Annotated in this window: 54 protein-coding genes and 1 pseudogene (2 of these 55 cut by a window edge); 35 read left to right on the plus strand and 20 right to left on the minus strand. The window is 70.8% G+C overall.

Going from position 1 to position 56121, the window contains the following annotated elements; translation table 11 throughout:
• Window positions 1-353: the 3' portion of a MarR family winged helix-turn-helix transcriptional regulator gene (locus OG381_RS26675; protein ID WP_327718602.1), read on the plus strand. It extends 133 nt beyond the left edge of the window; the window shows 353 of its 486 coding nt (coding positions 134-486); the start codon falls outside the window, past its left edge; the stop codon is at window positions 351-353.
• A 28-nt stretch (window positions 354-381) separates the two neighbouring features.
• Here the strand turns inward: OG381_RS26675 and OG381_RS26680 are convergent, their stop codons facing one another.
• Window positions 382-780, minus strand: coding sequence for a winged helix-turn-helix transcriptional regulator (locus tag OG381_RS26680; RefSeq protein ID WP_307027500.1), 399 nt, complete (start codon window positions 778-780; stop codon window positions 382-384).
• Between the two features lie 141 nt (window positions 781-921).
• Here OG381_RS26680 and OG381_RS26685 point away from each other — a divergent pair, with 141 nt between their 5' ends.
• Window positions 922-1818: an NADP-dependent oxidoreductase gene (locus OG381_RS26685; protein ID WP_327718603.1), complete on the plus strand. Its 897-nt coding sequence runs from the start codon at window positions 922-924 to the stop codon at window positions 1816-1818.
• Window positions 1819-1900: 82 nt separating this feature from the next.
• On the opposite strand, the gene OG381_RS26690 is transcribed toward OG381_RS26685, so the two are convergent.
• On the minus strand, window positions 1901-3355 hold the full coding sequence (locus tag OG381_RS26690; RefSeq protein WP_327718604.1) for an MFS transporter: 1455 nt from the start codon (window positions 3353-3355) through the stop codon (window positions 1901-1903).
• A 109-nt stretch (window positions 3356-3464) separates the two neighbouring features.
• Here OG381_RS26690 and OG381_RS26695 point away from each other — a divergent pair, with 109 nt between their 5' ends.
• The 5 genes from OG381_RS26695 to OG381_RS26715 all read left to right on the plus strand — a co-directional run bounded on the left by OG381_RS26695 (window position 3465) and on the right by OG381_RS26715 (window position 9880).
• Window positions 3465-4577, plus strand: a complete 1113-nt coding sequence (locus tag OG381_RS26695; RefSeq protein WP_327718605.1) for an LLM class flavin-dependent oxidoreductase — start codon at window positions 3465-3467, stop codon at window positions 4575-4577.
• Window positions 4574-5227, plus strand: coding sequence for a CE1759 family FMN reductase (locus tag OG381_RS26700; protein ID WP_327718606.1), 654 nt, complete (start codon window positions 4574-4576; stop codon window positions 5225-5227). The genes OG381_RS26695 and OG381_RS26700 overlap by 4 nt, the downstream gene beginning before the upstream one ends.
• A gap of 1087 nt (window positions 5228-6314) precedes the next feature.
• Entirely contained in the window at window positions 6315-7031 is a 717-nt protein-coding gene (locus OG381_RS26705) for a response regulator transcription factor (protein ID WP_327718607.1), read from the plus strand.
• Window positions 7032-8444 (plus strand): HAMP domain-containing sensor histidine kinase, encoded by a 1413-nt coding sequence (locus OG381_RS26710; RefSeq protein WP_327718608.1) that lies wholly within the window; start codon window positions 7032-7034, stop codon window positions 8442-8444. It abuts the gene before it with no gap.
• Window positions 8445-8617: 173 nt separating this feature from the next.
• The gene (locus OG381_RS26715) at window positions 8618-9880 is read left to right on the plus strand and encodes an ArgE/DapE family deacylase (RefSeq protein ID WP_327718609.1); all 1263 of its coding nucleotides are present in this window, start codon (window positions 8618-8620) and stop codon (window positions 9878-9880) included.
• A gap of 63 nt (window positions 9881-9943) precedes the next feature.
• Here the strand turns inward: OG381_RS26715 and OG381_RS26720 are convergent, their stop codons facing one another.
• On the minus strand, window positions 9944-10570 hold the full coding sequence (locus OG381_RS26720; protein WP_327718610.1) for a hypothetical protein: 627 nt from the start codon (window positions 10568-10570) through the stop codon (window positions 9944-9946).
• 439 nt (window positions 10571-11009) lie between these two features.
• Here OG381_RS26720 and OG381_RS26725 point away from each other — a divergent pair, with 439 nt between their 5' ends.
• Together OG381_RS26725 and OG381_RS26730 are read left to right on the plus strand one after the other, a co-directional pair.
• Window positions 11010-11372: an SCO4225 family membrane protein gene (locus OG381_RS26725; protein ID WP_327718611.1), complete on the plus strand. Its 363-nt coding sequence runs from the start codon at window positions 11010-11012 to the stop codon at window positions 11370-11372.
• A gap of 72 nt (window positions 11373-11444) precedes the next feature.
• Window positions 11445-11810: an SCO4225 family membrane protein gene (locus OG381_RS26730; RefSeq protein WP_327718612.1), complete on the plus strand. Its 366-nt coding sequence runs from the start codon at window positions 11445-11447 to the stop codon at window positions 11808-11810.
• Window positions 11811-11858: 48 nt separating this feature from the next.
• Here the strand turns inward: OG381_RS26730 and OG381_RS26735 are convergent, their stop codons facing one another.
• Window positions 11859-12800 (minus strand): DMT family transporter, encoded by a 942-nt coding sequence (locus OG381_RS26735; protein ID WP_327718613.1) that lies wholly within the window; start codon window positions 12798-12800, stop codon window positions 11859-11861.
• Between the two features lie 259 nt (window positions 12801-13059).
• Window positions 13060-13497 (minus strand): hypothetical protein, encoded by a 438-nt coding sequence (locus OG381_RS26740; protein WP_003974483.1) that lies wholly within the window; start codon window positions 13495-13497, stop codon window positions 13060-13062.
• Window positions 13498-13980: 483 nt separating this feature from the next.
• On the opposite strand from OG381_RS26740, the gene hemL reads away from it, so the two are divergent.
• The 7 genes from hemL (at window position 13981) to ccsB (ending at window position 21671) form a co-directional block, all read left to right on the plus strand.
• Window positions 13981-15297 carry a glutamate-1-semialdehyde 2,1-aminomutase gene (gene hemL, locus OG381_RS26745; protein WP_327718614.1) on the plus strand — a complete coding sequence of 439 codons (1317 nt, stop codon included), beginning with the start codon at window positions 13981-13983 and terminating at the stop codon, window positions 15295-15297.
• A gap of 38 nt (window positions 15298-15335) precedes the next feature.
• Window positions 15336-15983, plus strand: a complete 648-nt coding sequence (locus tag OG381_RS26750) for a histidine phosphatase family protein (protein ID WP_327722564.1) — start codon at window positions 15336-15338, stop codon at window positions 15981-15983.
• A 123-nt stretch (window positions 15984-16106) separates the two neighbouring features.
• A complete protein-coding gene (locus tag OG381_RS26755; protein WP_327718615.1) occupies window positions 16107-17408 on the plus strand; it encodes a polysaccharide deacetylase family protein in 1302 nt (433 codons plus the stop codon).
• A gap of 66 nt (window positions 17409-17474) precedes the next feature.
• Complete coding sequence (locus OG381_RS26760; protein ID WP_327718616.1) at window positions 17475-18077, plus strand: TlpA family protein disulfide reductase; 603 nt, start codon at window positions 17475-17477, stop codon at window positions 18075-18077.
• Between the two features lies 1 nt (window position 18078).
• Complete coding sequence (locus OG381_RS26765; protein WP_327718617.1) at window positions 18079-18852, plus strand: cytochrome c biogenesis CcdA family protein; 774 nt, start codon at window positions 18079-18081, stop codon at window positions 18850-18852.
• 3 nt (window positions 18853-18855) lie between these two features.
• Window positions 18856-20574 carry a cytochrome c biogenesis protein ResB gene (gene resB, locus OG381_RS26770; RefSeq protein ID WP_327718619.1) on the plus strand — a complete coding sequence of 573 codons (1719 nt, stop codon included), beginning with the start codon at window positions 18856-18858 and terminating at the stop codon, window positions 20572-20574.
• A complete protein-coding gene (ccsB, locus tag OG381_RS26775) occupies window positions 20571-21671 on the plus strand; it encodes a c-type cytochrome biogenesis protein CcsB (protein ID WP_327718621.1) in 1101 nt (366 codons plus the stop codon). Before resB ends, ccsB begins: the two co-directional genes overlap by 4 nt.
• A 90-nt stretch (window positions 21672-21761) precedes the next feature.
• Here ccsB and OG381_RS26780 read toward each other — a convergent pair whose 3' ends face one another.
• Both OG381_RS26780 and OG381_RS26785 read right to left on the minus strand, forming a co-directional pair.
• Window positions 21762-22730 carry an isopenicillin N synthase family dioxygenase gene (locus OG381_RS26780; RefSeq protein ID WP_327718623.1) on the minus strand — a complete coding sequence of 323 codons (969 nt, stop codon included), beginning with the start codon at window positions 22728-22730 and terminating at the stop codon, window positions 21762-21764.
• On the minus strand, window positions 22723-23172 hold the full coding sequence (locus OG381_RS26785) for a nucleoside deaminase (protein ID WP_327718624.1): 450 nt from the start codon (window positions 23170-23172) through the stop codon (window positions 22723-22725). Before OG381_RS26785 ends, OG381_RS26780 begins: the two co-directional genes overlap by 8 nt.
• A 111-nt stretch (window positions 23173-23283) precedes the next feature.
• On the opposite strand from OG381_RS26785, the gene OG381_RS26790 reads away from it, so the two are divergent.
• Window positions 23284-24600 carry a PucR family transcriptional regulator gene (locus tag OG381_RS26790; protein WP_327718625.1) on the plus strand — a complete coding sequence of 439 codons (1317 nt, stop codon included), beginning with the start codon at window positions 23284-23286 and terminating at the stop codon, window positions 24598-24600.
• On the opposite strand, the gene OG381_RS26795 is transcribed toward OG381_RS26790, so the two are convergent.
• From OG381_RS26795 to OG381_RS26815, 5 genes are all read right to left on the minus strand, one after another.
• Window positions 24597-25508 (minus strand): transglutaminase-like domain-containing protein, encoded by a 912-nt coding sequence (locus OG381_RS26795; RefSeq protein WP_327718626.1) that lies wholly within the window; start codon window positions 25506-25508, stop codon window positions 24597-24599. The genes OG381_RS26790 and OG381_RS26795 overlap by 4 nt on opposite strands.
• 54 nt (window positions 25509-25562) lie before the next feature.
• On the minus strand, window positions 25563-25910 hold the full coding sequence (locus OG381_RS26800; RefSeq protein WP_327718627.1) for a hypothetical protein: 348 nt from the start codon (window positions 25908-25910) through the stop codon (window positions 25563-25565).
• Window positions 25907-26512, minus strand: a complete 606-nt coding sequence (locus tag OG381_RS26805; protein WP_327718628.1) for a DUF6232 family protein — start codon at window positions 26510-26512, stop codon at window positions 25907-25909. The genes OG381_RS26800 and OG381_RS26805 overlap by 4 nt, the downstream gene beginning before the upstream one ends.
• Before the next feature lie 225 nt (window positions 26513-26737).
• On the minus strand, window positions 26738-28192 hold the full coding sequence (argG, locus tag OG381_RS26810) for an argininosuccinate synthase (RefSeq protein ID WP_327718629.1): 1455 nt from the start codon (window positions 28190-28192) through the stop codon (window positions 26738-26740).
• A gap of 272 nt (window positions 28193-28464) precedes the next feature.
• A complete protein-coding gene (locus tag OG381_RS26815) occupies window positions 28465-29439 on the minus strand; it encodes a quinone oxidoreductase family protein (protein ID WP_327718630.1) in 975 nt (324 codons plus the stop codon).
• A 116-nt stretch (window positions 29440-29555) separates the two neighbouring features.
• On the opposite strand from OG381_RS26815, the gene OG381_RS26820 reads away from it, so the two are divergent.
• Window positions 29556-29888: an ArsR/SmtB family transcription factor gene (locus tag OG381_RS26820; protein WP_327718631.1), complete on the plus strand. Its 333-nt coding sequence runs from the start codon at window positions 29556-29558 to the stop codon at window positions 29886-29888.
• Between the two features lie 41 nt (window positions 29889-29929).
• Window positions 29930-30556 (plus strand): hypothetical protein, encoded by a 627-nt coding sequence (locus OG381_RS26825; RefSeq protein ID WP_327718632.1) that lies wholly within the window; start codon window positions 29930-29932, stop codon window positions 30554-30556.
• Here the strand turns inward: OG381_RS26825 and OG381_RS26830 are convergent.
• Window positions 30538-31935: a purine-cytosine permease family protein gene (locus tag OG381_RS26830; RefSeq protein ID WP_327718633.1), complete on the minus strand. Its 1398-nt coding sequence runs from the start codon at window positions 31933-31935 to the stop codon at window positions 30538-30540. The two genes, OG381_RS26825 and OG381_RS26830, sit on opposite strands and share 19 nt — an antisense overlap.
• Window positions 31936-32104: 169 nt before the next feature.
• Between OG381_RS26830 and OG381_RS26835 the strand changes: the two genes are divergently transcribed.
• The gene (locus OG381_RS26835; protein WP_327718634.1) at window positions 32105-33046 is read left to right on the plus strand and encodes a DMT family transporter; all 942 of its coding nucleotides are present in this window, start codon (window positions 32105-32107) and stop codon (window positions 33044-33046) included.
• Here OG381_RS26835 and OG381_RS26840 read toward each other — a convergent pair.
• Window positions 32991-33899, minus strand: a complete 909-nt coding sequence (locus OG381_RS26840) for a LysR family transcriptional regulator (RefSeq protein WP_327718635.1) — start codon at window positions 33897-33899, stop codon at window positions 32991-32993. The genes OG381_RS26835 and OG381_RS26840 overlap by 56 nt on opposite strands.
• A complete protein-coding gene (locus OG381_RS26845; protein ID WP_327718636.1) occupies window positions 33899-34219 on the minus strand; it encodes a PLD nuclease N-terminal domain-containing protein in 321 nt (106 codons plus the stop codon). Before OG381_RS26845 ends, OG381_RS26840 begins: the two co-directional genes overlap by 1 nt.
• A gap of 87 nt (window positions 34220-34306) precedes the next feature.
• Here OG381_RS26845 and OG381_RS26850 point away from each other — a divergent pair, with 87 nt between their 5' ends.
• Both OG381_RS26850 and mqnP read left to right on the plus strand, forming a co-directional pair.
• Window positions 34307-35764, plus strand: coding sequence for a menaquinone biosynthesis decarboxylase (locus tag OG381_RS26850; protein ID WP_327718637.1), 1458 nt, complete (start codon window positions 34307-34309; stop codon window positions 35762-35764).
• Window positions 35761-36663 carry a menaquinone biosynthesis prenyltransferase MqnP gene (mqnP, locus tag OG381_RS26855; protein ID WP_327718638.1) on the plus strand — a complete coding sequence of 301 codons (903 nt, stop codon included), beginning with the start codon at window positions 35761-35763 and terminating at the stop codon, window positions 36661-36663. The genes OG381_RS26850 and mqnP overlap by 4 nt, the downstream gene beginning before the upstream one ends.
• Before the next feature lie 24 nt (window positions 36664-36687).
• Here the strand turns inward: mqnP and OG381_RS26860 are convergent, their stop codons facing one another.
• A complete protein-coding gene (locus OG381_RS26860; protein WP_327718639.1) occupies window positions 36688-37290 on the minus strand; it encodes a rhomboid family intramembrane serine protease in 603 nt (200 codons plus the stop codon).
• An 81-nt stretch (window positions 37291-37371) separates the two neighbouring features.
• On the opposite strand from OG381_RS26860, the gene OG381_RS26865 reads away from it, so the two are divergent.
• From OG381_RS26865 to OG381_RS26890, 6 genes are all read left to right on the plus strand, one after another.
• Window positions 37372-38061 carry a UbiX family flavin prenyltransferase gene (locus OG381_RS26865; RefSeq protein ID WP_327718640.1) on the plus strand — a complete coding sequence of 230 codons (690 nt, stop codon included), beginning with the start codon at window positions 37372-37374 and terminating at the stop codon, window positions 38059-38061.
• A gap of 79 nt (window positions 38062-38140) precedes the next feature.
• Window positions 38141-38596 carry an Lrp/AsnC family transcriptional regulator gene (locus OG381_RS26870; RefSeq protein WP_266889154.1) on the plus strand — a complete coding sequence of 152 codons (456 nt, stop codon included), beginning with the start codon at window positions 38141-38143 and terminating at the stop codon, window positions 38594-38596.
• Between the two features lie 38 nt (window positions 38597-38634).
• On the plus strand, window positions 38635-39798 hold the full coding sequence (mqnE, locus tag OG381_RS26875) for an aminofutalosine synthase MqnE (protein WP_266823614.1): 1164 nt from the start codon (window positions 38635-38637) through the stop codon (window positions 39796-39798).
• Window positions 39799-39934: 136 nt separating this feature from the next.
• Window positions 39935-40582 carry a UdgX family uracil-DNA binding protein gene (locus tag OG381_RS26880; RefSeq protein ID WP_327718641.1) on the plus strand — a complete coding sequence of 216 codons (648 nt, stop codon included), beginning with the start codon at window positions 39935-39937 and terminating at the stop codon, window positions 40580-40582.
• Between the two features lie 27 nt (window positions 40583-40609).
• Window positions 40610-41131 (plus strand): GNAT family N-acetyltransferase, encoded by a 522-nt coding sequence (locus tag OG381_RS26885; protein WP_327718642.1) that lies wholly within the window; start codon window positions 40610-40612, stop codon window positions 41129-41131.
• 86 nt (window positions 41132-41217) lie between these two features.
• Entirely contained in the window at window positions 41218-41517 is a 300-nt protein-coding gene (locus tag OG381_RS26890; protein ID WP_327718643.1) for a DUF4229 domain-containing protein, read from the plus strand.
• A 75-nt stretch (window positions 41518-41592) separates the two neighbouring features.
• Here the strand turns inward: OG381_RS26890 and OG381_RS26895 are convergent, their stop codons facing one another.
• Entirely contained in the window at window positions 41593-42867 is a 1275-nt protein-coding gene (locus tag OG381_RS26895) for an IS701 family transposase (protein ID WP_327718644.1), read from the minus strand.
• Between the two features lie 288 nt (window positions 42868-43155).
• Between OG381_RS26895 and OG381_RS26900 the strand changes: the two genes are divergently transcribed.
• Window positions 43156-43806 (plus strand): TetR/AcrR family transcriptional regulator, encoded by a 651-nt coding sequence (locus OG381_RS26900; RefSeq protein WP_327718645.1) that lies wholly within the window; start codon window positions 43156-43158, stop codon window positions 43804-43806.
• On the opposite strand, the gene OG381_RS26905 is transcribed toward OG381_RS26900, so the two are convergent.
• Both OG381_RS26905 and OG381_RS26910 read right to left on the minus strand, forming a co-directional pair.
• Window positions 43788-44630, minus strand: a complete 843-nt coding sequence (locus OG381_RS26905; RefSeq protein ID WP_327718646.1) for a MaoC family dehydratase — start codon at window positions 44628-44630, stop codon at window positions 43788-43790. The genes OG381_RS26900 and OG381_RS26905 overlap by 19 nt on opposite strands.
• Complete coding sequence (locus OG381_RS26910; RefSeq protein ID WP_327718647.1) at window positions 44630-45898, minus strand: 3-oxoacyl-ACP reductase; 1269 nt, start codon at window positions 45896-45898, stop codon at window positions 44630-44632. The genes OG381_RS26905 and OG381_RS26910 overlap by 1 nt, the downstream gene beginning before the upstream one ends.
• Before the next feature lie 99 nt (window positions 45899-45997).
• On the opposite strand from OG381_RS26910, the gene OG381_RS26915 reads away from it, so the two are divergent.
• From OG381_RS26915 to OG381_RS26930, 4 genes are all read left to right on the plus strand, one after another.
• Entirely contained in the window at window positions 45998-47269 is a 1272-nt protein-coding gene (locus OG381_RS26915; RefSeq protein ID WP_327718648.1) for an acetyl-CoA C-acetyltransferase, read from the plus strand.
• Between the two features lie 287 nt (window positions 47270-47556).
• Window positions 47557-49476: an AMP-dependent synthetase/ligase gene (locus OG381_RS26920; protein ID WP_327718649.1), complete on the plus strand. Its 1920-nt coding sequence runs from the start codon at window positions 47557-47559 to the stop codon at window positions 49474-49476.
• 40 nt (window positions 49477-49516) lie between these two features.
• Window positions 49517-53026, plus strand: a complete 3510-nt coding sequence (locus OG381_RS26925; protein ID WP_327718650.1) for a HEAT repeat domain-containing protein — start codon at window positions 49517-49519, stop codon at window positions 53024-53026.
• A 16-nt stretch (window positions 53027-53042) separates the two neighbouring features.
• Complete coding sequence (locus OG381_RS26930; protein WP_327718651.1) at window positions 53043-53453, plus strand: FG-GAP repeat protein; 411 nt, start codon at window positions 53043-53045, stop codon at window positions 53451-53453.
• Between the two features lie 74 nt (window positions 53454-53527).
• On the opposite strand, the pseudogene OG381_RS26935 reads toward OG381_RS26930, so the two are convergent.
• Window positions 53528-54436, minus strand: a pseudogene (locus tag OG381_RS26935) (LysR family transcriptional regulator).
• A gap of 154 nt (window positions 54437-54590) precedes the next feature.
• Here OG381_RS26935 and OG381_RS26940 point away from each other — a divergent pair.
• Both OG381_RS26940 and kstD read left to right on the plus strand, forming a co-directional pair.
• Window positions 54591-55154: a DUF6817 domain-containing protein gene (locus OG381_RS26940; protein ID WP_327718652.1), complete on the plus strand. Its 564-nt coding sequence runs from the start codon at window positions 54591-54593 to the stop codon at window positions 55152-55154.
• A 74-nt stretch (window positions 55155-55228) separates the two neighbouring features.
• On the plus strand, window positions 55229-56121 hold the 5' portion of the coding sequence (gene kstD / locus OG381_RS26945) for a 3-oxosteroid 1-dehydrogenase (protein ID WP_327718653.1). 862 nt of this gene lie beyond the right edge of the window; the window shows 893 of its 1755 coding nt (coding positions 1-893); its start codon is at window positions 55229-55231; its stop codon lies off the right edge, out of view.

Raw genomic sequence — 56121 nt, forward strand, 5'->3', positions numbered from 1 at the left:
ATCTGCAGTGCCTGAATCTGCTTGCCCTGGAAGGCGGGCCGGTGACCACCGGGCGGGTCGCCGAGCTGACGGGGCTGACCACCGGGTCGGCCACGCGGCTGGTGGACCGGCTGGAGCGGGCCGGGTACGCGGTACGGGAGCGGGACGTGGCGGACCGGCGGCGGGTGCTGGTGGCCACCGTGCCGGAGAAGCTCGCCGAACTGACGCGGGTGTGGGACCGGCTGGGGGGCGGATACAACGTCCTCTTCGACGACCTCGGTGACGGTCAACTCGCCCTGATCATCGAGCACATGCGGCGTACGACGCGGTTCAGCGCCGAGCAGGTCGAGCGGCTGCGCTCCGGGGACGTCTAGTCGGTCGGTCGCCGGCCAGCGAGTCCGTTCAGTCCGTGGTGTCGTAGCGCTCGCGGGCCTGGTGGACCTCTTCGATGTGGGTCTCCGCCCAGTCCTTCACCGCGGTCAGGAGTACGGCCAGGCTGTGGCCGAGCGGGGTGAGTTCGTAGTCGACGCGGACGGGGACGGACGGGGTGACCGTGCGGACGAGGATGCCGTCGCGTTCCAGTGAGCGCAGGGTCTGCGTGAGCATCTTGGGGCTGACGCCGGCGATCTTGCGGGTGAGGTCGCTGTAGCGCATCGGGCCGGTGGAGAGGGCCGAGACGACGAGGCTGACCCACTTGTCGCTGAGGCGGTCCAGGAGCTGGTTGGTCGGGCAGCCGCGGATGAACGCGTCGTACTCGACACGGGCCTGCTCGCGCCGCTGGGCCGCGGTCAGGGTCGGCATGGCTCACCTCCGGGATGCTTACGCACTTCCAGGTAACTACTTACTTATAGATAGTAACTCTTCCTAGGGTTGTTGGCAGGAGAGGGGGTTCCGCACAAGTGGGGAACCCCCGCAAACGCCAATAAAACCAGGAGACTTGGCATGCGTGCTGTTGTGGTGAACGCGTTCGGTGGGCCCGAGGCCGTGGAGGTCGTGGAGGCCGAGGTGCCCGAGCCCGCCGCGCGACAGATTCGGATCAAGGTGGCGGCGGCCACGCTGAACCCGGTGGACGCGGGGGTGCGGCAGGGCGTCTTCGGGGGCGCGGGCAAGCAGCTCGGGCTCGGGTGGGACGTCGCCGGGACGGTGGACGCCGTCGGGGTCGCGACCGCGTGGAACGTGGGGGACGAGGTGGTCGGGCTCGACTACGGCATGGTCGCGCCGCTGGGCACGCACGCCGAGTACGTCGTCCTGGACACGGACGCGGTCGCGCGGGCGCCGAGGACGGTCGACGCCGTACACGCGGCGACGCTTCCGCTGAACGCCCTGACCGCCGTACAGGCCCTGGATCTAGCGGAGTTGACGGAGGGGCAGTCCCTGCTGGTGACCGGTGCGGCGGGTGCGGTCGGGGGGTTCGTCATCCAGCTCGCCTCCCGGCGGGGGATTTCGGTGACCGGGCTCGCGCGGGAGGGGGACGAGGAGCTCGTACGGTCCCTGGGGGCCGCCCACTTCACTTCCGGTGCGGTGGAGGCGGGGGCCTTCGACGGCGTACTGGACGCGGCGGTGCTGGGGGAGGCGGCGCTGGAGTGGGTGCGGGACGGGGGTGTGTATGTCGGGGTCATTCCGCAGGCTCAGCCGGCGTCGGTGCGGGGAGTTCGGACGGTGGCCGTCGAGGTGAGTGCGGATGGGGCGCGGCTCGGTGAGCTGGTCGGGTTGGTCGAGGAGGGGGTGCTGACGTTGCGGGTGGCGGAGACGTTTCCGTTGGAGGAGGCGGTGAAGGCGCATGTGCGGCTCGCCGAGGGTGGGGTGCGGGGGCGGGTGGTGTTGGTGCCGGGCGCCTAGGGGGGTGGTGGGGACTGCTGGGTGGCGGGTGCGGGTTCGTCGTGGCTTGTCGCGCAGTTCCCCGCGCCCCTCAAGAAACGGCTCAGTGGTGTTGGTCCTCCTGCGCCCTGCGGGGCAGTAGGCCCACCAGCGGCAGGCACAGGGTGAGCGCTGCTGTGACCGTGATGAGGCTGACCGTGGTGGCGTGGGTCGTGTCGCCCGTCGTCTGGAAGTAGACCGTGGTCACCGCTGCCGCTCCGATCGCGTTGGCCAGTTGCTGTACGGCGTTGAGCGAGCCGCTCGCGCTGCCCGCCTCCGCCGGGGCGATGTCGCCGATCGTGATGTCGTAGACCGTGCCGAAGCAGGTGCCCATGCCGATGCCGAGGATCAGCAGGGGTGGGACGAGGGCCCAGGTTCCGGTGTGGGTGCCGGAGTTGTGGATCAGCAGGGTCAGGTAGGCGCAGCCTGCGATGAGGGTCAGGAGGCCGGCGGGGATGAGGCGGCGGCCGTGGGTGTGGATCAGGCCGTGGCAGGCGATCGAGGCGATGACGATGCCGACGGTCAGGGGGATCAGGGCGAGCGCGGTGCCGGTGGGGGAGCGGCCGAGGCCCTGTTGGAGGAAGAGGGAGAGGACGTAGAGGAGGCCGGCGGTCGCGGCGAACGCGACGATGCCGAGGGCCAGGCCCGCCGCGAAGCCGCGGTTGTGGAGCAGGGTCGGTTCGATGAGTGGGTGGGGGGCGGTGCGCTGGCGGTGGCTGAAGGCGGCGAAGAGGGCGAGGCCGATGGCCAGGAGGATCAGTGGCCGACTGGTCCAGCCACTCGCCGAGCCGTCGATCAGGCCGCCCAGCAAACCGAGCAGCGCGCCGGTGAGCAGTACGGCCCCGCGGACGTCGACGGAGACGGTCCGGTCGCCCGGGTCGCGCGGCAGCAGGCGGGCGGCGGCGAGCAGGGCGGCGCCGCCGAGCAGCAGGTTGATCAGGAACATGGGGCGCCAGCCGAGGCCCAGGACGTCGGCGTCGACGAGGAACCCGGCGAGGATCGGGCCGCCCACCGCGGACAGTCCCATCGCGGGCCCGAACAGGCTGAACGCCTTGCCGATCTGGTCGCGGGGCCAGGTGGCGCCGAGGATGCCGAAGCCCTGCGGGATGACGAGGGCCCCGAAGGCGCCCTGGGCGAGCCGGGCGACGACCAGCGTCGTGGGGTCGGGAGCGAGCCCGCAGGCCAGTGAGGCCACCACGAACCCGGCGAGCCCGAGCAGGAAGAGCCGGCGGCGGCCGTATCGGTCGCCGAGCCGTCCGCCGGGGACGAGCAGTACGCCGAGGGCGAGTGCGTAGGAGGCGCCGAGCCACTGGACGAGACCGGGGCCGCCGCCGAGGTCCGCGGTGATCGTCGGGGCGGCGATGTTGGTGATCGTGGCGTCGAGGAGGTCGAGGACGTCCGCGGCGAGGATCACGGCCAGGATCGCCCAGCGGGTGCGGGCGGGGAGGGGCGGTTTCCCGCGCCCTTCCTCTGCGTCTGCGCCGTCCGTGTCGTCTGCGTCATGCAATATCTGCGTCACGCAGACAAATATGAGGCCGGGAGTGTTGGTGGGTCAAGTGGAATAACGGGGCGGGGGTGCTCGTTCAGCGGTATAGTTGAACGGTCAACAACCTGGAGGGTGAGCGACCATGCAGTTCGGGATCTTCAGCGTCGGCGATGTCACGCCGGACCCCACCACAGGCCGGACGCCGACCGAACGCGAGCGCATCAAGGCCATGGTCGCCATCGCGCTGAAGGCCGAGGAAGTGGGCCTCGACGTCTTCGCGACCGGCGAGCACCACAACCCGCCCTTCGTGCCCTCGTCGCCGACCACGATGCTCGGCTACGTCGCCGCGCAGACCGAGAGGCTGATCCTCTCGACCTCCACCACCCTCATCACCACGAACGACCCGGTGAAGATCGCCGAGGACTTCGCGATGCTCCAGCACCTGGCCGACGGCCGGGTGGACCTGATGATGGGCCGCGGCAACACCGGCCCGGTGTATCCGTGGTTCGGCAAGGACATCCGCGACGGCATCGGCCTCGCCATCGAGAACTACGCCCTGCTGCGCCGCCTGTGGCGGGAGGACGTCGTGAACTGGGAGGGGAAGTTTCGTACGCCGCTCCAGGGCTTCACCTCCACCCCCCGCCCCCTGGACGGCGTACCGCCCTTCGTCTGGCACGGCTCCATCCGCTCGCCCGAGATCGCCGAGCAGGCCGCGTACTACGGCGACGGCTTCTTCCACAACAACATCTTCTGGCCGGCCGACCACACCAAGCGGATGGTCGAGCTGTACCGGAGCCGGTACGCGCACTACGGCCACGGCACGCCCGAGCAGGCGATCGTGGGACTCGGCGGGCAGATCTTCATGCGGAAGAACTCCCAGGACGCGATACGCGAGTTCCGCCCCTACTTCGACGTCGCGCCGGTCTACGGACACGGGCCGTCCCTGGAGGACTTCACCGACCAGACCCCGCTGACCGTGGGCTCCCCGGAACAGGTCATCGAGAAGACGCTCGGCTTCCGCGAGTACGCCGGCGACTACCAGCGCCAGCTGTTCCTGGTGGACCACGCCGGGCTGCCGCTGAAGACCGTCCTGGAACAGATCGACATGCTGGGCGAGGAGGTCGTTCCAGTGCTGCGCGAGGAGTTCGCGAAGGGCCGCGCGAAGGATGTCCCCGAGGCGCCGACCCACGCGTCGCTGCTCGCCGAAGTGAAGGCCGGAGTGACGGCCGAGGAGAAGAAGGGGACCGTCGTATGAAGCTCGTCGTCGTCTCTGCGGGACTGAGCGTGCCGTCCTCCACGCGACTGCTGGCCGACCGGCTGGCGGCGGCCGTGGAGCGGCTCGCTCCGACCGAGGTGCAGGTCGTCGAGGTCCGCGACCTCGCCGTGGCGATCGCCAACCACCTCACCAGCGGGTTTCCCGGGCGTACTCTCGCCGCCGCGCAGGACGCCGTGGCCGGGGCGGACGCGCTGATCGTCGTCACTCCGGTGTTCTCGGCGTCGTACAGCGGGCTCTTCAAGTCGTTCTTCGACGTCCTCGACAAGGACGCGCTGGCCGGGAAGCCGGTGCTGATCGCGGCGACCGGCGGCAGTGCGCGGCACTCCCTGGTGCTGGACCACGCGTTGCGGCCGCTCTTCTCCTATCTGCGGGCCGTCGTCGTGCCGACCGGGGTGTACGCCGCCTCGGAGGACTGGGGCGCGGAGGGGCTGGACGGGCGGATCGAGCGGGCGGCGGGGGAACTGGTGGCGCTGCTGCCGGAGGATCGTCCGGAGGCCAGGGTGGTTGTGTCGGGGGCGTCGGCGTCGGGGACGTCGGTGACTTCGGCCAAGGCCAGGGACTGCTTCGAGGTGGTCCCGTTCGCCGAGCAGCTGGCGGCGCTGTCGCCGACGGGGGCGGCGGGGGTCTGAGGGGTGGGCGGCTCGGCGGCTGGGTGGCTCGGTGGTTCGACCACTCGGTGGCACGGTGGCTGGGTCCCTTGGCGTCGGTCGCCTGGTCGCCCGGGCACTCGGTCACCTGTTAACCCGGTCGTTTGGTGGCTGGGTCGCTTGGTGGTTCGGCCTCTCGGGCACCCGGCCTCTCGGGCACCCGGCCGCTCGGCCTCTCGGGCACCCGGCCTCTCGGGCACCCGGCCACTCGGGCCCAGTGGCTCGGTGGCTGGGCCCCTTGGTGACTGGGTCGCCTGGTCACCCGGCCACTCGGTCACCTGCTCACCCGACCACTGGCTGGCTGGGTCTCTTGGTGGCTCGGCCACTCGGCCATTGGATCACCTGGTCACCCGGCAACTCGGTCACCTGGCCGCTCGGTGGCTGGGCCACTTGGTGGTTCGGCCACTCGGCCACCCAGCACCCGGCGCCTGGTCACCCGGCCGCTCGGTCACCCGGCACCTGGCCACCAGACCACCCGCTCACCCGGCCACTCGGCCACCCAGCACCCGGCGCCTGGTCACCTGGCCACCAGACCACCCGCTCACCCGGCCACTCGGCCACCCAGCACCCGGCGCCTGGTCACCTGGCCACCAGACCACCCGCTCACCCGGCCACTCGGCCACCCAGCACCCGGCGCCTGGTCACCCGGCCACCAGACCACCCGCTCACCCGGCCACTCGGCCACCCAGCACCCGGCGCCTGGTCACCTGGCCACCAGACCACCCGCTCACCCGGCCACTCGGCCACCCAGCACCCGGCGCCTGGTCACCCGGCCACCAGACCACCCGCTCACCCGGCCACTCGGCCACCCAGCACCCGGCGCCTGGTCACCCGGCCACCCGGCCGCTCGGTCACCCGGCGCCTGGTCACCCGGCCACCCGCTCACCCGCTCACCCGGCCACCCGGCCACCCGCTCACCCGGCCACCCGCTCACCCGCTCACCCGGTGGTGAGAAGAGCGTTGGTGTACGCCCGTCGGTTGCCTCTGTGACGGTGAGAGCCGGGTAATAAGGCTGATCGTCGGCCCGCTCACCCGGCTGAACCGGCGACGGTGTTGGCAGTATGGGGACGTGCCTCAGACCGTGCTGCTCGCCGAAGACGACCGCGCCATCCGTCACGCCCTGGAGCGAGCCCTGACCCTGGAGGGTTACCGGGTCACCGCGGTCGCCGACGGTGTCGAGGCGCTGGCGCAGGCCCACCGCACCCCGCCCGACGTGCTCGTGCTGGATGTGATGATGCCGGGCATCGACGGGCTCCAGGTCTGCCGGGTGCTGCGCGCCGAGGGCGACCGGACGCCGATCCTGATGCTGACCGCGCTCGTGGAGACCCAGGACCGGATCGCCGGCCTGGACGCGGGCGCCGACGACTACGTTCTCAAGCCCTTCGACGTCGAGGAGGTCTTCGCCCGCCTGCGCGCCCTGCTGCGCCGCACCGGCGGGACGGGCGGGGGCGCCCCCGTCGAGGCGCCCAAACAGCCGGTGCCGGAGCGGTACCTGGAGGCGGCCGGGCTGAAGATGGACCCGCAGGCGCGGCGGGCCTGGCGGGACGGGCGGGAGCTGGAGCTGACCCGTACCGAGTTCGAGCTGCTGGAACTGCTGGTGCGCAACAGCGGGATCGTCCTCGACCACTCCACGATCTACGACCGGATCTGGGGGTACGACTTCGGGCCGGGCTCCAAGAACCTCGCCGTCTACGTCGGGTATCTGCGCCGCAAGCTCGACGAGCCGGGCGCCCCGCAGCTGATCCACACGGTGCGGGGCGTGGGTTACGTGCTGCGGGCGGACTGAGTGGGCCGCCTCGCGCGGTTGCTGCGCAGACGCCGGCCCGGCCTTGTCTCGCTCGCGACCACGTTCGCGGTGTCCTTCGCGGCGGTCACGGCCGCCGTCACCGTTCTCGTCGGGATCCTGTCGTACGGGGCCGCCGCCCGCCTGGTCCGGGTGGACCAGCAGTCCGTGTTCGACGAGGTCGTGCAGGATCTGCGGGACGAGGTGCGGGACCACAGGATGACGCCGGAGGACTTCTCCTCCTCGGAGCCCGGCCACGACCTGGTCCGTCCGGCCCGTACCGATGTGCAGGTGCTGGGGGCGGACGGCTCCGTCGTCGACCCCGGCAGTCCCGGGCTGCCCGTCGTCGCCGCCGACCGGCTCGTCGCGGCGGCCAAGAAGGCGGGGCGGCTGGCCGAGCACAAGGACGTCGACGTCGGCAGCGACGTCTACCGGGTCGCGACCGTCTCCCTCGGCGGCGGCCGGGGCGCGGTGCAGGTCGCGCAGGAGTTCAGCGACACCGAGGACCTGCTGCGGGCGCTCCAGCAACGCACCCTGATCCTGATGGCGGCCGTGGTGGTCGGGGCCGGACTGTTCGGCTGGTGGCTGGCCCGGCGCATCACCCGCCGCCTGGTGATCCTCACCTCGGCGGCGGAGGACGTCGCCCGCACCCGCCGCCTCGGTATCCAGGTGCCGGTGACGGGGTACGACGAGGTGGGCCGCCTCGGTCGGGCCTTCGACCGCATGCTGGGCCGGCTGGCGCAGTCGGAGGAGGACCAGCGCCGTCTGGTCCAGGACGCGGGGCACGAGCTGCGGACGCCGCTGACCTCCCTGCGTACCAACATCTCGCTGCTGCGGCGGATCGACGAACTGCCGCCCGAGACCCGCGCCGAACTGGTCGCCGACCTCGGCCAGGAGGCCCGCGAACTGACCGACCTGGTCAACGAGTTGGTCGATCTCGCGGCCGGCCAGTCCGACAACGAGCCGCCGCAGCGGGTGGACCTCGCCGACATCGCGGAGGACGTGGCGGGGCTCGCGCGGCGCCGCACCGGGCGCGAGGTGGTGGTCCGGGTGAGCGGGGACACGACGACCGACGGCCGGCCGGGCATGCTGACGCGCGCGGTGTCCAACCTCGTGGAGAACGCGGCGAAGTTCGACCGCGCGGGCCGCGCCCCGATCGAGATCACGGTGACCGGCCCCGCCCGCCCGGGCACCGTCCGGGTGGAGGTCCTGGACCGGGGCCCCGGCATCACCGAAGCGGACCTGATCCGCATCTTCGACCGCTTCTACCGGGCCGCCGACGCCCGCTCCCTCCCCGGCTCGGGCCTGGGCCTGTCGATCGTCCGCGAGGTGGCCCTGGCCCACGGCGGAGCCCCGTTCGCACTCCGGAGGGACGGCGGCGGCTCGGCGATCGGCTTCACGGTGGGCGGGGACTGAGGGCGAGGGGCAGGGCGGGCGGGGCAGGGCAGCGGGGATTGGCAGATCTGTCCCACACCTGACGGCAAAACCCCAGGTCGCCGTCGCCCGGCGTGGGACACATCTGCCAGTCACTGGCTTATGGAGCGTCTACGGTGAGCAGGTATGGCTCCGATCGGGATGGGGAGGCGTACATGCTGAGTGCCGCGGAAGCCGCCGCGCTGGAATGTATCGACGAAGGCGCCGTCGGGCGGATGCTCGCCGAGCTCGTGGCCATTCCCAGTGTCACCGGGAGTGCCGCCGAGTCGGAGTTGCAGCATCACCTCGCCGGGCGGCTGGAGCGGCTCGGGCTCGATGTCGATCTGTGGTCGATGGATCTGGACGCGTTGCGCGCCCACCCCGGCTTTCCCGGTGCGGAGGCGGCCCGGGACGAGGCGTGGGGGCTGGTCGGGCGGACCGGGGAGGGCGGGGACGGGCCGACGCTGATCCTTCAGGGGCACGTGGACGTCGTACCGCCCGGGGATCCCGGTGCCTGGGAGGGGGATCCCTTTGTGCCCAGGGTCGTCGGGGACGTCGTGCACGGGCGCGGGGCCTGTGACATGAAGGCCGGGCTGGTGGCGGAGCTGGTCGCGCTGGAGGCGGTGCGGGCCAGTGGGGCGCGGCTGCGGGGGCGGGTCGCCGTGCACTTCGTCGTGGGGGAGGAGGACGGGGGGCTCGGTGCGTTCGGGACGTTGCAGCGGGGGCACGGCGGGGACGTCTGTGTCATCGCCGAGCCGACCGCCGGCACCCTGGTCACCGCCAACGCGGGCGCGCTGACGTTCCGGCTCGCGGTCAACGGGAAGTCCGCGCACGGAAGTTCACGCGACGAGGGGGTCAGCGCGATCGACGCCTATCTGCCGCTGCACCGGGCGCTGGGGCGGCTGGAGGCCGAGCGGAACCGGGAGCCGCACCCCCTGATGGCGGAGTATGCGATCCCGTACGCCCTGTCGGTGGGGACCCTGCGTTCCGGGGACTGGGCGAGCAGCGTGCCCGATCTGCTGGTCGCGGAGGGGCGGTTGGGCGTACGGCTGGGAGAGGAGCCGGCGGCGGCGCGGGCCGCGTTCGAGCGGTGCGTGGCCGAAGTGTGCGCCGGGGACGCCTGGTTGGCCGACCATCCGGTCACCGTGACCTGGCCCGGTGGGCAGTTCGCGAGCGGGCGGCTGCCGGAGGGGCATCCGCTGCCCGGCGTGATCCGCGGCGCGCACGCGGATGCCGGGGGCGGACCGCTCAGGGAGCGCGGGGCGTCGTACGGGAGCGATCTGCGCCTGTACGCCGGGGCCGGGATTCCGACGTTGCAGTTCGGGCCGGGGGACATCCAGGTCGCCCACAGCGCGCGGGAGCGGGTGTCCGTGCGGGAGGTGGTGGCGGTGGCGCGGACGCTGGCGCTGACGGTGCTGCGGACGGTGGGGACGAAGTGACGGGAATTGGCGGCACGTTCGGCGTTCTTCTCGACGAGCGGGACGGGCCGGGGAGCGCGGCGCTCACTTCCTGACCGCACGGTCCAGCTCGCGCCGTACCGCCTGTTCGTCCTGGCCGAGGATCGTCTCCTCGAGACTGTCGTCGTCCTTGCGGGAGAAGAGTTCACCGCGGGCGACGTCCTCCTTCGACAGGACCCGCCCGCACCACTCACCCTGACCGGCGACCCCGTCGTCGAAGGGGACGGCGGCGCCCTCGCCCAGAACGGTCCAGCCGTCCGGACTCCAGCGCAGGGCGAGGAGGTAGGTGTGGCCGGTCTCCAGGCGGGGGGCGTCGGGGGCGGTGCGTTTGATGCGGGTGCCGCTCTGCCGGTACTCCTGCCAGCCGGGGGCGACCATGTCGAAGCCCTTGTCCACGGGGCGGCCGGGCCGGTCGGCCGAGGTCCACAGGACCTTGTCGGTGCGGAAGGTCACCATGCGGTCGGTCCGGTACCGGAACGGGCCCGAGGCGAAGTCGCGCCGCCCGGTGTCCCGCTCCCGCTCGGGCGTGGCGACGACGACATGATCGGCGTACGTGACCCAGTCCCGCGCGGTTTGGGACGGGTGGGCGTCGCTGACGTACCCGCAGCCGGGGACGGTGTCCAAGCCGCCCCAGCCGATTAAGACCCCCGCGGTCAGTCCCGCGAAGGCCACGAACGCAATGACAGGACGGCTCGCTGTGCGGCCGCCGTGAGGCCGGTTCCACGGCATGGCGAACTGCTCCCCCTGATCCCCCGTGAGCGGCGACGGTGTCCCCCGTTCGCCTGCTGAGTGCGGCAGCGGATGCGGATCCGGTCAAGATCCACTGGCACCGCGGTGATCACCGTACGCACACCCCGCGCAGGGGAACAGGAGTCCGCTTCGCACTGTCACGAAACTGTCGATCACCGCGCCTGCCAACCGAGTTGCGTACGTGTAAGCACCCCGCCCCAGGTGAATCCGGGATGTGGCCCGGGGTCCGCGGCCGAAGACCCAGACGGAGACCCAGACGGAGACCCAGACGGAGATGAGCACCCGTACTCATGCCTCGGTGCGGGGTGTCGGGACACCGTGGGGACACACAGCGACAACGGACCGAACGAAGGGATCCGCGATGTCGGACGTCTCGCGGCCGGGCCGCCTTGTGCGGTTGCGGCGGCTGCTCGCGCTCGCCACGGACAACTGGGGCGGCCGGGGGTATCTGGCGGTCTTCGCCGCTTCCGTGCCGGTGGCGTTCCTGTTTCCGGACAGTGTGTACGCGATGGCGCCGGTGCTGCTCACGGAGCCTCTGTCGATGCTGGGCGCGGTCGTGCCCTTCGGGCCCGGTAGCGCCGAGGGCGGCGGTGGGGCGGCTGTGGTGGCCGCCTCGGTCGGCATGGGGGCCTGGCTGCTCGCGTGCGCTCTGGTGAACGCGGCCGTGGTCGGTGCGTTCGCCCACCACGTCCGGGATGTCCGTGCCGGTGTCCGGCACGCGTGAATCTCTCCCCTTCGCCCTGAACAACACCTCGAACGTCACCTCGAACGTCACCTCGAAGAGAAAGGCACCGACATGGCCCGTTCCGCACGCCCCCGATTCCCGAGGATCCGGGCCCTGTTGGCGCCCGCCGTGGACAACTGGCTCGCGCGGGGCTACCTCGCGGTGGTCGCGGCGTCGCTGGGGTTCTTCCTGTGGGCCGTGTACCTGTCGCCGGACCCCGGGTTCGCCGGGATCTGGCCGCTCATGACCACGGCTCCGCTCTCCATGATCGTCAACGTGCCCCTGATGGCGCTGGCGCCCGACGGTGACTCCCCGCTCGCCTGGCTGAGCCCGTTGCTCTTCTCCGCGGGGACCGTCCTGTGCGGGCTGTTCAACGCCGCCCTGCTGGGCCTGCTCGCCCGCAGGCTGACCGGGCGGGAGCCGCACCCGGCCGCGTGACCGCCGCCGAGGGCGGTCCTGGCCGGTGCGGTCCCCGTCGTACGGCGGTCAGCCGTGACGGTCGCCCGCCCCCACCGGCACGGTCAGGAGCACCAGCCCCACCGCCAGAACGGCCAGCCCGCACCAGGACGCGGCCGGCAGGCGTTCGCCGAGAACGGTGACGCCCAGGACCGCCGCGACGGCGGGTTCCGCGAGGGTCAGCGTCGTGGCCGTCGCCGCCGGGGTGTGGCGCAGTCCGTGGCCGAAGAGCCGGTAGGCCAGACAGACGGTGAAGAGGGCGAGGTACACGGTCACCGTCGCGCCGCGGGAGGTCGTGAGCCAGTGCGGGTCGACGTACAGGAAGAGCGGCAGCACCAGCAGCCCGGCCGCGCCGAACAGCACGCCCATCACCGCGTCGGAAGGGTGCCCGCGCATGATGAGCCGACCGCCGATCAGCGAATAGACGGCGTACGACAGTCCCGCGCCCGTCGCGAGGGCGACGCCCGTCAGGTCCATCGGCGTGGCCGTTCCGGTGAGTTCGGGGCCCAGCACCAGAAGGGCGCAGCCCAGCACGGCGGCCCCGGTGGCGGCGCCCCAGCGTGACGTCGGCCGGGCCCGTCCGGTGAGCCAGGCCAGCAGCCCGGCGAAGACCGGCGCGCTGCCCAGCGCGATCACGGTGGCCACCGCCACCCCGGTCCGGGCGACCGCCGGATAGAAGGTGATGGGGTACCCGGCCACCGCCAGCGCCCCGAGGACGAGCAGCCGCCGTTCGCCCCGCGTGCACGCGGTCGGCAGCGAGCGGGCGCCGCGCGAGGTCAGGAACAGCAGGAGGCCGCCGAGGGTGAGCCCGGCGCAGCCGATGGCCGCCGCCGGTGCGCCGGCCGGTGCGAGAGAGCCGGCGGTCCCGGTCGTGCCCCACAGGACGGCCGAGGCGAGGATGGGCGCGGGGCCGCCGAGGAGGCCGGCGCGAGAAGGGCGTGCGGGGGGCAGGGAGATCGTGCGGTTCGGCACAGTCGTCGTACTTCCGTCGTCGAATACGTCTGGGACCGGATCCGAAACGGGCGCACGACGAGCACCCCTGACAGCTTCTACGAGCCGGTCGGGGCCGGAATCAAACCGCTCTCGGTGTCTGCGCCCGTCAGGCGCAGAGCGGCGGCAGAACGACGTGCCAGTACGAGTTCACCCGGTGATGGTACGGCCGCACCGACGGGCCTGTCAGGGGCGTGACACGTGGATCTCTCGGGCGGTGCGGCTACGCACACGCCCCGGATCAGGGCCACACCAGGCAGTACGGCTGGTGCCCCGCCTCGTGCAGGCGGTGGCTGAAGTCCTGCCACTCGTGCAGCAGTTGGTACACGTTGAACGCGTCCCGCGGGCCGCCGCGGTCCGGGACCGTGGACCAGATGAACGCCGCCGCGCCGACCGCTTCCTCGCCGATGCCGCGCAGCGGGTCAACGACCGTCATGGGGAGCTTCACGACCGCGTAGTCGGGGTGCAGGACGACCAGTTCGAGCGGGGGGACCTTGTGCAGCGGGACGCCTTCTATGCCGGTGAGGACCATGGCCGCCATGGTCTCCGGCTTGATCTTGGTGAACATGCCGTTCATCCCGAGCTCGTCGCCGCCGAGCTCCTCGGGGCGCATCGAGATCGGGACGCGGGCCGCGGTCGCACCGTCCGGCGCGCCGAAGTACTTGTACGTCACCCCCACCCGACCACCATTCCTGCTCCCCGCCCCCAGCTGCTCGATCCGACGTTCGATACGTCGGTCGTCCCGCTCCGACTCACTCGGGACCGCATGTCCTTGACGTGATTCTGCGGCTTCCTCCGCGTCGCGCCGGTGCCTTCCCCGCCGGGCACGTCGAGGACCCAGGTCATCAGTCCCCTCGCCCAGTCCGCCACCGCGATGCATATCTCCACCCGACTGCTTTTCTAGGAGGCGTGGCCCCCGCCGCGCAACCCGATCATCGTGTCAGTGACCTCCCCCACGGCCGCCCGCCGAAACGTGCGTTGAAACACCTGTCCGCAGGATCATCGCAGCACCCGAACACCAAGGGCCGCACGAGCTGTGTCTATCAGCTCTCAGTTTCGCAGATGCCGTCGGACCACAGACCGCTGTCGCCCAGGGCCGCTGGCCTACCCTGAGGAGGAAAGTCGGCAACCGGAGTCCGAGAAGTCGGAGAAGTCGCAGGTCATGAGCGAAACGCCCTATTCATACGATGCGCCTGCCTCACAGGCACTGTTCGACCGTGCGGCCACCGTCACACCGGGCGGCGTGAACTCCCCGGTGCGCGCCTTCCGCGCAGTGGGCGGTACGCCCCGGTTCATGGTGTCCGGCACCGGCCCGTATCTGACCGACGCCGACGGGCGTGAGTACGTCGACCTCGTCTGCTCCTGGGGGCCCATGATCCTCGGGCACGCACACCCCGAGGTCATCGCCGCCGTCCAGGACGCCGTGTCGCGCGGTACGTCCTTCGGTACGCCCGGCGAGGGCGAGGTCGCGCTCGCCGAGGAGATGGTGGCCCGGATCGAGCCGCTGGAGCAGGTGCGGCTGGTGTCCAGCGGCACCGAGGCCACCATGTCGGCCATCCGGCTCGCCCGCGGGTTCACCCGGCGGACCAAGGTCATCAAGTTCGCCGGGTGTTACCACGGTCACGTCGACTCGCTCCTCGCCGCGGCCGGGTCCGGAGTCGCCACCTTCGCCCTTCCCGACACGCCCGGCGTCACCGGGGCCCAGGCCGCCGACACCATCGTCCTGCCGTACAACGACCTCGAGGCCGTGCACGAGGCCTTCCACCGGCACCCCGGCGAGATCGCCTGTGTGATCACCGAGGCCTCGCCCGGCAACATGGGCGTCGTGCCGCCGCGGCCCGGGTTCAACCAGGGCCTCAAGGACGCGTGCTCCAAGAACGGCGCCCTCTACATCTCCGACGAGGTCATGACCGGCTTCCGGACGAGCCGAGCCGGCTGGTACGGGATCGACGGGGTCAAGCCCGACCTCATGACCTTCGGCAAGGTCATGGGCGGCGGCTTCCCGGCCGCGGCCTTCGGAGGCCGCGCCGACGTCATGGCGCACCTCGCGCCCGCCGGGCCCGTCTACCAGGCCGGCACCCTCTCCGGGAACCCGGTCGCCACCGCCGCGGGCCTCGCCCAGCTGCGGCTGCTCGACGACGCCGCGTACGACAAGGTCGACGCCGTGTCCGCGCGGATCCAGTCGCTGGTCACCGAGGCGCTCACCAAGGAAGGCGTCGCCCACCGGGTGCAGAACGCCTCCAACATGTTCTCCGTCTTCTTCACCGACCGTGAGGTGCGGGACTACGAGGACGCCAAGAAGCAGGACTCCTTCCGCTTCACCGCCTTCTTCCACTCGCTGCTGGCCGACGGCGTCTATCTGCCGCCGTCCTCCTTCGAGTCCTGGTTCGTCTCCACGGCCCACGACGACCAGGCGGTCCAGCGCATCGCCGACGCCCTCCCGGCGGCGGCCCGAGCGGCAGCGGAGGCGACCGCGTGAGCACCCCGACCAACCCCGACATCACCGTCGTCCACCTCATGCGGCACGGTGAGGTCGCCAACCCCGACGGGGTCCTCTACGGCCGTCTCGCCGGCTACCACCTGTCCGAGCTGGGGCGGCAGATGGCCGACCGGGTCGCCGAGCACCTGGCCCCCCGGGACATCACCTACGTCTGCTCCTCCCCGCTGGAGCGCGCGCAGGAGACGGCCACGCCGATCGCCAAGGCGCACGGCCTCGACCTCGCGACCGACGGGCGGCTCATCGAGGCCGACAACGTCTTCCAGGGCAAGACCTTCGGCGTCGGCGACGGCGCCCTGAAGCGGCCCGAGAACTGGAAGCACCTGGTCAACCCCTTCAAGCCGTCGTGGGGTGAGGCCTACGTCGACCAGGTCGTCCGCATGATGGGGGCGCTGGACGCCGCGAAGGACGCGGCGCGCGGCCATGAGGCGGTGCTGGTCAGCCATCAGCTGCCGATCTGGATCGTGCGGTCCTACGTCGAGAAGCGGCGGCTGTGGCACGACCCGCGGCGGCGGCAGTGCACGCTGGCGTCGCTGACGACGTTCACGTACCAGGGCGACAGGATCGTTTCCGTGGGGTACAGCGAGCCCGCGATCGATCTCGTGCCCGCGCATCTGCGTGCCGGGGCCAAGCCGGTGAAGGGCCAGGACAAGGCGTTCGGGGCGTAAGGGACGCTTGGATGCCCGCTCGTTGCATTTGTTACTGAATCTCCGTGTTCGGGGGGAACCTCCTCGTTCGTCGTGTCCTCTGAATGGGTGACCACTTCGCAGGACGTGACGAACGGGGATGCAATGCGCGCTCTCACCCGCAGGGGAGCACTCGGACTCGGTGTGGGTGGTGCGGCCGCTCTCGGACTCGCGGGCTGCGGCACCCTCACCTCGTCAGACGGGCCGGGCCATGCCGGAGGTTCCCCCAGCAGCAAGCCCAGTGCCCGGACGCACCGCGCCCGCCCGCTCGGTGACGGCTCCACGTCGTACACGGGCAAGCAGCCCCACCAGCCGGCCAGGCCGGAACCGCTGGAGCCGGGCCAGAAGCCGCCGCAGTTCGTCGTCTTCTCCTGGGACGGCGCCGGCGAGGTCGGCAACGGACTCTTCCCGCGCTTTTTGGACCTCGCCAAGGAGCACGGCGTCCACATGACCTTCTTCCTCTCCGGGCTCTATCTGCTGCCCGAGTCGAAGAAGCGGCTCTACGACCCGCCCAACAACCCCCTCGGCGCCTCCGACATCGGCTACCTCACCGACGACCACGTCAAGGCCACCCTGACCAACGTCCGACGGGCCTGGCTCGAGGGCCACGAGATAGGCACCCACTTCAACGGCCACTTCTGCGCCGGCTCCGGCACCGTCGGCAACTGGACGCCCCAGCAGTGGCGCAGCGAGATAGACCAGGCCAAGGCCTTCGTGAAGGAGTGGCGGACCAACACCGGCTGGACCGATCTGCCCGCCCTGCCCTTCGACTACGACAAGGAACTCGTCGGCGGTCGTACGCCCTGCCTCCTCGGCCAGGACAACCTGCTGCCCACCGCGCGCGAGCTCGGCTGGCGCTACGACGCCTCCTCGCCCGGCGGCCGCCAGGTCTGGCCGGAGAAGAAGGGCGGGCTGTGGGACCTGCCGCTCCAGGCGATCCCGTTCCCCGGGCGCAGCTTCGAGGTCCTCTCGATGGACTACAACATGCTCGCCAACCAGTCGATCAACTCCACCAACGCGCCCGCCCACAACTACCCGGCCTGGCGCGAGCAGGCCGCCGGGGCCTACATCGCCGGCTTCCGGCGCGCCTACGAGTCCAACCGCGCCCCGTTCTTCGTCGGCAACCACTTCGAGCAGTGGAACGGCGGCATCTACATGGACGCCGTCGAGGAAGCCCTGAAGCACATCGCGGCGGAGAAGGAGAAGGGCGAGGACGTACGGCTGGTCTCCTTCCGGCAGTTCGTCGACTGGATGGACGTCCAGAAGCCGGAGGTACTGGCCAAGCTGCGGACGCTGGACGTCGGACAGGAACCGGCCGGTGGCTGGAACACGTTCATGAAGGCTGGCCCGGACAGCAGCTCGGACAGCTCGGACAGTACTGCCGGGAGCTCCGCGAACGCCGCCTGAAATGCGGATTTCCGCCCGCAAGGGGGGTGCGCAAGATCCCCAGAACGGGCATGCGAAACTTTTCACATGAGTGCCCTGACCCGCACCAACCGTCGAGCCGTCCTGTTCACCGCCACGGCCGCCGCAGCCGCGCTGACCCTCACCGCGTGCAGTTCCGGCGGCAAGGTGGGCGGCAGCGGTGACACCAACTTCATCACCGGGAACGACGGCGTCGACACGGTCGCCCAGGGCAAGCGGGACGCCGCCCCCCTGCTGTCCGGCAAGACCATCGACGGCAAGCAGCTCTCCACCGCCGACTACAAGGGCCAGGTCCTCGTCGTCAATGTGTGGGGCTCCTGGTGCACCCCCTGCCGGGCCGAGGCGAAGAACCTCCAGGCCGTCTCCGAGAAGCTCAAGGGCCAGGGCGTCCGGTTCGTCGGGATCAACACCCGGGACACCAACACCACCTCGGCGATCAACTTCGAGAAGGAGTTCGGGGTCACCTTCCCGAGCCTGTACGACCCGACGGGCCGGCAGATGCTCCGCTTCAAGAAGGGCACGCTCAACCCGCAGCTGATCCCCTCCACGCTCGTCATCGACCGCAGCGGCAAGATCGCGGCGCGGGCGCTGATGGCGCTCAGCGAGGACACCCTGACCGGGATGATCAAGCCCGTCCTCGCGGAGAAGTGACGTGAGCGCGACGTTCACGCTCGCCGAGGCGGTGGGCCGCAACGAGACCGTGTTCAGCGGCGCTCTGCTGCTCGCCCTGCCGCTCGCCGTTCTCGGCGGCCTCATCTCCTTCTTCTCCCCGTGCGTCCTGCCGCTCGTGCCCGGTTATCTGTCGTACGTCACCGGCGTCAGCGGCACCGACCTCGCGGAGGCGCGGCGCGGCCGGATGGCCGCCGGGGCCTCGCTCTTCGTGCTCGGCTTCACCGTCGTGTTCGTCTCCGGCGGGGCGCTGTTCGGGTACTTCGGACAGACCCTCCAGGAGGAGCGGGACGTCCTGTCCAAGGTGCTCGGCGTACTCATGATCGTCATGGGCATCTTCTTCATGGGCATGATGCCCTGGCTCACCCAGCGGGAGTTCCGCTTCCACACCAGGCCCGCCACCGGGCTGGCCGGCGCCCCCTTCCTCGGCGCTCTGTTCGGCATCGGCTGGACGCCCTGCATCGGACCGACGCTGTCCTCGGTGCAGTCCCTCGCCATGCAGGACGGCAGCGCCCTGCGCGGCGCCGTACTGACCGTCGCCTATTGCCTCGGCCTCGGCGTCCCCTTCGTCCTCGCCGCAGTAGCCTTCCGCAAGGCCCTCGGTGCTTTCGCCTGGGTCAAGCGCCACTACGTCTGGGTGATGCGCATCGGCGGCACGATGATGATCCTGACCGGTGTGCTGCTGCTGACGGGCGCGTGGGACCGTCTTGTGCAGGAGATGCAAGTCTGGTCCAACGGCTTCACTGTGGGGATCTGATCGATGAGCAAGACGACGACCAACGCGCCCGCCGACCCGGCCCCCACCGGCGACGAGGACCTGGGCGCGGCGGCCTCCCAGCTGTCCACCGCCCCCGTGGAGGACGCCCCCAACCTGCCCTCTCTGGGCGTCATCGGCTGGGTCCGCTGGTTCTGGCGGCAGCTGACCTCCATGCGGGTCGCACTCTTGCTGCTCCTGCTGCTGTCGCTGGGCGCGATCCCCGGCTCGCTGATCCCGCAGACCGGCACCGACGAGACGAAGGTCGCCGACTTCCGTAACGCCAACCCCACCCTCGGGGACGTCTACGACAAGCTCGGCCTCTTCCACGTCTACAGCTCGGTGTGGTTCTCCTCGATCTACATCCTGCTGTTCGTCTCCCTCATCGGCTGCATCGTGCCCCGCACCTGGCAGTTCGTCGGCCAGCTGCGCGGCCGCCCGCCGGGCGCCCCGAAGCGGCTGACACGGCTGCCCGCCTACACCACCTGGCGCACCGAGGCCGAGCCGGAGCAGGTCCGCGAGGCCGCGCTCACCCTGCTGAAGAAGCGCCGCTTCCGCGCCCACCTCGCCGGTGACAACGTCGCCGCCGAGAAGGGCTACCTGCGTGAGGTCGGCAACCTCGCCTTCCACATCGCGCTCATCGTGATGCTGATCGCCTTCGCCTGGGGCCAGCTGTTCAAGATGGAGGGCAACAAGCTGGTCGTCGAGGGCGACGGGTTCTCCAACACCCTCACGCAGTACGACGACTTCAAGTCCGGCACCCTCTTCACCCAGGACGAGCTGGACCCGTTCAGCTTCACCCTCCACGACTTCCAGGGCAGCTACGAGAAGACCGGCCCCAACCGGGGCACCGCGCGCACCTTCCAGGCCGACCTCAGTTACCGCCTGGGCGCCTACGGCAAGGCCAAGCGGACGGTCGTCAAGGTCAACAAGCCCCTGGAGATCGGCGACTCCAAGGTCTACCTCACCGCCCACGGCTACGCCCCCGTCATCACGGTGCGCGACGGCAAGGGCAATGTCGTCTACCGCGACGCCGTACCGCTGCTGCCGCTCGACAACAACATCACCTCCTCGGGTGTCATCAAGGTCATGGACGGCTACCGCAACACCAAGGGCGTGCGGGAGCAGCTCGGCTTCGAGGCCTTCTTCCTGCCGACGTACACGCCCGGCAGCGAGACGGCCTCCACCTTCCCCGCGCTGAACAACCCGGTGCTGAACATCGCGGGCTACTACGGCGACCTCGGGGTCGACGCGGGCATCCCGCAGAGCGTCTACCAGCTCGACAAGTCCCATCTGAAGGAGTTCAAGGACTCCAAGGGCAAGCAGCAGCGGGAGAACCTCAAGCCGGGCGAGACCATGAAGCTCCCGGGCGGCGCCGGTTCGATCACCTACGACTCCACGGCGGAGTGGGCCAACTTCCAGGTCACCCGCCAGCCCGCCAGCGGCTGGGCACTGACCGGCTCGGTCGTCGCGATCTTCGGCCTCGCCGGGTCCCTGTTCATCTCCCGCCGCCGGGTGTGGGTGCGGGCGGTCAGGGGCGCCGACGGTGCGACGGTCGTCGAGATGGCCGGCCTGGGCCGCAGCGAGTCCGCGAAGGTGCCGGAGGAACTGGGCGACCTCGCGGGGATCCTCTACGACCAGGCGCCCGGGGCGCCGGATCCTGACGAAGACTCCACCACCACCCCCAACCCCCAAGCCGTACCTGCCGAAGGGGCCGAGAAATGACTCTCGCCGCCACAACCGAGTTGGCCGCCGCCACCAACGAACACCTCGCGAATCTCAGCAACACGCTGATCTACTCCGCGATGGCCGTCTACACCCTGGCCTTCTTCGCCTACATCACCGAGTGGATCTTCGGTAGCCGCAGCAAGATCGGCCGAACCGCCGCCGCGCTCACCGAGGGGGCGGACGCCAAGGCGAAGGCGCCGGCCGTGACGGTGAAGAAGGGCGGCTCCACCGCCGTACTGGAACGGCCGAAGGTCGTGGTGCGGGCCGCCGTCGGTCAGCGGGATGTGCCGGACGGGCCCGGGGCGCACGGTGGGGACGAGCAGGGGGACCTCTACGGGCGTATCGCCGTGTCCCTCACCGTGCTCGCCTTTCTCATCGAACTCGCCGGGGTCATCGCCCGCGCGGCCTCGGTGGAGCGGGCGCCGTGGGGCAACATGTACGAGTTCAACATCACCTTCTCCACGGTGGCCGTCGGTGTGTACCTCACGCTGCTCGCGCTGAGGAAGAACGTGCGCTGGCTCGGGCTGTTCCTGATCACGTCGGTCCTCCTCGATCTCGGCATCGCCGTCACTGTCTTGTACACCGCCAGCGACCAGTTGGTTCCCGCCCTTCACTCGTACTGGCTCTACATCCACGTCTCCACGGCGATCCTGTGCGGCGCGGTCTTCTACGTGGGCGCGGTCAGCACGATCCTGTACCTGTTCAAGGACTCGTACGAGAACAAGCTGGCGAACGGCGGCAAGCCCGGCAGCTTCGCCACCTCCTTCCTGGAGCGGCTGCCCGCCTCGGCGTCCCTCGACAAGTTCTCCTACCGCATCAACGCGGCCGTCTTCCCGCTGTGGACGTTCACGATCATCGCGGGCGCGATCTGGGCGGGCGACGCGTGGGGCCGCTACTGGGGCTGGGACCCCAAGGAGACCTGGGCGTTCATCACCTGGGTCGCCTACGCCTGCTACCTGCACGCCCGCGCCACGGCCGGCTGGAAGGGCCGCAAGGCCGCCTACCTCGCCCTCCTGGCGTTCGGCTGCTGGCTGTTCAACTACTACGGCGTCAACATCTTCGTCTCCGGCAAGCACTCCTACGCGGGCGTGTAGGCGAGACGTATCCGCTGTACGGCGAAGGCCGGTTCCCGTGACGTTCAGGTCACAGGGGAACCGGCCTTCGCCGTACGGACACACGGAGCGTCAGTCGACCGTGATCGAGTCCAGCTTCTCCCGCAGGTATGCGTGAGAGTCGACCGGCTCGTACGCCACCCGTCCCACCGGTGCCGGTACCGATTCCACCAGCGTGCCGGGGGTGCACTCGCCGAAGTAGACGAGGGACATGAGCTCCTCGGCGGGTGCGTCCGCCGGTGGGGGCAGTACGCGGTGTCGGCCCGAGCGCCAGCGGTCGCCGGTCCAGCGGGCCATCAGGTCGCCGATGTTGATGGTGAAGGCGTCCGGATCGAAGGGGGCGTCCTCCCAGCCGCCCTCGTCCGTCCAGACCTGGAGCCCGCCCTTGCCCGCCTGCCGGTCGAGGATGGTCACCGTGCCGAAGTCGGTGTGCGGGCCGATGCGGAACTGGCCGGGCTGGGGTTCGCCGATGACCTCGGTCCCGGGGTACCAGTTGATGTTGAAGCCGTACGTGGGGTGGTCCATGTGCCGGGAGAAGAAGTCGTGTTCGAGCCCGAGGGCCACACCGAGCAGGTCGAGGAGCCGGTTCTCCAGCTCACCCATCCGTGCCAGGTACTCCGCGCACAGGGTCTGGAGCTCCGGCACCTCCGCCGGCCAGACGTTGGGCGCGTACCACTCCGCGTTGATCTCCGGGTCCTCGAAGGGCTCGTGCGTCGCGAAGGTCAGCGACTCCTTCAGGTCCGGCGGGGTCTCCGTGCCCTCCGAGTAGCCGTTGGCCTCCGCACCCGGGCCGAGCCACCCCCGCCCGCCGACCTTCGCGGTGTAAGGCTCCTTGACGTCGACGGGCATCCGGAAGAAGTTCCGCGCGGCCTCCCGGATGGCGGCCCGCAGCTCCGGGTCCACACCGTGCCCGGTGACCAGCAGGAACCCGGCGGTCTGGAGGGCCTCGTCGACGGTGCGGGCGATGGCGGCGCGGGTGTCGGAGTCGCCGTCGACCCAGGGCCTCAGGTCGATCGTGGGGATGCGGGGCTGTTCAGTCACCGATGTCCTCGTTCCAGAGTGCCGGGTTGTTCTTGATGAAGTCGCGCATCAGCTCGACGCACTCGGGGTCGTCCAGGAGGACGATCTCCACGCCGTGTTCGGCGAGCCAGTCGTGGCCGCCGTGGAAGGTGGCCGCCTCGCCGATCACCACCCGCGAGATACCGAACTGCCGGACGAGGCCGGAGCAGTACCAGCAGGGCGAGAGGGTCGTCACCATCGTCGTACCGCGATACGACCGCTGCCGCCCCGCCGCCCGGAACGCCGCCGTCTCCGCGTGCATGGAGGGGTCGTCGTCCTGGACGCGCCGGTTGTGGCCGCGGCCCAGCAGGGCGCCGTCGGCTCCGTAGAGCGCGGCGCCGATCGGGATGCCGCCCTCGGCGAGACCGGCGCGCGCCTCCGCGACGGCGGTGGCGAGCTGGGTGTGCGGGTCCGTGGGGTCCATGCCTTCACTCTCCTGGGGGCGAAACACGAGGGCAACGTGCGGAAAGTACTCTCCCCGCATCCCGCAGCCGGACGTTCTGTCGGCGGGACCGTCAGCGCCCTGGAGGTTCCCGTGCCCGCACTCACCCTCCGCGAAGTCCTTGTCCTCGACCCCGTCCGCGCCGCCGAGCCCGAGCTGCTGGCCGGGGAGGGCGCCCTGGACCGCCCGGTCCGCTGGGTGCACTCCAGCGAGGTCTACGAGGGCGCCAACTTCCTCGACGGCGGCGAACTGCTCCTCACCAACGGCTTCGGCCTCACCGACCCCGACGAGGAGGTCCGCCGCCGCTACGTCCGGGAGCTGGCCGCGCGCGGTGCGGCCGGGCTCGCGGTGGAGGTGGGGAGGTCCCTGCCCGCCATGCCGGCCGAGGTGGTCGACGAGGCCCGCCGCCTGGAGCTGCCGCTGCTGGCCATGCACCGCGTCGTGCCCTTCGTACGGATCACGGAGGCCGCCAATCGGGCGATCGTGGCGCGGGGGCTGTCCGGGCGGTCGGTCGTACGGCCCTGGGGCGACGACCACACGGCGGCCCTGCTGGCCGACCTCGCCGACCGGGCGGCACTGAACCAGCCCGAGGTGGAGGCGCGGGCGGCGCTCGCCGGGTTCCACCCGGGGCCCGGGGCGCGACTGATCGGGGTGTCGGTGCACGGGAGCCGGGAGACGGGGGTGGTGGACCGGGCGGTACGGGTGCTGGGCGGCGCGAGTGTCCTGCGGGCGGCGTTTCCGGGAGACGTGCTGGCGCTGCTGGCGTTGCCCGCGACCCGGACCGGTGACCCCGTGCGAGGGGTCCAGGACGCGTTCCGCTCCGCCGCCGAACCCGGGCTGACCGTGGCCGTCGGGCATGCCGTCGCCGTCGGGAGCGGCTGGCTGCGGTGGAGCGATACGTTGCGGGCGGCCCGTACGACCCTGGAGCTGGCGCTGACCGTCCCGGCCGCGGAGCCGGGGGTGCCCGAGGGGCCGCTGGTGACGTCGTCCCGGGCCCTCGCGCTGGAACGGGAGCTGACGCGGGGCGGGGTCGATGCGAACCGGGATCGGCTGGCTCGGTTGGTGCAGCACGCGCTGGGGCCGTTGTTGGAGTGGGAGGCCGCCCACGCGAGTGATCTTGTGCGGACGTTGGAGGTGCATCTGCGGAACGGGTGCTCGCCTACGCGGACGGCGGCTCTGCTGCATATAGGTCGGCAGTCGCTCTATCAGCGGTTGGAGCGGATCGAGTCTCTGTTGGGGCTGGAGATCGGGGATCCGGATCTGTTGGGGGAGTTGTTGGCGGCGGCTTGTGCGTATCGGGTTGTTCGGGGGCGTTCAGGTGGGGTGGGCGAGGTGGGAGGTAGTCGGTTGAGTGCTGCGCCGTCGTGGCTGGTCGCGCAGTTCCCCGCGCCCCTGAGGGGGTTGGCCTAGCGGAGCGTTATGACGCTCGGGCCGTTGAAGGGGGCGTAGGAGGTCACTGTTTGTGGGGTGCGCAGCACCTCGTTCTCTGCGAACAGCTTTCGTGCTGCCTGGAAAGAGATCTCGTCCGAGACGACTGGTGCCACCCCGTCGTAGAACTTCCGTGACGGCTCCGGCAGGGGGGTTCCCGGTTCGCCCTCGTCCTCTCCCCAGACGTCCCACAGCAGGGTCTCGACCTTGTTGAGGGCGGCCAGGTCGAGGCGGATGCTGCCGGTCACGTACCGCTCGCCCCAGAACGGTCCCTCCTGTGGGCCGTGGAGGCCGAACGTCCTCTCGTCGGCGCCCTGTTCGCGGATCGCCCGCCATGCCTCGCCAGCGACGAGGAAGCGGTCGCGGGGGACGTCCATCGGGTCGAAGTCCACCTTCCAGTGGCCGCTGACGAAGGGGTCGGCGAGCTGGGCGTCGGCGAGCAGCCAGCCGCGTTCGGCGTCCCAGTACTCGGTGACGACGTGGTCGCCGTGGAAGCTGGACCCCCAGTAGTCGGCGAAGCCGATCCGGACCCGGGCCGGGATGCCCGCGTGGCGCAGGAACGAGCAGTGCAGCAGGGTGAAGTCCCGGCAGGTGCCGACGAAACGGTCGGCGGGACCGCGTCTGACCGGCAGCGGGGCGGCGTTGCGGGCGACGAGGATGCGCAAGGTGTCGTCGATGTACCGGGACTCGGCGTCGTTGTGGAGGCGGTCGGTCGGGTGGGTGTGGCCGAAGAGGTCGCCCTCGAGGCGGTGGATGAGCAAGTCCCGTGCGATGCGGGCGAGTTCGGCCGGGTCGTGCGGCAGACCGGCGTAGACGCCGGCGAGTGTGCCCGGGTCGGAGTACGTGCTCTGGGCGGCGTAGAAGGCGAGGGCTTCCTTGGTCTCGGGCATGGGTCCGACCGTGCCAAAATGCGGCACGAATTGTCCAGATGGCCGTCGGGAGCCTTACTGGCCGCCGATCAGACTCAGGACCCTGTTCACTGCCTCCAGGACCGGCTGGCCCACCGCGCCGATCGTCGCCGCGATGCCTGCCACCGCCATCAGTGCGCGGTGACGGTCCTGCGGGAGTGCGCTCGCGTCGGCTCTGATGGCCGGGAGGGAGTCGTCGAGGGTCTGGGCGCTTGCCGCCGGGACCTGGTCGCGCAGCGATTCGATCAGGCCGCGGAGTTCCGCTACGGCATCCATCAGCGACGCCGTGTCGGCTGCCGGAACCTGGTGTTTGACGATGCCGGTGTTGCCCATGCCGCCGTGCATGTTCACGCTGTCGCCGAAGTAGTAGTTGTCGCCGCTCATCGGTTCGCCATCCCCACGTTGCCCGTACCGCCGTACATGTTGACGTTGTCGCCGAAGTAGTAGTTCCTGGGGTTGACCGTGAGGCGGTCGACCCTGACGTGGAACTCGGTCTCGGGGTGCTCGATGGCGTGCACGATGTTGCCGACGAGCTGGTCCAGTTGGTGCGGGTCGGAGCTGGTGACCATGGCGATGGACGGGCCCGACGTCTCGACGGCCAGCACGTACAGGGTGGGTGAGGACAGTACGGCCACCAGCTCCACCAGGCTGAATACCAGCGCGGCGATCGCGCCCAGCCAGACGAAGGTGAGGATCCCGCCGGCCATGCTCTCGCTCGCGAGGCTGGTGAGACCGCCGAGGATCGTCATGGTGAACGCCACCGACAGGATGATCGCCACGCGCTTGAGGAAGAGCACGGTGGCGTCCTTGCGGCGGGGCGTGAGCATGAAGGTGTAGACGCGGGTGATGTTCGCCAGTGGATACGCGCCGCCGCCGACCCAGAGGAGGTGCTTGCCGACCCGCAGATCGATGCCGTGTAACGCCTGCGGCGGGACCAGGGGCGGGGGCGGGATGTCGTAGTGCCCTGGTGGTTCGGTTCTCTCCAACGGTCCCCCTGCGCATGGGTGATGACGGTTCATCACTGACTGATGGTTATTAACTACTCCATGTGGTCTGTGGTGCAAGTCAGTATGCGCGGGCAACTGTGAGTCTGTTGTGGAGAGTTGAGATCGGAGGCGGCCCGCCGACGGTTGCCGGCCGGCGGGGTGGGCAAAAGAGGCCCGGCCCGACGCTGTGGGCGTCGGGCCGGGCCTCTGTCGTGCGGGGTGTGCTCAGTCCGTGCCCATCTCCATCGCCGCCCTGTCCAGCAGCGCGTCCTCCTCGGAGACCTCGCCGCGCGAGGCGATGACCTCGGCGCCGCCCTCCGACAGTTCCGGCATCGTGCCGATCAGGCCCGTCGCCGCCGCCTGGGAGGCGCCGATGGTGGGGCTGCCGGTGCCGATGAGGCCGAGGACCGCGTACTGCTCCAGCTTGGCGCGGGAGTCGGCGATGTCGAGGTTGCGCATGGTCAGCTGGCCGATGCGGTCGACGGGGCCGAAGGCCGAGTCCTCGGTGCGCTCCATGGAGAGCTTGTCGGGGTGGTAGCTGAACGCCGGGCCCGTGGTGTCGAGGATCGAGTAGTCCTCACCCCGGCGCAGGCGCAGGGTGACCTCGCCGGTGACGGCCGCGCCGACCCAGCGCTGGAGCGACTCGCGGATCATCAGCGCCTGCGGGTCCAGCCAGCGGCCCTCGTACATGAGCCGGCCGAGGCGACGGCCCTCGTTGTGGTACTGGGCGAGGGTGTCCTCGTTGTGGATCGCGTTGACGAGGCGCTCGTACGCGGCGTGCAGGAGGGCCATGCCGGGCGCCTCGTAGATGCCGCGGCTCTTGGCCTCGATGATCCGGTTCTCGATCTGGTCGGACATGCCCAGGCCGTGGCGGCCGCCGATGGCGTTGGCCTCCAGGACCAGGTCCACGGCGGAGGCGAACTCCTTGCCGTTGATCGTGACCGGGCGGCCCTGCTCGAAGCCGATCGTCACGTCCTCGGTGGCGATCTCGACCGACGGGTCCCAGAACTTGACGCCCATGATCGGCTCGACGGTCTCGAGGCTGGTGTCCAGGTGCTCGAGGGTCTTGGCCTCGTGGGTGGCGCCCCAGATGTTGGCGTCGGTGGAGTACGCCTTCTCCGTGGAGTCCCGGTAGGGCAGCTGGTGGGCGACCAGCCACTCGGACATCTCCTTGCGGCCGCCGAGCTCGGTCACGAACGCCGCGTCCAGCCAGGGCTTGTAGATCCGCAGGTGCGGGTTGGCGAGCAGACCGTAGCGGTAGAACCGCTCGATGTCGTTGCCCTTGTACGTCGAGCCGTCGCCCCAGATCTGAACGTCGTCCTCGAGCATCGCCCGGACCAGCAGCGTGCCGGTGACGGCACGGCCGAGGGGGGTGGTGTTGAAGTACGCGCGCCCGCCGGAGCGGATGTGGAACGCGCCGCAGGTGAGTGCGGCCAGGCCCTCCTCGACCAGCGCGGCGCGGCAGTCGACCAGGCGCGCGATCTCGGCGCCGTAGGTCTGGGCGCGGCCGGGCACCGAGGCGATGTCGGGCTCGTCGTACTGGCCGATGTCGGCGGTGTAGGTGCACGGGACGGCGCCCTTGTCACGCATCCACGCGACCGCGACGGAGGTGTCGAGGCCGCCCGAGAAGGCGATGCCGACGCGCTCGCCGGCGGGCAGGGAGGTGAGGACCTTGGACATAGGAAGATTATGCATCGGAACGCATGGTCATGCAAACCCTGGTGGTGAGTGGCGCCCGTCACCCTCCCGCCGCCGGGTGCCGGAGCCGTTCCGGCAGGATCCGCGCGGCCTCGTCGCCTCCTGGGTGTCACGGAGTTCCCGGCCGTTGGCCATGCCGAGGCGGTCGGCCATGGCGGAGCGCCGTGGCCGGCTCGCTCGGCATGCGGCCCAGCCGGCGACCCGCCCCGCTCACCTGCGCGGGGCGAAGCTCCCGGCGCTCGCTGCGCCAGGATCTAGCCGTTCACGCGCAGCAGCAGCTTGCCCGTGCTCGTCCGTGCCCCCATCAGCCGGTGCGCCTCCGCCGCCTCGGCCAGGTCGAACTCGGCGGTGACGGGGAGGGTGACGGTCTCGTCGGCGACCTTCGCGAAGGCCCGCTCGGTGAGGGCCCGCAGCTCGTCGGGCGCGGTCCGGGCGAGGGTGAGGATGGAGAAGCCGCCGACGCTCACGCCGTACGGGAACAGCTCGGGCTGCCCGACGCTCCACGGCTCGGCGCCGCTCGCGTTGCCGAAGGAGACGAGGCGCCCGAAGGGGGCGAGGGCGGCGAGTGAGGCGCGGAAGGTGTCGCCGCCGACGGGGTCGAGGGCGAGGTCGACGCCGCGGCCGTGGGTGGATTCCTGTACGGCCTTGTCGAAGTCGCCGACGAAGACCTCGTCGTAGGAGCCGTGCTCCTTCGCGAAGGCGGCCTTCCCCGCGCTCGACACGACCCCCAGGACGGTGGCCCCGGCCGCCTTCGCCAGCCGGCCCGCGACCGTCCCGACGCCCCCGGCGGCACCCTGCACGAGGACCGTCTCGCCGGGCTGGAGCCGGCCTACGGAGTGGATGAGCGCGTACGACGTCGGCAGTACGGTCGGCAGGGTCGCGGCGGTGCGCAGGCCGACGCCGGAGGGGACCGCGAAGACGGTGGCCGCGTCCGCGACGGCGACCTCGGCGTAGGCGCCGCCGGCGGTCAGTGCGGCGACCTCCTGGCCGACGGTGAGCCCCGTGACGCCCGCGCCGAGGGCCCGCACGTGCCCGGAGATCTCGAGCCCCGGCCGGAAGGGCAGCGACGGCACCCGGTATCCGGTCTCCCTCGCCTTCAGGTCGGCGAAGTTGATCCCGGCGTAGGCCACGTCGACGCTCACCTGCCCGGGGCCGGGCTCGGGGACGTCCACCTCGACGACCTCGAGGACCTCGGGACCGCCGTGTTCCTGGATCTCGACCGCGCGCATGCCACACCTCGTCCGGAGAGTGTTCAATGAAAAGCGAACACTGGCGAGTGTATGGTTTTCATCGAACACTCTGCAAGCAGCCACTCGGCAAGGGGCGCACGGAAGGACCACGCACCATGGCCACCACCAGTCATCGCGCCGCCCCCGAGCACACCCACCCCGACGACGTGCCCGTCCTGGCCGCCCTCGCGGCGCTCGCCGACCCCGTGCGCGTGCAACTGGTGCGGGAGCTCGCCGCCTCCGCCGACTGGTCGCGCAGCTGCGGCACCTTCGACGTGCCGGTCGGCAAGGCGGCCAAGAGTCATCACTTCGCGGTGCTGCGCGCGGCCGGGCTCGTGGAGCAGCGTGACGAGGGGCCCAGGCGGGTCAACCGGCTGCGGCGGGAGGAGTTCGAGGCCCGGTTCCCGGGGCTGCTGGCGCTGGTTCTGCGCGAAGATGTCGTTTCCTGACCCGTTGTGAACCGTTTGGCCCGCTCCGGCGTCACAGTGGCATGACGAATCGCAGGTGGATCGCGGCGGCCGTCGCCACTGCCGGTGTGGTGGTGGGGACAGCCCTGTACATCGACGAGATGCAGACCGGGCACACCGACGGCGGCCTCCTGGCCGCCCCCCGGGAAAGCGTCTCGATCAGGAAGGCGAGCGCTCCGGCCGAGGACCGGTGCGTCGGCACGGCCCCGGCGCCCCCGGACGCCGACCCCGAGGAGACCCCGCTGGAGCGCACCCTGGTCCGCCTCGACAAGCTGGCCGCGGGCAAGCACTCCGCCGTCTACACCGGCATGGGCGTCGACGAGGACAAGAACGCCGCCGACATCTGGCGCATCCCCTCCGACGCCTTCGACAAGGCCGCCTGCGGCGCCGCCGAGAAGGGCGTGACGCTACGGCTGCACTCCGCCGACGTCGACCGCAGGACCCTCGACGCCCTCGCCGACCGGATCAGCGAGGACATGTACCGCTGGGACGGCACCTTCCAGCTGCGTGAAGTCGGCGTCGACGAGCGGGGGTTCGTGCATGTGGGCGTCGACGACCCGAAGAAGGCCGAACCCCTCGTGGAGAAGGAGTTCGGCCCCCGGTACATCAAGGTGGAGCACGTTGGGCAGGCTCACGCCGACGTCGGCTGATCCGCCCGCCGCAGTACCGCGTACAACCCCGCGCTCACCGCGAACCCGACCAGGCACGTGATGTCACCGAACGACGGCCATTGCTCCGGCACCCACCCGACGTATTTCTCCTGGTTGGAGAAGAGCGGCACGGACACCACGATGCCCGTCAACAGGGCGGCGATACCCGGCCAGTTGGTGAAGGTGCGGTCGGCGATCCTCGCGGCCAGCATCTCGTCCGGTATCCGCGCCTGCCGCCACCGCTCGACCAGCACCACCCCGAGCCACGGACCCACCCAGTACGCGATCACCAGCAGGAACGCCTCGTAGGCGTGCCCCGCGTCCGCCAGCGACGCCCACGCCGCCGCCGTACCGGCGAGACCGCACAGCACGACGATGGCGCTGCGGCCGAGCCACGGCGGGAGCCTCAGACCCAGCGAGGTGATCGACATGGCCGAGGAGTAGACGTTCAGGGCGTTCGCGGAGACCGCGCCCAGGATGATCGCCAGCAGCACCAAGTCACTGAGCCAGCCCGGGAGATGGCCGGTGAAGGCGGCCGTCGGGGTGGCGCCCTCGGGGGTGACGATCGTCGCCGAGGCCGCGCCGATCACCGACACGATCGCGATCGACACGAAGAGACCGACCGCCGGGTACAGGACCGTCTTGAAGCGGTTCGCCGTGCGCGGGAGATAGCGGGAGTAGTCCGAGGCGCCCGGGTTCCAGCCCGCCGCGTAACCCCAGGCGGTGCTGAACGCCAGGAGGAAGCCGCCGATGCCGCCGCCCGCGCCGGAGCCGCCCAGGTCGGCCTCCTTGAAGGTCCACACCCCGGCCAGCAGGAAGACCACCGCCAGGGCCGGGAAGGCGTACTTCTCGAAGGCGTGGACGAAGTTGTGGCCGATGAAACCGATCACGACCTCGGCCGCGACCACGATCAACAGCGAGGGGAGCGGTCGCAGATCCGTCAGCGTGTTGAGGGCGAAGGCCGCGCTCACACTGTTCACCGCGAACCAACCGACGCCCGCGACCAGGGCGTTGACCCCCGACGGCAGCAGATTCCCCCGGTAACCGAAGGAGAAGCGGCCGATCGCCATCTGCGGAACACCGAACCGCGGACCGTCCAGCGACAGGATCCCCTGCGTCAGCGCGCCCAGCGCCGTGCCCAGGAGCAGGGCCGCGGTCGCCTGCCAGAAGCTCAGACCGAAGAAGAGGACCGAGATCACGCCGATGTAGACGGTCGCGAACTCGATGTTCGGAGAGGCCCACGTCCACAGCAGCTGGAGCGGGCCGCCATGGCGCTCGGAGTCCGGGATCGGTTCCGAGCCGGCCGTCTCGACGGCGATGACCTTGTCACCGTATGCGGGGGCGATGGCCGTGGCGGAACCGGCCGGAGCAGTCGTCATGCGAGCCAAGTGTCCGGTTCCCGACGGTCGCGGCCCAGAGGCGCACTGTCCGCTTCGGAAGCCTCACCGGCGTACAACCTGCACGCATCGGCGGGACCGATGGGGGCATCGGCAGGACGCCCCACTGGCGCGTGGACCAGCAGCGATGCCCGCTCGTAGCGTCGGGGACATGACCTCAGAGAGCAAGGGCACAGAGAGCAAGGGCATCGCCCAGCTGACGACCGCGATGGTGCTGTCCGGCACCCTCGGCGTCTTCGTCGTCGAGTCGGGCGCCTCGCCGTTCAACGTCGTCTTCTTCCGCGTCCTGTTCGGCGCCCTCGCGCTCGGCGGCTATGTCATCGCCCGCGGCTGGCTCCGCGACCACGGCTTCACCCCGCGCACCCTCGCACTCGCCGTCCTGGGCGGGGTGTTCATCGTCTTCAACTGGGTGTTCCTCTTCCAGTCGTACGAGAACACGTCGATCTCCGTCGCGACGGTGGTCTACCACACCCAGCCGTTCTACGTCGTGCTGCTGGGCGCCCTGCTCTTCCGCGAGCGGCTGACGGCCGCCAAGGTCGGCTGGATCGCCCTGGCCTTCGCGGGCCTCACTCTCGTATCCGGCGTGACACCAGGGGACTTCACCAGCGGCGGCACCTATCTCCTCGGCGTCGGACAGGCGTTGCTCGCCGCGCTCCTCTACGGGCTGTCCACCCTGGTCACCAAGCGCATCACCGGCGTCCGCCCCCACCTCATCGCCCTCGTCCAGGTCCTCGTCGGCATCCCCCTGTTGCTCCCCTTCGCCGACTTCGGCGCGATGGCCGGCACGGGCGCGGACTGGGGCTGGCTGGTCGGGCTCGGGTTCATCCACACGGGCGTCATGTACGTCCTGATGTACGCCGCCTACGCCCAGCTGCCGGTCTCGAAGATCGCCGTACTCGCCTTCGTCTACCCGGCCGTCGCCATGGTCATGGACTGGGCGGTGTACGGCCACCACATCGGCCTCGTGCAGGCGCTGGGCGTCCCGCTGATCGTGCTGGCGAGCCTCAAGGTGACGCTGGCCCGCACTCCCCGGGTCGTCACGTCCCGTCGTACGACGTCTGCTCCCGCACCAGTCGCACCGCAGCCTCGATGAACAGCGTCAGATGGCGTGGCAGGCGCTTCCCCGCCCGCCACGCCACCTGCGTGTACAGCTGGAACGGCGGCTCCCACGGCAGCTCCACCAACGCCCCGGACGCCAGCTCCGCGCCCACCGTCACCCGGGGCAGCAGCGCCACGCCGAGACCGCCCGCCACCCCCCGCTTGGTCGCCTCGATCGTGCCGAACTCCATGAAGGGCGGCGGCGATCCGGTGCGGTGGACGAGCTCGGACTCGAAGAGGTCGCGGTAGGGGCAGCCGGGTTCGGTGCCCACGAGCTGGACCTCGGTGAGGTCCTCCGTCTTGAGCGCGGGGCTCTTCCCGGCGAGCGGATGGCCGGGCGCGGCGACCAGGACCAGCGGCTCCGGCGCGAGCACCCTGCTCTCCAGCCCCGGATGCTCGGTCTCCGGCTCCATCAGGAAGCCCACGTCGTACGTGCCCTGCCGCAGCGCCTGCCGGGTCTCGTCGCCCAGCGTCGTGCGCAGCGAGAGCCGGACCTTGGGATGGCGGTGGTGGAAGAGCTCCAGGAGCGGCGGCAGCCGGTAGGAGGTCAGCGACTCCATCGTGCCGACGGCGAGCGTGCCCGAGGGTTCCTCCGCGTCGACGACCGCCGCGCGGGCCTCCGCGCTCAGCTCGATGATCTGCCGCGCGTACGGCAGCAGCCGCTCCCCGGCCTCCGTCAGCCGGATGCGGCTGCCGAGCCGGTCGAACAGCGGGGTGCCCAGGGAGTCCTCCAGGGCGCGGATCTGGCTGGTCACGCTGGACTGCGCGTAGCTCAGCTCGGCCGCGGCCCGGGTGAAGCTCAGGACGGTCGCGACCTTCTCGAAGGTGACGAGCAGCCGCAGCTCCATCAGCCCTCCTTGGGGCCGTCCTCGCCGCGCTCCTTCTTGTCCTCGCCCAGGGACTTCAGGAAGTCGGGGTTGTCGTCGGGGGCGACCCACTGGCCGCGCCCGCCGCGCTCCCGCACCCCGGACCAGCCCTCGGCCGCGGGACTGCGCTTCTTGCCCGCGATCAGCCACGAGATCGAGCCGACGAGGGGGAACAGCAGCACGAGGATGGCCCACAGCGGCTTGGGCATGTGGCGGACGTCCTCCTCCTTCGTGCTGATGCAGTCGATGAACGTGTACACGCTCAGCGCCAGTGGGACGAGGAACATCAGCACCCGGAGCATGGGTCCTCTCCAGCGAAACGGTCGACGGGCCGGAGGCACGGCCCCCGGGTTCAGGCCCAGGGTAGCCGCTCGGGGATACTTGACCCCATGGCTTACGACGATCTTCGCTCGCTGCTCAGGGCCCTGGAGCGTGAGGGCGACCTCAAGCGCATCAAGGCCGAGGTGGATCCGTACCTGGAGGTCGGGGAGATCGTCGACCGGGTGCAGAAGTCCGGGGGCCCGGCGCTGCTCTTCGAGAACGTGAAGGGCTCCGCGATGCCCCTCGCGATGAACGTCTTCGGGACCGACCGCCGGCTGCTGAAGGCGCTGGGCCTGAAGTCGTACTCCGAGATCTCGGAGAAGATCGGCGGTCTGCTGCGGCCCGAGCTGCCGCACGGCTTCGTGGGGGTGCGCGAGGCCTTCGGGAAGCTCGGCGCGATGACGCACGTCCCGCCGAAGAAGGTGAAGTCCGGGGACGCGCCGGTGCAGGAGGTCGTCCTCACCGGTGACGACGTCGACCTCTACCAGCTTCCCGCCCTCTTCACCTGGCCCCAGGACGGCGGCTCCTTCTTCAACCTCGGCCTGACCCACACCAAGGACCCGGAGTCCGGGATCCGCAACCTCGGCCTGTACCGGCTCCAGCGCCACGACAAGCGCACGATCGGCATGCACTGGCAGATCCACAAGGACAGCCGCAACCACTACCAGGTCGCGGCGAGGCGGGGCGAGCGCCTCCCGGTCGCGATCGCCTTCGGGTGCCCGCCGGCCGTGTCGTACGCCTCCACCGCGCCGCTGCCCGGCGACATCGACGAGTACCTCTTCGCCGGGTTCCTCGCGGGCAAGCGGATCGAGATGGTCGACTGCAAGACGGTGCCGCTCCAGGTGCCGGCTCAGGCGGAGGTCGTGATCGAGGGCTGGCTGGAGCCGGGGGAGATGCTGCCCGAGGGCCCCTTCGGCGACCACACGGGGTTCTACACCCCGCAGGAGCCGTTCCCGGCGCTGAAGATCGACTGCGTGACGATGCGGAAGCGGCCGCTGCTCCAGTCGATCGTGGTGGGCAGGCCCCCGACGGAGGACGGCCCGCTGGGCAAGGCGACGGAGCGCTTCTTCCTCCCCCTGCTGAAGATCATCGTGCCGGACATCGTGGACTACCACCTGCCCGAGGCGGGCGGCTTCCACAACTGCGCGATCGTCTCGATCGACAAGAAGTACCCCAAACACGCCCAGAAGGTGATGCACGCGATCTGGGGTGCCCACATGATGTCCCTCACCAAGCTGATCGTGGTCGTCGACTCCGACTGCGACGTCCACGACCTCCACGAGGTCGCGTGGCGCGCGCTCGGCAACACCGACTACGCGCGCGACCTCTCCGTCGTCGAGGGCCCCGTCGACCATCTCGACCACGCCTCCTACCAGCAGTTCTGGGGCGGCAAGGCGGGGATCGACGCGACGAAGAAGTGGCCCGAGGAGGGCTACACCCGTGACGGAGGCTGGCCCGACATGGTGTTGTCCGACCCGGAGACGGCGGCGACGGTCGACCGACGCTGGAAGGAATACGGCCTGTGAGTTCCGCATCTGCCGCGATCCCGCAGCCGGGACGCACCAAGGCGTTCCTGCGCCTCGTGATGATCGAGCACTCGGTCTTCGCGCTGCCCTTCGCGTACATCGCCGCGCTCACCGCGATGTTCCAGATGGACAAGAACATCCACTGGGGCCGGCTGCTCCTGGTGACGATCTGCATGGTCGGCCTGCGCACCTTCGCGATGGCCGTGAACCGGATCATCGACCGCGAGATCGACGCGCGGAACCCCCGGACGGCCCACCGCGAGCTGGTGACCGGAGCGATGTCGGTGCGCCACGCCTGGACCGGCGCGCTGGTCGCGGTCGTGGTCTTCCTGGGCTCGGCGGCCCTGCTGAACCCGCTCTGCCTGGCCCTGGCCCCCGTCGCGGTGATCCCGATGGTGGTCTACCCCTACGGCAAGCGGTTCACGAACTTCCCGCAGGCCATCCTGGGTCTCGCGCAGGCCATGGGTCCGATCGGCGGCTGGCTGGCCATCACCGGCGAGTGGTCCTGGGACGCGGTGATCCTCGGCCTCGCGGTCGGCATCTGGATCGGCGGCTTCGACCTGATCTACGCCTGCCAGGACGTGGACACCGACCGCGAGACCGGTGTCAGGTCGGTCCCGGCCCGCTTCGGCATCCCGGCGGCGGTCTGGGGAGCCAGGGTGTGCCACGCGCTGACGACAGCGCTGCTGCTCTGGTATGCGGTGGCCACGGACGCGGGCGGGTTCTTCTGGGTCGGCCTGATGATCGTCGCGGGCGCGTTCGTGTACGAGCACAACATCGTCCGGCCGACCGATCTGTCCCGGCTGAACAGGGCGTTCTTCAGCGTCAACGGGTTCATCGGGATCGCCCTGTTCGTCTGTGCGCTGCTGGATCTCCTGGTTCGGGGACTGACGGTCTGAGTACGGCCCACGGGGAGACGACCCTCAGAGCTGAGCGACACCGCTCCCGACCCGGCGGCGGAACACGAACGCCGCCGCCACCCCCGCGACCAGGCCCAGCAGGTGTCCCTGCCAGCTGACGCCCGTCTGCGTCGGCGCCAGGCCGGTCAGGATCGAGCTGCCCCAGACGGCGCCGACGAGCAGGCCGGCCATGACGCCCAGGAGCCGTCGCTCCACGAAACCGCTGACCAGCAGGAAGCCGAAGAGGCCGAAGATCAGGCCCGAGGCGCCCGCGGTGTTGGTGCGGTCGGGGGCTATGAGCCAGACGCCCAGCCCGTCGGCCACGATGACCAGCGCGCAGACCGCGAGGAAGCGGCGAATGCCGCCGAGGGCCGCGAGGAAGCCCATGACCAGCAGCGGGACGGTGTTCGCGGCGACATGGGCCCAGCCGAAGTGGATGAACGCGGCCGGGACCACGTCGATCAGTTCGGAGGGCTCGCGCGGCACGATGCCGAAGTCGTCCAGCGCGTGGCCGCTCACCGCGTCCACCACTTCCAGCAGCCACAGCAGCGCGACCCAGCCCAGCATCAGCTTGGCCGCGGCCCGCGCCCGGTCGCCTCGTGACTGCTCCAACCCGGCACCGGACATGGCAACCCCCCTTCCCCTGAGGAGAACGCCCCGACCCCCTTGGCCGGTTCCCACCCTGCGACGCCGGATAGGCTCGGGGGTGTGAACCCAGTCAAGCCAGGAGAGACACGGCGTACGCCTTGGATCGTAGGGGTGTCCGGCGCTTCCGGCACCCCGTATGCCGCGTCCGTGCTGCGCGCGCTCCTCGATGCCGGGGAGAGCGTCGACCTGGTCGTCAGCCGCGCCTCGCGGCTCACGCTGCTGGACGAGACGGGGATCTCCTTCAGGGACGCGCACTGGCAGGACGACCTGCGGGAATGGCTGGCCAGGGGGGCCGACGGCAAGCCGGGCAGCTTTGCCATCGGCGCCGGCGTCGAGCGGGTGCGGTACTGGCCCGCCGGGGACCTGGCCGCGGGGCCGTCCTCGGGGTCGTATCCGGTCAAGGGGATGCTGATCGTGCCCGCTTCGACCGCCTGCGTCGCCGGTGTCGCCCTCGGGCTCTCCAAGGATCTGCTGCAGCGTGCGGCGAGCGTGACCCTCAAGGAGGGGCGCAAGCTGGTGGTGGCCGTTCGGGAGACCCCGCTGAACGGCCAGACGCTGCGGCACCTGGTGACCCTGGACGACGCGGGGGCCACCGTGCTCCCCGCCTCGCCCGCCTTCTACGCGGGGGCGACGCACATCCAGGACCTGGTGGACTTCGTCGCCGGACGGGTCCTCGACGCGGCGGGCGTCGAGCACCGGCTCTACCGCCGCTGGAAGGGCGAACTCGGCGGCGGAACCCGCACGACGTGAACGCCGTCCGGGCACGTCGCAGTACGTCAGCAGTACCTCTCATCACTTCGGGAACTCTTCAGCGGAAGGCTTCGATCGCATGGACGCGGTGGACAGGCAGCTCATCCAGGCCCTGAGGGAGAACGGCCGGGCCTCCTACGCGGAGCTGGGGCGCCTCGTCGGTCTGTCGGGACCCAGCGTCACCGACCGCATCAACCGGCTGGAGGCGGCCGGCGTCATCACCGGTTACCGCGCCACCGTCGACTCCGCCTCGCTCGGCCTCGGCGTCACCGCGCTGATCGGCATCTCCCTGTCCGACGCCGTCGACCACGAGGACGTGGCCCGCCGGCTCAAGGACCTCGGCGAGATCGAGGACTGCTGGTTCATCGCCGGCGACGACTCGTACATGCTCAAGGTGCGGGCCGCCGACGTCGACGGCCTGGAGAAGACGATTCGGCGGCTCAGCGGCACGCAGGGCGTCTCGCGGACCCGTACCACCATCGTGCTCTCCACGAAGTGGGAGAACCGGGTCGGAGAGCTTCCCGAAGAGGCGTAGACGTACGGTGGGACAGGTCGTCGGAGAAAGGTTGTGGCATGGACGTCGGGCTCAGGCGCGAGCTGGAGGACAAGGTACGGGAGGGCGTTCGCCTGACCCGGGAGGACGGCATCGCGCTCTACGAGTCGGACGACCTGGCCTGGCTGGGCGGACTCGCGCACGAGGTGCGGACGCGGAAGAACGGTGACGTCGTCCACTTCAACGTCAACCGCCATCTCAACATGACCAACGTGTGCACGGCGTCCTGCGCCTACTGCTCCTTCCAGCGCAAGCCGGGCGAGAAGGACGCGTACACGATGCGCATCGAGGAGGCGGTGAAGCTCGCCAAGGCGATGGAGGGCGAGAACCTCACCGAGCTGCACATCGTCAACGGCCTGCACCCGAACCTGCCGTGGCGCTACTACCCGCGGTCCCTGCGCGAGCTGAAGGCCGCGCTGCCGAACGTCTCGCTGAAGGCGTTCACGGCGACCGAGATCCACCACTTCGAGACGATCAGCGGGCTGAGCGCGAGCGAGATCCTCGACGAGCTCATCGACGCCGGTCTGGAGTCCCTCACCGGCGGTGGCGCGGAGATCTTCGACTGGGAGGTCCGCCAGCACATCGTGGACCACCGCACGCACTGGGAGGACTGGTCGCGCATCCACCGCCTGGCGCACGAGAAGGGGCTCAAGACCCCGTCCACCATGCTCTACGGCCACATCGAGGAGCCGAAGCACCGGGTGGACCACGTCCTGCGGCTGCGTGAGCTCCAGGACGAGACCGGCGGCTTCCAGGTCTTCATCCCGCTGCGCTACCAGCACGACTTCGTCGACGTGAAGGACGGCAAGGTCAGGAACCGCCTCCAGGCACGCACGCAGATGGCGACCGGCGCGGAGGCGCTGAAGACCTTCGCGGTCTCCCGGCTGCTCTTCGACAACGTCCCGCACGTCAAGGTCTTCTGGGTCATGCACGGCGTCCAGACCGCGCAGCTGGCCCTGCAGCACGGTGCGGACGACATGGACGGCTCGGTCGTCGAGTACAAGATCACCCACGACGCGGACAACTACGGCACGCCGAACAAGCTGACGCGTGAGGATCTCCTGGACCTGATCCGGGACGCCGGGTTCCGGCCGGTGGAGCGGAACACGCGGTACGAGATCATCCGGGAGTACGAGGGTCCGGACCCGGCGCGCAGGGAGTCGCCGCAGCCGATGCGGGTGTGAGGGCGCGGGCGCCGTACTCGACTGCGGGTGCGCGGGGGCTGGTCGCGCAGTTCCCCGCGCCCCTGAGTCGGTACAGCTGATCGAGCTTCGACGCTCGGCATGAGTCCGATCGTCCCCCGACGGGTACCCGGCCCTCATGGCGTCCGAGGACGAATACACCGCCGAGCCCTTCCTCCCCGAGAACCCGGAGAAGGCGACGCTCAGCGCTCTGCGCCGGGCGGCAGCCGACTGCCAAGGCTGCCCGTTGCACCGGGACGCCACCCGGACCGTCTTCGGTGAGGGCAGCGCGGACGCCCGCGTGATGCTCGTGGGCGAACAACCCGGCGACCAGGAGGACCTCCAGGGCAGGCCCTTCGTCGGCCCCGCCGGGAAGCTCCTGGACCGGGCCCTCGCGGAAGCCGGTATCGACCCGGCGGACGCGTATGTCACCAACGCCGTGAAGCACTTCAAGTTCACGCGGGCCGAGCCCCGCAAGCGGCGGATCCACAAGGCCCCCGCCCTCCGCGAGATGACCGCCTGCGGCCCGTGGCTGGAAGCAGAACTGAACCTCGTGGAGCCGGAGTTGATCGTGGTCCTCGGCGCCACCGCGGGCAAGGCGCTGCTCGGTTCGTCGTTCCGGGTCACGCAGGAGCGGGGGGCCGTGCTGGAGCGGGAGATCCACGGACGCGAGGAGCGGCTGGTCGCCACCGTGCACCCCTCGTCCGTCCTGCGCTCCGATGACCGCGAGGCCGCCTACCAGGGGCTCGTCTCCGATCTGCGGGTGGCGGCCCGCGCTCTGGGGTGACCGGCCGCCGTTTTAGACTCGTGGCCCATGGAGCTCACGTACCGCCTGGACCCCGACCTCACCCCCGGCCTCCTCGACGAGCTGACCCACCTGTGGGTCGCCGTGAACAACACGGGTGGGGCGGTCGGATTCGTCGGTACGACGACGTATGACGACGTACGTCCGGACGTGGAGCGCTACGCGGAGTCGACCGCGGCCGGACGCCACCGTCTTCTCGCTGGGTTCGACCCGGAGGGACGGCTGCGGGCGACCGCCTTCTTCGGCTTCAACGCGCACCGCCTCCAGAGCCACTACGCCTGGCTCTACACGGTCATGATCGACCCGGCTCTCCAGGGCGGCGGCCACGGCCGGTCCCTGCTGGCGGAGGTCGAGACGCACGCCCGCGGGTTCGGCCTGGAGGCGCTGAAGCTGACCTGCCGGGGCGGCCTGGGCCTCGAGCGGTTCTACGCGTCCGCCGGGTACAAGGAGGTCGGCCGGGTGCCGGGCGGGCTGCGGGTGTCCGCGGACGACTACCGGGACGACATCATGATGTGGCTCGCGCTGACCTGAGACCCCCTGCAAGATCGGGTACCGGGCGTGCTTCACTGGAAGGCACCTTTGGGGAACTTTCAGCCGGAACGGAAGAGTGGATTGAGATGCTCCGCTACACACTGATGCGCCTCGGGATCTTCGTGGGCTGCCTCGTGGTCGTCTGGGGCCTCGTCTACGCCGGTGTCGCCCCGCGCGGCCTCGGCGACTCCAACGGCATGTGGATCGTCCTGCTCTCCCTGGTGATCTCCGCGCCCATCAGCTTCGTCGCCCTCCGCAAGGAGCGCGACCGGGCCTCCGTCCAGATCGTCCAGAAGGTCGACCGCGCCAAGGCGAACCTGGAAGCCAACCGCAACCAGGAAGACGGAGCCGACGACACGGCACGTGCCCAGGGGCAGACGACCTAGTAGTGCTTCGTTAGGTTCTGGTTCTGCTGGTTTTGAGGGGGCGACCGCAGGTGCTGCAGGTGCCGGTCCAGCACCTCAGCAGGTCTTGGAGTGCGTCGAGGGTCTGGTAGAGGCTCGGGGAGGTGCCTCGACTTTTGGGTCGAGCCTGCGGAGGGTGAGGAATGCCTGCGCGGCGGTGACGAGGGTGACGTGGTGGTGCCAGCCGCGCCAGGTTCGGCCTTCGAAGTGGTCGAGCCCCAGGCCGTGTTTGAGCTCGCGGTAGTCATGTTCGATCCGCCAGCGCATCTTCGCCCACCGCACCAGGTCAGCGATCGGCGTGTCAGGCGGCAGGTTCGATATCCAGTAGTCCGTCGGGGCGTTCTGGCCGTCCGGCCATTCGACCAGGAGGGTTTGGGTGGGCAGGACGCCGTCCCACCGGCTTCGGCCCCCGCCCGATTCCTGAGCGGCGGCCAGGGACTGTTTGCCCGCGGGCCGCACCGTCAGCACCGTGAATCGTGAGGTCATCGCGCCCTTGCTGCCCTGCCGCCAGGTCACTTCGGAGAATCGCTCCGCACCCGCCTCCGCCGCGAGGGTGGAGAGGGCTCGCGGCGGGGTGCGGTAGCGGGGAAGGGTGGGCGGCCCGAGCCCGCCATAAGCGGGCTGGTGCGGCTCGACATCCTCCGGATGAGCGACTTCCTTCCCCTGCAGGGCCAGGGCATAGGACAGCCCTCGCTCCTGGAGACCGAGCCGGAACGGTGTGCTGACGCCGTAGCCGGCGTCGGCGACCACGACCGGTGCCTCCAACTTCCACTTGGCGAGTGTGTCCAGCAGGCCGAGCGCGAGACGCCACTTCTCCCGGTGCACCACGTCCTCGGGGACGCCTGCCCTGCGGCAGCGGTCGGGTTCGTCCGTCCACTCCCGCGGCAGATACAACTGCCACTCCAAGGGGCACGAGGCGGTGTCGGTGGCGGCATGGACACTAACTGCGACCTGGCAGTTCGCCCGTTTGCCGACTGCTCCGCAGTACTGGCGGGCCACCCCGACCGAGGCCTTGCCGCACTTGGGAAACGACACATCGTCGATCACCCACACCTCGGGCCTGACGACTTTGGACAGTCGCTCGGCGATCCGCTGCCTGACCGGCAGCGGATCCCACGGTGACTGGTTCACGAACTGCTGCAGGGCTTGCATGTTCCCGTCCGGCAGACGCTCGGCCATCGGCTGGATCGACTTGCGCCGACCGTCGAGCATCAGGCCTCGTAGATAACACTCACCCTTGGCCCGCTGGTCCGTACGCGGCACTGAGGCGAAGACATCCGCCACGAACATCGCCAATGCCGCCCGTAATCGGTTCACTTCATGTGCATCCACACGACCAACATGCTCTTGATCAGCATCAAAGAACAGACCTAACGAAGCACTACTAGGGCCTCCCCGGCGGATCATGTCGGCGTCGCGGGCTCTGGCACGCGCATCTGCGGCGTTGTCGTCGGTTGACGACTCCCCCGCTCTCGGCTTCGCTCGAGCGGGGGGACCCCCATCGCGTCGCCGCCCTCCTCCGCCTTGCAGCTGCACGCACCAGAGCCCGCTCGACTTGGTCGCCAGTATCCGTTTCCTGGAGCCGACCTGATCCGCCGGGCAGGCCCTAGTCTTGCCCCTATGGGTGCAGTGAAGACCAAGCGGATGCCGCGTGCGGTCCGTGAACAGCAGATGCTGGACGCTGCTGTGGAGACCTTCGGGCGGCGTGGGTACATGGCCGCCTCGATGGACGAGATCGCCGAACTGGCGGGCGTCTCCAAGCCGTTGGTCTATCTGTATCTGAACTCCAAGGAAGACCTTTTCACCGCCTGCATCCGCCGGGAGGCGGCCGCGCTGACCGAGGCGGTGCGCGCCGGGGTCCGTACCGACCAGCCCGCGGACCGCCAACTCTGGGACGGGCTGCTGGCGTTCTTCACGCACACCGGGCAGAAGCCGGACGCCTGGTCCGTGCTGCACCTCCAGGCCCGTACGCACGGCGAACTCTTCGCCGGCGAGGTCGCCGCGATGCGCGAGGAGATCGTCGCGTTCGTGACGCAGCTGATCGTCGTCGCCGCGCGGGAGGCCCACCGCGACCCCGACCTGCCCGAACGCGAGGTCGCCGGGCTCGCCGAGGCCCTGGTGGGCGCCGCCGAGTCCCTCGCCGCGTGGGCCAACACCACCCCCGGCGTCACCGCCAAGCAGGCGGCGGCGACGCTGATGAACTTCGCGTGGGCAGGGCTGGGGAATCTGATGGAGGGCCGCCCCTGGGCCCGTCAGGGTGTCAGCGGATAGACGCTGCCGGTGACGTGGAGCCGGTCTCCACCGCCCCGCAGCTCGAAGCGCGCGCCCTCCGCCGCGTACGTCACCGCCCCCGGCAGCAGCACTGGCGCCCTGAACTCCGCCCGCACCAGCGCCGCCCGGGGCACACCGTGCGCGGCGAGACACCGGGCCACCGTCCACATGCCGTGCGCGATGGCCCGAGGGAAGCCGAAGAGGCGGGCGGTGAGCGGGTGGAGGTGGATGGGATTGCGGTCACCGGACGCGGAGGCGTAACGCCGGCCCACGTCCCCGGCGAGCCGCCACTCGGCGACCGAGGGCAGTGAAGCGCCCTTCTCGGCAGGGCTGTTGGCGCCGCCGGACGTCGAGCCGTGCCGCGCCAGATACGTGCTCCGCGACTCCCATACGACCTCGCCGCCCGCCCGCACCTCGGTGACGACCCCCGCCTCCGTGCCGCGCCGGTGCGGCGCCAACCCGTCGACGTACACGGTGAGTTCGTGTTCCGCGGTGGCAGCGAGCGGCCGGTGCTGGGTGATCGCGATCGACGTGTGGACGAGACCGAGCAGCGGCAGCGGGAAGTCCCGCGCGCTCATCAGCCGCATGGCCAGCGGAAAGCCGAGCACATGCGGATACGTCACCGGCAGCGCGTCGTCGCCGGTGGCGAACCCGCACACCCGCTCGTACGCCGCCAGCCGTGCCAGGTCCACCCGCAGCGCGGGCAGGAGCAGCCGGGTGCGCGGGAACTCGGCGTCCGGGCGGGGCCGTTTGAGGGCGGAGAGCAGGGCGCCGCGGGCGAACAGGGGCGCGAGCGCGGGGGACCGGGTGAGGACGACGGTCACTACGCCCCCAGCAGACTCTGGCCGCAGACCCGTACGACCTGCCCGTTCACCGCACCCGACGCCGGATGCGCGAGCCACGCGGTCGTCTCGGCGACATCGACGGGCAGCCCGCCCTGGGCGAGGGAGTTCATCCGGCGGCCCGCCTCACGGATGAGGAGCGGTACGGCGGCGGTCATCTTCGTCTCGATGAATCCGGGCGCGACGGCGTTCACGGTCACCCCGTGCTCGGCGAGGGCGCGGGGGGCGAGTGACCGCACCAGACCGACGATCCCCGCCTTGCTCGCACCGTAGTTGGTCTGCCCCGCGTTCCCGGCGAGTCCGGCGATGGAGGCGGTGGCGACGATCCGGCCGCCCGGCCGAAGAGTCCCGGCGGCCAGCAGCGCGTCCGTGGTGCGCAGCACGCTCGCGAGGTTCACGTCGAGGACCGAACTCCACCGGTCCGCGGGCATGTTGACCAGGCGGCGGTCCCGGGTGATCCCGGCGTTGTGGATCAACACGTCGAGCCCGTTCGGGAGTTCGGCGGCGATCCGCGCACCCGCGTCGGCGGCGGTGATGTCGAGCGCGAGGGCCCTGCCCCCGAGCCTCTCCGCGAGCTTTCGCGCGTCCTCCTCGGCCTGCGGTACGTCGAGTACGACGACTTGGGCCCCGTCCCTGGCCAGCGTCTCGGCGACGGCCGCGCCGATACCGCGGGCGGCGCCGGTGATCAGGGCGGTGCGGCCGGCGAGGGGCCGGTCCCGGTCGACGGTCACCTCCGGAGCCGTGCCCGTGACCTCGATGACCTGGCCGCTGACGTAGGCGGACTTGGGGGAGAGGAGGAAGCGCAGGGTGGACTCGGCGGCGTCCCGGTCGGTGAGCCGTACGAGGTTGACGGTCCTGCCCCGCCCGATCTCCTTGCCGAGCGAGCGCGTGAAGCCCTCCAGTGCCTGCTGGACGGCGGCCTGGTGGTGGTCGGCGGGGTCCGGGGGCGCGCCGAGCACGACGACACGGCCGCTCGCGGCGACCGACCGCACCACGGGGTGCAGGGCCGCGTGGACGCCGGCGAGGCCGTCGACGTCCCGTACGCCGGTGGCGTCGAGGACGACGGCGCTGGGGCTGCCGGGGGCGGAGGGGGCGGGCTTGCCCGCGGTGAGGTGGAGGACCTCGCCCCCCGCGAGCCCGGGCCGCTCCGGTGACCAGCGGCGCAGTGCCGAGGGCTGCGGCAGTCCCAGCCGACGGGTCAGGAAGCGGCCGGGCGCGGTGCCGGTGAAGCTCAGATAACGGTCGGCCATTGCCGTCTCCCCACTCGGGTCCCACCTCTTATCAGTCTTCTTACTCTGGAGTAAGGTTACCGCAGGTAAGCCTACGTCACGCATGAGGAGCAGGTCGAGATGAGCCCCCTACAGGTGCCCGTGGCCCGGCGGGTCGCGATCATCGGCGGCACGCGCGTGCCCTTCGCCCGCTCGGACGGCCCGTACGCCACCGCCTCGAACCAGGAGATGCTGACGGCGGTCGTGGACGCCCTGGTGGAGCGCCACGGCCTCCAGGAGCCGGGCGCGGTCGGCGAGTTCGTCGCCGGCGCGGTGCTCAAGCACAGCCGCGACTTCAACCTGGCCCGCGAGACGGTCCTCGGCTCCCGGCTGGCCCCCACGACCCCGGCGTACGACATCCAGCAGGCCTGCGGCACCGGACTCCAGGCCGTCATCGCCGCCGCCAACAAGATCGCGCTCGGCCAGACCGAGTCGGCGATCGCGGGCGGCGCGGACACCGCGAGCGACGCACCGCTGGGTGTGAACGACGGCCTGCGGCGGATCCTGCTGGCGGCGCGCAGGGCGAAGTCGCCGGGCGGCCGGCTCAAGGCGCTGGCCCGCATCCGCCCGGGCCATCTGATCCCCGACATCCCCCGCAACGCCGAGCCCCGCACCGGCCTGTCGATGGGCGAGCACGCGGCGGTGACGGCCCGCACCTGGGGCGTCTCGCGCGCGGCCCAGGACGAACTGGCCGCGCGGAGCCACCAGCGGCTGGCGGCGGCGTACGAACGCGGCTTCTTCGAGGACCTGGTGGTGCCGTTCCGGGGCCTGACCCGCGACCAGAACCTGCGCCCGGACTCGACGGCGGAGAAACTGGCCGCCCTGAAGCCGGTGTTCGGCCTCGACGCACCCGACCCGACGATGACCGCCGGGAACTCGACCCCGCTCACCGACGGAGCGGCGGTCGTGCTGCTGGCCTCGCAGGAATGGGCGGCGGCGCGCGGGCTGGAGCCGCTGGCGTACCTGTCGACGTACGAGACGGCGGCCGTCGACTTCGTGAACGGCGAGGACGGCCTGCTGATGGCACCGGCCTACGCGGTGCCGCGCATGTTGGAACGGGCCGGTCTGGGCATGGCCGACTTCGACCTCGTGGAAGTCCACGAGGCCTTCGCGTCACAGGTGCTGGCCACGCTGGAGGCATGGGAGAAGGCCGGGCTGGACCCGGTGGACCGGGAGCGGCTGAACGTGACGGGCTCGTCCCTGGCCACGGGGCACCCCTTCGCGGCGACCGGGGCGCGAATCGTCGCGACGCTCGCGAAGTCCCTTGCGGAGCGCGGGAGTTCGGGCCGGGGGCTGATCTCGGTGTGCGCGGCGGGCGGGCAGGGGGTGACGGCGGTGCTGGAACGGCCGTGACGGGGCGCCGGACGCCGCGACGGGGCGCCGGCCGTCGTGATCGACGAACGGCCGATCCGCGCCCCTACCCATAGCTGACAAAGCTTCATATTGCGGGAGAGGTTGCACAGACCCGGCCCCGGAGCATCCCCGAACCCACACGAACTCGCCACCTGCACCTCCTAAGATCGCCGATCTGACTGCCGGTAACCCCCCATACCCGCCCACCACCGGTGAACGCCCAGGTACGCACGGCGCGTACCTATGCAGCAGAGCGGTATCCAGCTGCGCGCCTCAGGAGCTGCCCCATGTCCTCGTCCATCCCCTATGTCTCCGCGACCGACTACGACGGCGCGCCCGTGCTCGTGGCGCCGGAGATCAAGCGACTGGACGGCGAGGTCCGGGAGGTCTCCGTACCGCCGGTCGTGCCGCCCGTGACACACGGCTCGCTGGCCGACCTGCCCTTCGACAACGCGGCCGCCGCTCCCGAGGACCGCGTGCTCAGCCGCCGCGCGGAAGACGGCAGTTGGTCGGATGTGACGACCACGGAGTTCGCCGCCCAGGTCCAGGCGCTGGCCAGAGGCATGGTGGCGGAGGGGCTCCAGCCGGGCGACCGGATCGCCGTCATGGCCCGCACGATCTACGAGTGGACCCTGCTGGACTTCGCCGCATGGGCGGCGGGCCTGGTGACGGTCCCCGTCTACCCGACCTCCTCGGTCTTCCAGACCCGCTGGATCCTCCAGGACTCGGGCGCGGTGGCCCTGGTGACGGAGACCGTCGCCCAGGCCTCGGCGCTCGGCCCCGAACTCAACCGCCTGCCCGACCTGCGCCACCTGTGGGTCGTGGAGAAGGGCCATGTGGAGCGGCTGGCGGAGCTCGGCCGGCCGGTCCCCGAGGCGGAGATCGACGTACGCCGGGGCATGCTGGGCCCCGACACCCTGGCCACGGTCATCTACACCTCGGGCACCACCGGCCGCCCCAAGGGCTGCGCGATCTCGCACGGCAACTTCCTGGCGGAGGTCGACAACGCGATCGAGATCCTCCACCCGGTCTTCAGGTCCCGCTCGGACGAGGAGCTGGCGACCCTCCTCTTCCTCCCCATGTCCCACGTCTTCGGCCGCATGGTGGCCATCGCGTGCGTCCGGGCCCGGGTCCGGCTGGGCCACGCGCCGAGCCTGAAGTCGGAGGATCTGCTGGGCGACCTGGCCACCTTCAAGCCCACCTTCCTCCTGGTCATCCCGTACATGCTGGAGAAGGTCTTCAACAGCGCCCGGGCCAAGGCGGAGACCGGCGGCAGGGTCTCGGCCTTCGACCGCGCGGTGAACGTCGCCGTCCGCTACGGCGAGGCGACGGAGGCCCGCCAGGCGGGCACCGGCAGCGGCCCCGGCGCCGCGCTCAAGGCGGCCCGCACCTTCTACGACCCCCTCGTCTACCGCCGGATCCGCAACGCCATGGGCGGCCGCGTCCGCCACATCATCAGCGGCGGCTCACCGCTGGGCCGCAGCCTCCACGCGTTCTTCTCGGGCGCGGGCATGGAGATCTACGAGGGGTACGGCCTGACCGAGTCCACGGGCGCGGCAACGGTGACCCCACCCCTCAAGTCCCGCTTGGGCACGGTGGGCTGGCCCCTGCCGGGCACCCGGGTCCGCATCGCCGCGGACGGCGAGATCCTGCTGGCCGGCGGCCAGATATTCCGGGGCTACTGGGACCCGAACGCGGGCGGCGTCACCCCGGCCTCGTCCGACGGCTGGTTCCCGACCGGCGACATCGGCAGCCTGGACGACGAGGGCTACCTCACCATCACCGGCCGCAAGAAGGAACTGCTGATCACAGCGGGCGGCAAGACGGTCGCCCCGGCCCCCCTGGAGAACTGGCTCCGCCAGCACCCCCTGGTCTCCCAGTGCATGGTCGTCGGCGACCGCCGCCCCTACGTCGCCGCCCTCATCACCCTCGACATGGAGGGCATCACCCACTGGCGCCGCATGAACGGCAAACACCCCGTCCCGGCGGAACTCCTCGCCGACGACGAGGAGTTGCGAGCCATCCTCCAGCGCGCGGTCGACGAGGCGAACAAACTCGTCTCGAGACCCGAGTCGATCCGCCGCTTCAAGGTACTGCCGAGAGACTTCACGGAAACGGACGGCCACCTGACCCCGTCGATGAAACTGAGGCGGGAAACGGTGATGGGGGACTTCGAGGCGGAGATCGAGGGCTTGTACGCCCGCTGACCACCCGTCACCGCTGTCCCGGGAACGCTACCGTCCTGGCATGGGGCGGGAAGCGGAGCGGGTTGCTGCGGGTGGGGAGCGGGCGGTCGGGGCGGCGGGGGATGCCAGGGCCGTGGTGACCGGGGACGGCAGCAGTGCGACGTACATCGAGAACCAGTACGTGCAGCAGGTGCCGGAGCCGGTGGCGCCGACCGGTGCGGAGATCGACGAGGCGCTGCGGCGCTATGCCACCCGCATCCGTGAGACCTACGGCCGTCTGGACCTGGACGTCCTGATCCCCACGGAGGCGGGCGAGCACCCGCCCGTCGGCCTGGACGAGGTGTTCGTGGCGCCGGCCGTGCGTGCGGACCCGCCGCCGCTGGAGTTGCCGAGGGACATCCGGCAGCGGCTCGTGGACGCCGGGGAGTGGCCGTCCAGCCTGCCGCCCGGTCTGGAACGGGATGCGCTGGACCGTGCCCGGCAGGCGTACGCGGAACGTCCGGCACGCGATGTCCTGGAGGTGCTGGCCGACCCGGGCGAGGGGCGTCTCGTGCTGCTCGGGGACCCGGGCGCGGGCAAGTCGACGCTCGCCCGGCACCTGGCACTCACGCTCACCCGAGAGGTTCCGCCGGGCGACCCACTGGAACCGCTCGCGGGTCTCGTACCCCTCGTCGTGGAGCTGCGGGAGTACGCGGTGGGAGAGTGGCGGGAGCGGACCTGCGAGGACTTCCTCAGGTATCTGCACGGCACGAAGGGTATGGCCCCGCCGGTGCCGGTCGTGGAGCGGCTGCTGGCCGAGGGGCGGGCCGTCGTCGTCTTCGACGGCCTGGACGAACTCTTCGACCCCGCCGCCCGCGAGCAGGTGAGCCATCGCATCGCGGACTTCGCCGGACGGTACGGCGGGGCGCGCGGGGTCCGGGTGGTGGTGACCTCGCGCGTCATCGGCTATCGACGGGGCGTCCTGGAGCGTGCCGGGTTCTCGCACCACATGGTCCAGGACCTCAACGTCCGCCAGATCGAACGGTTCGCCCGGCAGTGGTACGCCACCGCCTACCCGTACGACGAGGAGCGCGCCGCCCGGCTGTGCCGACGACTCACCGACGCGGTGAGCCAGTCCCGCCCCGTGGGTGAACTGGCGGGCAACCCCCTCCTGCTGACGATCCTCGCCATCATCGGCCGCCGCCGGGAACTGCCGCGCGACCGCCAGGGCGTCTACCGGCACGCCGTCGCGGTCCTGGTCGCCCACTGGGACGAACACGCCAAGCACCTGCGCGCGCCCGACGAGGCCGAAGCCCTGTCGTACCTGGGCGACGAGGACCGGCACGAGCTGCTGCGGCTGGTCGCACGGCGGATGCAGGACGGTGAGGGCGGCATCGCGGGCAACCACATCCACCAGGACGTGCTGCTGGACACGTTCAAGGACTACCTGCGCGAGCAGTACGAACTCCCCGTCGCCCAGGCGGTGTCGGCGGCCCGGACGATGGTGCGGCAGTTCCGGGAACGGAACTTCATCCTCAGCCACTACGGGGGCGGGGTGTACGGCTTCGTCCATCGGGCGTTCCTGGAGTACCTGGCGGCGGTGGACATCGACCGGCGGTACACGCGGGAGCGGGAGTGGACGCCGGAGGAGTTCATCGAGGAGATCTTCGCGGGGCATGCGGAGGATCCGGCGTGGCACGAGGTGCTGCTGCTGGTCGTCGGGCAGCTCGGGGAGCGGGAGGCGGGGGCGGCGGTCGATCGGCTGCTGGAGCTGCACCGGCGGCGGGTCGGTGGGCTGTGGAAGGGGGACTTGCTGGCCCTGACGGTGCGCGCCCTGGCCGAGGTACGCAGGCTCGGAGCGCTGGCGACGCAGAGCAGAGCCGTGGTGGACGCGATCATCATGGGCTTGGAGGCGGCGGACTCGACATTTGGCCTGTTGGACGGGGACGGGGACATCGCCTCCGCACTCAGGACGTTTCCGCCGCACTGGAGTGGGAGGGGCAGACTCCTGCGCTGGTTTCATCTGCGCGGCCAGTTCAAGTACCGGCCGCAGCCCGGGAGGATCGCGGCCGGGCTCTATCAAGGACCGGCATGGCCGCAGGTCATGGCTGTGCTCGCCGATGTGCCGCATGGCCGTAAGGCTTTGCTGGAGATGCTGGCGGCGCGCTGGGGTGCGGAGGAGAGCGTTCGCGGGCTGCTCCGGGAGGGAGCCGTGGCCGAACCGGACGAGTACGTGCGCAAAGCGGCGCTGGAGCTTCTGTGCGAGGTCGAGGGGGCCGACGTCGGCGAACTCGTCAAGGACCGTTCCACCGAGGACCCTTCGCTGATCGTGCGCGCCTTCGCGCTGTCCGTGCGGGACGACGCCGAGGCCCTGTGGGAGCCCATCGTCGAATTCGCCGGTTCCGAGGGCGCCGCGGAGGAGCGTGCCGAAGCGGTGAGCCTGCTCGCCGAGTACCGAATTCAGGACCCGGCGGTCAGGACACTGCTGCGCCGGCTGGCCGTCGAGGATTCCGAGGACAGTGTTCGCGAACGCGCGGTCGGAGGTCTGGAGAGTCTGCTCGACGATGAGGGCATTCAGACGCTGGTACGCGGCAGGGCGACCGACGATCCGTACGACATGGCCCGTAACAGGGCCATGCTGTTGATGGTCGAGGAGAAGGGCGAGTGGGAGCTCGCCCGCAGAGTCGCCGTCGAGGACGAGCACTGGCTTGTCCGGTCGGACGCCCTGTACGGGTTGCGAGCCCTCGGCCGCGACGATGCCGACACATGGGATTTCCTCCGTCGGCGGGCGCTCAGGGACCCGAACCCACGGGTCCGGTCGGTGGCATGCACGGTGATGGCGCAGACGACGGGGTCCCACCCCGGCACCTGGGAGTTCCTGCGCGAGCGTCTCGCCGAGGAAGCCAGTGGCCAGGTTCGGGAATCCGCGCTCAATGGGCTGGTGAAGCTGGGGAGGGACAAGGAGGAGACCTGGCGGCTGGTCCGCAGGCATCTTCTCGGCGACCCCGACCGAGAGGTGCGCGAGTCCGCCCTGACCGCCCTGTGCGGGTACCGGAGCCACGAGGCCGCCACGTGGAAGCTGGCACTCGACCGGCTGGTGAATGACCCGGAGCCGAAGGTCCGGGCGGAGGCGCTGCGTGTGACGAGGTACTACCGAGGCGTGGTCGACATCGGTGCCGCGATCCGTGGCCGTGCGGCCGAAGACCCCCACCTGTCGGTCCGCGAGGTGGCACTGGCGCTGTTGGCCACGACTGCGGGAGACGAAGACACCACCCGCGAGGTCTTCGGGGACCGAGCAGTGGACGATCCCGATCCCAGGATCCGAGCCGACGCCCTGCAATGGTGGGCCGTGCAGGAGGCGTCGGAGAACGGCGCCGCGTTCCTGCGGGACCGGGCCGTCGCCGATCCCCATCCCTGGCCGCGCATCGCCGCCGTCCAGTCCCTCGCCTACGGCTGGCCCGCCCACCCGGCGACGATCCCACTGCTACGAGAACGGGCCGAGGCGGACAAGGACGAGGACGTACGCCTGGAGGCCGCGCGCTCCCTGGCAGCGGCGGAGGCGCTAGCGCCGCTTGCCGGGCAGGTCCCCTGAGAGGAAGGCGGACCAAGTGGTGGGGGAGAGGTCCACGAGGGGACCGGCGGGGTGCGGCTCCGCCCTCTCCGCCGGTGACACCGACGGCGCCGGGTACCCGGACCTGGCGGTCGGCGTGCCCTCCGAGAAGGTCGGCTCGATGGAGGACGCGGGCGGCGTGCACGTCCTGCGCGGCGCCAGGTCCGGACTCACCGGCACCAACTCCCAGTGGTTCACCCGCGCGACGGCGGGCGTCCCCGGCGACGCGAGTGAGTACGACCGCTTCGGCTCCTACGTCCGCCTGCGCGACATCGACCGCGACGGCGACAAGGACCTGCTGGTGTCGAGCAACTACTACGACCCGAGCGCCCTGCTGCCCGGCAGGGCCGGCGGCATCACGGCCACCGGCGCCAAGGACCTTGAGGTGGTGGCCGCGTTCCCGCAGTGATGACTGGTGGGGACGGCTGATCGTGGTGTTGCTCTCCCGGACGGCAGCACCACCGCCATCTCACCCTGGCCGCTTCACGAACTTCCGCTCACCCGCCGCCCCCGCCACTCCACCACCGTGTCCGCGAACGCCCGCGCCGGCGGACTCAGCGCATCCCACCGCCGTACGGCCCACCCCACCGGCAGCGGACGCAGATCCGGCAACGGGATCAGCCTCAGCTCACCCGACCCCGTCTCCGCCAGCCCCGGCAGCACCGGCACCACCGCCCGCCCCACCCCCAGCTCGGCCAACAGCAAGGCCGTGTCCCAGTCGGCGACGCTCGTGTCGTAGGCGAACCGCACCCCCAACTCCGCTCAGGCCGCGTCCAGATGGGCGGCGGAGGCGGAGTTCGGCGGCAGCCCTGTCAGGCGTACGTCCGTGAGGTCGGCCGCCGCCTGCACCCGCCCGCGCTCCGCCAGCGGATCGTCGGCACGCACCGCCAGCACCCACGGCAGCTCCGACACCATCCGCTGCTCGATGCCCCGCACCGGCGGTCCGAGCGTGATCCACGCCAGGTCCAGCGTGCCGTCCGCCAGCGCGTCGAAGCTGCCACGCCCCGAACTCACCGTACGGAACTCCAGGTTCACGCGCGGATACCGGCGGCGGTACTCCACGACCGCGTCCCCCATGAAGTGCCGTACGGTCGTCGCCCCCGTGGCCACCCGCACGAACCCGCTCTGCCCATCGGCCAGATCGCGCAACTGCCGTACGGCGAGGTCCAGTCCGGAGATGCCCTCCGCGGCCGCCGCCTCCAGCAGACGGCCCGCCGGTGTCGGCGAGACGCCCCGCGGCTGCCGCTCCAGCAGCGCGACTCCCGTCTCCCGCTCCAGCCGCTTCACATGCTGACTCACCGCGGACTGCGTACACCCCAGCTCCCGGGCGACCGCGCTCAGGCTCCCGGCCCGGCACACCGCCACGAACACCCGCAGGTCGTCGAGGGTCATGAGACCCAAGCTAACACTTGGGTCCAGCGACAAATCCCAAGGATTGACTGGCCTCAGCGGGTGTACCACGATCAACCCAGGGCCCAACGGGCGGCAACCCGCTCCACCCCGGGACGGAGCGGGTGCCGACCCACCCGGCTGAAGGGACGCCCCCATGGCCTACGACCCGATGGCTGAAGCCGATTCCCTTCTGAGGGAGTTGGGCGCCGCGAGCATTGCCCACCCCGGCGGTACGCTCCTCGCCCACCTCCACCGCGTCCGCGCCCGGCTCGCCGCCTGGGACGCCTGCCCCGCCCTCCAACTCGCGGGCCTGTGCCATGCCTTCTACGGCACCGACGGCTTCGCGCGGGTACTGCTTCCGCTCGACCGGCGTTCCGATCTCATGGCGGCGATCGGCGAGGAGGCGGAGGCGATCGTGTACTTCTACGCGAGCTGCGACCGCGAGGCCACGTATCCGACGCTCGCGGTTCCCGGCTCGCCGTTCCACGACCGTTTCACCGGGCGCGCATACGTCCCCGGCCCCGCCCTCCGCCAGGACTTCGCCGAACTCACCGCCGCCAACGAAATCGACCTCGCCGCCGAGGACCCCGCCTTCCGGGACCGCCACGGCCCCGGCCTGCTCGCCCTCTTCACCCGCTTCCGCGCGCTCCTGAGCCGGCCCGCCCACGAGGACTGTCTCTCCGTACTCCTCGGCCCAACCCCCTTGCACGGCCCTTGACTTCACATGGTCCCCGCGTCACATTCCCCTTTCTGACACACCCTCAGAAAACCCGATACCGGGCGGGAGCAACCATGACGACCACGAGCGCGGACCCCGCAGGACCGAGACCCACCCGAAGGCAGCTCCTCGGCACCACCGCGGCCGCCGGACTGGCCGTCGCGACCGGGGTGCAGCAGAGCGCCCGCGCCGCCGACCTGCCCCTCCTCGGGACGTACGACGTCGTCGTCATCGGCTCCGGCGCCGCCGGCATGACCGCCGCCCTCACCGCCGCCAAACGGGGCCTGAGCTGTGTCGTCCTGGAGAAGGCGCCCACCTTCGGCGGGTCCGCGGCCCGATCCGGGGCCGGCATCTGGATCCCCAACAACCCCGTGATCCTCGCCGCCGGTGTACCGGACACCCCCGCTAAGGCCGCCGCCTATCTCGCCGCGGTCGTCGGCCCCGAGATCCCCGCGGACCGGCAGCGTGCCTTCCTCGCCAACGGCCCCGCCATGCTCTCCTTCGTCATGGCCAACAGCCCGCTGCGGTTCCGCTGGATGGAGGGGTACAGCGACTACTACCCGGAGCTGCCGGGCGGTCTGCCCAACGGGCGTTCCATCGAGCCCGACTACCTCGACGGCAATATCCTGGGCGCCGAACTCGCCCGTCTGAACCCGCCGTACATGGCCGTCCCGGACGGCATGGTGGTCTTCAGCGCCGACTACAAGTGGCTCGCCCTCTCCGCGGTCAGTGCCAAGGGCCTCGCCGTCGCCACGGAGTGTCTGGCCCGCGGCACCAAGGCGCTCACGCTCGGGCAGACGCCCCTCACCATGGGGCAGTCGCTCGCCGCCGGACTGCGCAAGGGGCTGCTGGACGCGGGCGTGCCGGTCAGGCTGAACACCCCGCTCACCGACCTCCTCGTCGAGAACGGCACCGTGGCCGGGGCGGTGGTCCCCGGCGGTCTCTACCGGGCGCGCCGAGGCGTCAT

The sequence above is a fragment of the Streptomyces sp. NBC_00490 genome (assembly GCF_036013645.1).
GTDB classification, from domain to species: Bacteria; Actinomycetota; Actinomycetes; order Streptomycetales; family Streptomycetaceae; genus Streptomyces; species Streptomyces canus_F.

What these genes read in the sequence shown, in the direction of transcription:
- OG381_RS26680 (WP_307027500.1), bottom strand. Translation starts at nt 780, where the DNA reads ATGCCGACCCTGACCGCGGCCCAGCGGCGCGAGCAGGCCCGTGTCGAG.
- OG381_RS26685 (WP_327718603.1), top strand. Translation starts at nt 922, where the DNA reads ATGCGTGCTGTTGTGGTGAACGCGTTCGGTGGGCCCGAGGCCGTGGAG.
- OG381_RS26695 (WP_327718605.1), top strand. Translation starts at nt 3,465, where the DNA reads ATGCAGTTCGGGATCTTCAGCGTCGGCGATGTCACGCCGGACCCCACC.
- OG381_RS26700 (WP_327718606.1), top strand. Translation starts at nt 4,574, where the DNA reads ATGAAGCTCGTCGTCGTCTCTGCGGGACTGAGCGTGCCGTCCTCCACG.
- OG381_RS26715 (WP_327718609.1), top strand. Translation starts at nt 8,618, where the DNA reads ATGCTGAGTGCCGCGGAAGCCGCCGCGCTGGAATGTATCGACGAAGGC.
- OG381_RS26725 (WP_327718611.1), top strand. Translation starts at nt 11,010, where the DNA reads ATGTCGGACGTCTCGCGGCCGGGCCGCCTTGTGCGGTTGCGGCGGCTG.
- OG381_RS26730 (WP_327718612.1), top strand. Translation starts at nt 11,445, where the DNA reads ATGGCCCGTTCCGCACGCCCCCGATTCCCGAGGATCCGGGCCCTGTTG.
- hemL (WP_327718614.1), top strand. Translation starts at nt 13,981, where the DNA reads ATGAGCGAAACGCCCTATTCATACGATGCGCCTGCCTCACAGGCACTG.
- OG381_RS26750 (WP_327722564.1), top strand. Translation starts at nt 15,336, where the DNA reads ATGCGGCACGGTGAGGTCGCCAACCCCGACGGGGTCCTCTACGGCCGT.
- OG381_RS26755 (WP_327718615.1), top strand. Translation starts at nt 16,107, where the DNA reads ATGCGCGCTCTCACCCGCAGGGGAGCACTCGGACTCGGTGTGGGTGGT.
- OG381_RS26760 (WP_327718616.1), top strand. Translation starts at nt 17,475, where the DNA reads ATGAGTGCCCTGACCCGCACCAACCGTCGAGCCGTCCTGTTCACCGCC.
- resB (WP_327718619.1), top strand. Translation starts at nt 18,856, where the DNA reads ATGAGCAAGACGACGACCAACGCGCCCGCCGACCCGGCCCCCACCGGC.
- ccsB (WP_327718621.1), top strand. Translation starts at nt 20,571, where the DNA reads ATGACTCTCGCCGCCACAACCGAGTTGGCCGCCGCCACCAACGAACAC.
- OG381_RS26785 (WP_327718624.1), bottom strand. Translation starts at nt 23,172, where the DNA reads ATGGACCCCACGGACCCGCACACCCAGCTCGCCACCGCCGTCGCGGAG.
- OG381_RS26795 (WP_327718626.1), bottom strand. Translation starts at nt 25,508, where the DNA reads ATGCCCGAGACCAAGGAAGCCCTCGCCTTCTACGCCGCCCAGAGCACG.
- OG381_RS26800 (WP_327718627.1), bottom strand. Translation starts at nt 25,910, where the DNA reads ATGAGCGGCGACAACTACTACTTCGGCGACAGCGTGAACATGCACGGC.
- argG (WP_327718629.1), bottom strand. Translation starts at nt 28,192, where the DNA reads ATGTCCAAGGTCCTCACCTCCCTGCCCGCCGGCGAGCGCGTCGGCATC.
- OG381_RS26815 (WP_327718630.1), bottom strand. Translation starts at nt 29,439, where the DNA reads ATGCGCGCGGTCGAGATCCAGGAACACGGCGGTCCCGAGGTCCTCGAG.
- OG381_RS26820 (WP_327718631.1), top strand. Translation starts at nt 29,556, where the DNA reads ATGGCCACCACCAGTCATCGCGCCGCCCCCGAGCACACCCACCCCGAC.
- OG381_RS26825 (WP_327718632.1), top strand. Translation starts at nt 29,930, where the DNA reads ATGACGAATCGCAGGTGGATCGCGGCGGCCGTCGCCACTGCCGGTGTG.
- OG381_RS26830 (WP_327718633.1), bottom strand. Translation starts at nt 31,935, where the DNA reads ATGACGACTGCTCCGGCCGGTTCCGCCACGGCCATCGCCCCCGCATAC.
- OG381_RS26835 (WP_327718634.1), top strand. Translation starts at nt 32,105, where the DNA reads ATGACCTCAGAGAGCAAGGGCACAGAGAGCAAGGGCATCGCCCAGCTG.
- OG381_RS26840 (WP_327718635.1), bottom strand. Translation starts at nt 33,899, where the DNA reads ATGGAGCTGCGGCTGCTCGTCACCTTCGAGAAGGTCGCGACCGTCCTG.
- OG381_RS26845 (WP_327718636.1), bottom strand. Translation starts at nt 34,219, where the DNA reads ATGCTCCGGGTGCTGATGTTCCTCGTCCCACTGGCGCTGAGCGTGTAC.
- OG381_RS26850 (WP_327718637.1), top strand. Translation starts at nt 34,307, where the DNA reads ATGGCTTACGACGATCTTCGCTCGCTGCTCAGGGCCCTGGAGCGTGAG.
- OG381_RS26860 (WP_327718639.1), bottom strand. Translation starts at nt 37,290, where the DNA reads ATGTCCGGTGCCGGGTTGGAGCAGTCACGAGGCGACCGGGCGCGGGCC.
- OG381_RS26870 (WP_266889154.1), top strand. Translation starts at nt 38,141, where the DNA reads ATGGACGCGGTGGACAGGCAGCTCATCCAGGCCCTGAGGGAGAACGGC.
- mqnE (WP_266823614.1), top strand. Translation starts at nt 38,635, where the DNA reads ATGGACGTCGGGCTCAGGCGCGAGCTGGAGGACAAGGTACGGGAGGGC.
- OG381_RS26880 (WP_327718641.1), top strand. Translation starts at nt 39,935, where the DNA reads ATGGCGTCCGAGGACGAATACACCGCCGAGCCCTTCCTCCCCGAGAAC.
- OG381_RS26885 (WP_327718642.1), top strand. Translation starts at nt 40,610, where the DNA reads ATGGAGCTCACGTACCGCCTGGACCCCGACCTCACCCCCGGCCTCCTC.
- OG381_RS26890 (WP_327718643.1), top strand. Translation starts at nt 41,218, where the DNA reads ATGCTCCGCTACACACTGATGCGCCTCGGGATCTTCGTGGGCTGCCTC.
- OG381_RS26900 (WP_327718645.1), top strand. Translation starts at nt 43,156, where the DNA reads ATGGGTGCAGTGAAGACCAAGCGGATGCCGCGTGCGGTCCGTGAACAG.
- OG381_RS26910 (WP_327718647.1), bottom strand. Translation starts at nt 45,898, where the DNA reads ATGGCCGACCGTTATCTGAGCTTCACCGGCACCGCGCCCGGCCGCTTC.
- OG381_RS26915 (WP_327718648.1), top strand. Translation starts at nt 45,998, where the DNA reads ATGAGCCCCCTACAGGTGCCCGTGGCCCGGCGGGTCGCGATCATCGGC.
- OG381_RS26920 (WP_327718649.1), top strand. Translation starts at nt 47,557, where the DNA reads ATGTCCTCGTCCATCCCCTATGTCTCCGCGACCGACTACGACGGCGCG.
- OG381_RS26925 (WP_327718650.1), top strand. Translation starts at nt 49,517, where the DNA reads ATGGGGCGGGAAGCGGAGCGGGTTGCTGCGGGTGGGGAGCGGGCGGTC.
- OG381_RS26940 (WP_327718652.1), top strand. Translation starts at nt 54,591, where the DNA reads ATGGCCTACGACCCGATGGCTGAAGCCGATTCCCTTCTGAGGGAGTTG.